38 protein-coding genes and 1 pseudogene (1 of these 39 running past the window's edge) are annotated in these 57,671 nt (G+C 58.5%); 25 read left to right on the forward strand and 14 right to left on the reverse strand.

From position 1 onward, the window contains the following. Window positions 1-283 precede the first annotated feature (283 nt). The 5 genes from ACFSE1_RS16800 to ACFSE1_RS16820 all read left to right on the forward strand — a co-directional run bounded on the left by ACFSE1_RS16800 (window position 284) and on the right by ACFSE1_RS16820 (window position 7,949). On the forward strand, window positions 284-1,231 hold the full coding sequence (locus ACFSE1_RS16800) for a phosphoribosylaminoimidazolesuccinocarboxamide synthase (protein ID WP_377403842.1): 948 nt from the start codon (window positions 284-286) through the stop codon (window positions 1,229-1,231). A gap of 23 nt (window positions 1,232-1,254) precedes the next feature. Next, window positions 1,255-1,857: a TetR family transcriptional regulator gene (locus tag ACFSE1_RS16805; RefSeq protein WP_377403845.1), complete on the forward strand. Its 603-nt coding sequence runs from the start codon at window positions 1,255-1,257 to the stop codon at window positions 1,855-1,857. A gap of 153 nt (window positions 1,858-2,010) precedes the next feature. After that, the gene (locus tag ACFSE1_RS16810; RefSeq protein WP_377403848.1) at window positions 2,011-3,231 is read left to right on the forward strand and encodes an efflux RND transporter periplasmic adaptor subunit; all 1,221 of its coding nucleotides are present in this window, start codon (window positions 2,011-2,013) and stop codon (window positions 3,229-3,231) included. A 41-nt stretch (window positions 3,232-3,272) separates the two neighbouring features. Continuing rightward, window positions 3,273-6,374 carry an efflux RND transporter permease subunit gene (locus ACFSE1_RS16815; protein WP_377403851.1) on the forward strand — a complete coding sequence of 1,034 codons (3,102 nt, stop codon included), beginning with the start codon at window positions 3,273-3,275 and terminating at the stop codon, window positions 6,372-6,374. Window positions 6,375-6,491: 117 nt separating this feature from the next. Continuing rightward, complete coding sequence (locus ACFSE1_RS16820) at window positions 6,492-7,949, forward strand: efflux transporter outer membrane subunit (protein ID WP_377403854.1); 1,458 nt, start codon at window positions 6,492-6,494, stop codon at window positions 7,947-7,949. Window positions 7,950-8,203: 254 nt separating this feature from the next. Here ACFSE1_RS16820 and tnpA read toward each other — a convergent pair. Beyond that, window positions 8,204-8,570 (reverse strand): annotated as a pseudogene (gene tnpA / locus ACFSE1_RS16825) (IS200/IS605 family transposase); the annotation flags it as partial. A gap of 165 nt (window positions 8,571-8,735) precedes the next feature. Next, window positions 8,736-9,305 carry an elongation factor P gene (gene efp, locus ACFSE1_RS16830; RefSeq protein ID WP_377403857.1) on the reverse strand — a complete coding sequence of 190 codons (570 nt, stop codon included), beginning with the start codon at window positions 9,303-9,305 and terminating at the stop codon, window positions 8,736-8,738. Between the two features lie 174 nt (window positions 9,306-9,479). Here efp and epmA point away from each other — a divergent pair, with 174 nt between their 5' ends. The 5 genes from epmA to glf all read left to right on the forward strand — a co-directional run bounded on the left by epmA (window position 9,480) and on the right by glf (window position 21,785). Beyond that, a complete protein-coding gene (gene epmA / locus ACFSE1_RS16835) occupies window positions 9,480-10,544 on the forward strand; it encodes an EF-P lysine aminoacylase EpmA (RefSeq protein WP_377403860.1) in 1,065 nt (354 codons plus the stop codon). Beyond that, on the forward strand, window positions 10,541-11,599 hold the full coding sequence (locus tag ACFSE1_RS16840; RefSeq protein WP_377403863.1) for a lysine-2,3-aminomutase-like protein: 1,059 nt from the start codon (window positions 10,541-10,543) through the stop codon (window positions 11,597-11,599). The genes epmA and ACFSE1_RS16840 overlap by 4 nt, the downstream gene beginning before the upstream one ends. Window positions 11,600-11,773: 174 nt before the next feature. Then, complete coding sequence (locus ACFSE1_RS16845) at window positions 11,774-18,445, forward strand: hypothetical protein (RefSeq protein ID WP_377403866.1); 6,672 nt, start codon at window positions 11,774-11,776, stop codon at window positions 18,443-18,445. 159 nt (window positions 18,446-18,604) lie between these two features. Then, on the forward strand, window positions 18,605-20,647 hold the full coding sequence (locus tag ACFSE1_RS16850; RefSeq protein ID WP_377403869.1) for an O-linked N-acetylglucosamine transferase, SPINDLY family protein: 2,043 nt from the start codon (window positions 18,605-18,607) through the stop codon (window positions 20,645-20,647). Window positions 20,648-20,663: 16 nt separating this feature from the next. Next, window positions 20,664-21,785, forward strand: coding sequence for a UDP-galactopyranose mutase (glf, locus tag ACFSE1_RS16855; RefSeq protein WP_377403872.1), 1,122 nt, complete (start codon window positions 20,664-20,666; stop codon window positions 21,783-21,785). Here the strand turns inward: glf and ACFSE1_RS16860 are convergent, their stop codons facing one another. After that, a complete protein-coding gene (locus ACFSE1_RS16860; protein WP_377403876.1) occupies window positions 21,786-22,319 on the reverse strand; it encodes a peroxiredoxin in 534 nt (177 codons plus the stop codon). Window positions 22,320-22,329: 10 nt separating this feature from the next. Continuing rightward, entirely contained in the window at window positions 22,330-23,169 is an 840-nt protein-coding gene (locus tag ACFSE1_RS16865; protein WP_377403879.1) for a D-alanyl-D-alanine carboxypeptidase family protein, read from the reverse strand. Between the two features lie 271 nt (window positions 23,170-23,440). On the opposite strand from ACFSE1_RS16865, the gene ACFSE1_RS16870 reads away from it, so the two are divergent. Continuing rightward, the gene (locus ACFSE1_RS16870) at window positions 23,441-26,026 is read left to right on the forward strand and encodes an aminotransferase class III-fold pyridoxal phosphate-dependent enzyme (protein WP_377403882.1); all 2,586 of its coding nucleotides are present in this window, start codon (window positions 23,441-23,443) and stop codon (window positions 26,024-26,026) included. 359 nt (window positions 26,027-26,385) lie between these two features. Beyond that, on the forward strand, window positions 26,386-26,586 hold the full coding sequence (locus ACFSE1_RS16875; RefSeq protein WP_377403885.1) for a hypothetical protein: 201 nt from the start codon (window positions 26,386-26,388) through the stop codon (window positions 26,584-26,586). A 67-nt stretch (window positions 26,587-26,653) separates the two neighbouring features. Here the strand turns inward: ACFSE1_RS16875 and ACFSE1_RS16880 are convergent, their stop codons facing one another. Both ACFSE1_RS16880 and ACFSE1_RS16885 read right to left on the reverse strand, forming a co-directional pair. Continuing rightward, a complete protein-coding gene (locus tag ACFSE1_RS16880; protein ID WP_377403887.1) occupies window positions 26,654-26,890 on the reverse strand; it encodes an Lrp/AsnC ligand binding domain-containing protein in 237 nt (78 codons plus the stop codon). Window positions 26,891-26,941: 51 nt separating this feature from the next. Continuing rightward, window positions 26,942-27,865, reverse strand: coding sequence for a LysR family transcriptional regulator (locus ACFSE1_RS16885; RefSeq protein ID WP_377403890.1), 924 nt, complete (start codon window positions 27,863-27,865; stop codon window positions 26,942-26,944). Window positions 27,866-27,968: 103 nt separating this feature from the next. On the opposite strand from ACFSE1_RS16885, the gene ACFSE1_RS16890 reads away from it, so the two are divergent. From ACFSE1_RS16890 to ACFSE1_RS16900, 3 genes are all read left to right on the forward strand, one after another. Then, entirely contained in the window at window positions 27,969-29,252 is a 1,284-nt protein-coding gene (locus ACFSE1_RS16890) for an NAD(P)/FAD-dependent oxidoreductase (RefSeq protein WP_377403893.1), read from the forward strand. Between the two features lie 41 nt (window positions 29,253-29,293). Beyond that, complete coding sequence (amaB, locus tag ACFSE1_RS16895; protein ID WP_377403896.1) at window positions 29,294-30,835, forward strand: L-piperidine-6-carboxylate dehydrogenase; 1,542 nt, start codon at window positions 29,294-29,296, stop codon at window positions 30,833-30,835. Window positions 30,836-30,898: 63 nt separating this feature from the next. Then, complete coding sequence (locus tag ACFSE1_RS16900) at window positions 30,899-31,894, forward strand: P1 family peptidase (protein ID WP_377403899.1); 996 nt, start codon at window positions 30,899-30,901, stop codon at window positions 31,892-31,894. A gap of 15 nt (window positions 31,895-31,909) precedes the next feature. On the opposite strand, the gene ACFSE1_RS16905 is transcribed toward ACFSE1_RS16900, so the two are convergent. Continuing rightward, window positions 31,910-33,274 carry an APC family permease gene (locus ACFSE1_RS16905; RefSeq protein WP_377403902.1) on the reverse strand — a complete coding sequence of 455 codons (1,365 nt, stop codon included), beginning with the start codon at window positions 33,272-33,274 and terminating at the stop codon, window positions 31,910-31,912. A gap of 279 nt (window positions 33,275-33,553) precedes the next feature. Between ACFSE1_RS16905 and ACFSE1_RS16910 the strand changes: the two genes are divergently transcribed. After that, window positions 33,554-34,519: a crotonase/enoyl-CoA hydratase family protein gene (locus ACFSE1_RS16910; protein WP_377403905.1), complete on the forward strand. Its 966-nt coding sequence runs from the start codon at window positions 33,554-33,556 to the stop codon at window positions 34,517-34,519. 13 nt (window positions 34,520-34,532) lie between these two features. Here the strand turns inward: ACFSE1_RS16910 and ACFSE1_RS16915 are convergent, their stop codons facing one another. Together ACFSE1_RS16915 and ACFSE1_RS16920 are read right to left on the reverse strand one after the other, a co-directional pair. Next, window positions 34,533-37,019: an ATP-binding protein gene (locus ACFSE1_RS16915; protein WP_377403908.1), complete on the reverse strand. Its 2,487-nt coding sequence runs from the start codon at window positions 37,017-37,019 to the stop codon at window positions 34,533-34,535. Next, window positions 37,016-39,166 carry a putative bifunctional diguanylate cyclase/phosphodiesterase gene (locus ACFSE1_RS16920; RefSeq protein ID WP_377403911.1) on the reverse strand — a complete coding sequence of 717 codons (2,151 nt, stop codon included), beginning with the start codon at window positions 39,164-39,166 and terminating at the stop codon, window positions 37,016-37,018. Before ACFSE1_RS16920 ends, ACFSE1_RS16915 begins: the two co-directional genes overlap by 4 nt. Window positions 39,167-39,470: 304 nt before the next feature. On the opposite strand from ACFSE1_RS16920, the gene ACFSE1_RS16925 reads away from it, so the two are divergent. Further along, entirely contained in the window at window positions 39,471-39,692 is a 222-nt protein-coding gene (locus ACFSE1_RS16925) for a hypothetical protein (protein ID WP_377403914.1), read from the forward strand. A 54-nt stretch (window positions 39,693-39,746) separates the two neighbouring features. Beyond that, complete coding sequence (locus ACFSE1_RS16930) at window positions 39,747-40,136, forward strand: hypothetical protein (protein ID WP_377403916.1); 390 nt, start codon at window positions 39,747-39,749, stop codon at window positions 40,134-40,136. Here ACFSE1_RS16930 and ACFSE1_RS16935 read toward each other — a convergent pair. Next, entirely contained in the window at window positions 40,133-40,375 is a 243-nt protein-coding gene (locus ACFSE1_RS16935) for a DUF1674 domain-containing protein (RefSeq protein WP_377403919.1), read from the reverse strand. The two genes, ACFSE1_RS16930 and ACFSE1_RS16935, sit on opposite strands and share 4 nt — an antisense overlap. Window positions 40,376-40,494: 119 nt before the next feature. On the opposite strand from ACFSE1_RS16935, the gene htpX reads away from it, so the two are divergent. The 4 genes from htpX to purH all read left to right on the forward strand — a co-directional run bounded on the left by htpX (window position 40,495) and on the right by purH (window position 46,359). Further along, a complete protein-coding gene (htpX, locus tag ACFSE1_RS16940; RefSeq protein WP_377403922.1) occupies window positions 40,495-41,457 on the forward strand; it encodes a zinc metalloprotease HtpX in 963 nt (320 codons plus the stop codon). A gap of 101 nt (window positions 41,458-41,558) precedes the next feature. Further along, window positions 41,559-42,848 (forward strand): RsmB/NOP family class I SAM-dependent RNA methyltransferase, encoded by a 1,290-nt coding sequence (locus tag ACFSE1_RS16945; RefSeq protein ID WP_377403925.1) that lies wholly within the window; start codon window positions 41,559-41,561, stop codon window positions 42,846-42,848. 110 nt (window positions 42,849-42,958) lie between these two features. Then, the gene (locus ACFSE1_RS16950) at window positions 42,959-44,647 is read left to right on the forward strand and encodes a heparinase II/III family protein (protein ID WP_377403928.1); all 1,689 of its coding nucleotides are present in this window, start codon (window positions 42,959-42,961) and stop codon (window positions 44,645-44,647) included. 95 nt (window positions 44,648-44,742) lie between these two features. Beyond that, window positions 44,743-46,359: a bifunctional phosphoribosylaminoimidazolecarboxamide formyltransferase/IMP cyclohydrolase gene (gene purH, locus ACFSE1_RS16955; protein ID WP_377403931.1), complete on the forward strand. Its 1,617-nt coding sequence runs from the start codon at window positions 44,743-44,745 to the stop codon at window positions 46,357-46,359. A 60-nt stretch (window positions 46,360-46,419) separates the two neighbouring features. Here purH and ACFSE1_RS16960 read toward each other — a convergent pair whose 3' ends face one another. Next, window positions 46,420-47,748 (reverse strand): MFS transporter, encoded by a 1,329-nt coding sequence (locus tag ACFSE1_RS16960; protein WP_377404275.1) that lies wholly within the window; start codon window positions 47,746-47,748, stop codon window positions 46,420-46,422. A gap of 174 nt (window positions 47,749-47,922) precedes the next feature. Further along, window positions 47,923-52,677 (reverse strand): NAD-glutamate dehydrogenase, encoded by a 4,755-nt coding sequence (locus ACFSE1_RS16965; RefSeq protein WP_377403934.1) that lies wholly within the window; start codon window positions 52,675-52,677, stop codon window positions 47,923-47,925. Window positions 52,678-52,851: 174 nt separating this feature from the next. On the opposite strand from ACFSE1_RS16965, the gene pdxY reads away from it, so the two are divergent. Continuing rightward, window positions 52,852-53,724, forward strand: coding sequence for a pyridoxal kinase PdxY (pdxY, locus tag ACFSE1_RS16970; protein WP_377403937.1), 873 nt, complete (start codon window positions 52,852-52,854; stop codon window positions 53,722-53,724). 125 nt (window positions 53,725-53,849) lie between these two features. Continuing rightward, on the forward strand, window positions 53,850-54,527 hold the full coding sequence (locus ACFSE1_RS16975; RefSeq protein ID WP_377403939.1) for a carbonic anhydrase: 678 nt from the start codon (window positions 53,850-53,852) through the stop codon (window positions 54,525-54,527). Between the two features lie 62 nt (window positions 54,528-54,589). Here ACFSE1_RS16975 and ACFSE1_RS16980 read toward each other — a convergent pair whose 3' ends face one another. Together ACFSE1_RS16980 and ACFSE1_RS16985 are read right to left on the reverse strand one after the other, a co-directional pair. Further along, entirely contained in the window at window positions 54,590-55,405 is an 816-nt protein-coding gene (locus ACFSE1_RS16980; protein ID WP_377403942.1) for a lytic murein transglycosylase, read from the reverse strand. Window positions 55,406-55,584: 179 nt separating this feature from the next. After that, window positions 55,585-56,619, reverse strand: coding sequence for an aspartate-semialdehyde dehydrogenase (locus ACFSE1_RS16985; protein WP_377403945.1), 1,035 nt, complete (start codon window positions 56,617-56,619; stop codon window positions 55,585-55,587). Between the two features lie 608 nt (window positions 56,620-57,227). On the opposite strand from ACFSE1_RS16985, the gene ACFSE1_RS16990 reads away from it, so the two are divergent. Then, window positions 57,228-57,671 carry the start of a polysaccharide biosynthesis protein gene (locus ACFSE1_RS16990; RefSeq protein WP_377403948.1) on the forward strand. The gene runs 1,458 nt beyond the window's last position, so 444 of the gene's 1,902 nt are visible here — the first part of the coding sequence; its start codon is at window positions 57,228-57,230; its stop codon lies off the right edge, out of view.

Below are 57,671 nucleotides of genomic sequence, written 5' to 3' on the forward strand. Positions count from 1 at the left end.
CCCTCGTCAGTGAGCGGACTTATACGCATCACCCCGCAAACCGTCAACACTCAAAAAAACAAAAAAAACAAAAAAACAGGTAAGACATTGATTATAAACAACTAAATCAGACACATACCCGTCACATCCCAAAATCAACAAACAAACCAACTCAAAACCAAACCAACTCAAACGCACGCAAACAAGCGGGCTCCTGATAGCTAAACCTTGTTCTTACGCGCGCGCCCGTGCGATAGAAGAGAACATTCTGCAGCGACTGCGCATCTATATAGGAAGCTTTCCCGTGCATGTTCTCGACGAAGCCTTTATCCCCGAACTCCCGAATTATTATCGCGGTAAGGTTCGCGACAATTACGACCTGCCGGACGGGCGGAGGATCATCATCGCCAGTGACCGCCTGAGCGCTTTCGACAGAAGCCTCGCGGTTATTCCAGACAAGGGCCGCGTTCTGACGCAGACAGCTCGGTTCTGGTTTGAGGCGACGGGCGATATCTGCCCGAACCACGTTATCGAATACCCCGATCCGAATGTTGTCGTCGGCAAGCGCCTGAGCATCCTGCCCGTAGAGATGGTGGTGCGCGGCTATCTCGCTGGCACGACAGGCACATCGCTCCTGACACTTTATAAGAAGGGCGAGCGGAACATGTATGGCCTTTCCTTGCCAGATGGGCTCAGGGATAATCAGGCTCTGCCGCAAGCCGTGATCACACCGACGAGCAAGGCTTTCGACGGCGGGCATGATGAACCGCTAACGCGGGAGCAGATCATTGCACACGGATTGCTGACTGACGCGCAATGGGATCTCGTCAGCCGCTATGCACTTGCGCTTTTCGAGCGCGGGCAGAAACTGGCCGCCGAGCGGGGGCTTATCCTCGTTGATACGAAATATGAGTTCGGCGTGGATGAAGATGGCATGATCTATCTGGCCGATGAAATCCATACGCCCGACAGCAGCCGTTACTGGATTGCCGAAACCTATGTGGAGCGCTTTGAAAGCGGCGAGCGGCCACAGAGTTTCGACAAGGATTTCGTCCGCTCTTGGGTGGCAGAACGGTGCGACCCCTATAAGGATGAGATTCCAGAAATTCCGGCTGATTTAATCGAAGCCACTGCTGCGGTCTATCGGCAGGCATATAAGAGCATCACGGGACAGACGATCGAACCTGTCGAAAAAGATTTCGATGTCCTTGCACGGGTCCGACGCAACCTGGCGCCCTATATGTCGACCTGATCAGAAACGGAGGCTGCAAGCTCTTGCGCAGACCGAGGCGGAAAGCAGAGGATACTCGAGCTGAGATTCTGGATACGGCGGAGCTTCTCTTTGCCAGAAACGGGATCTCTGGCTGTTCCATTGCCCATATTGCGCAGGCACTTGGCATGTCGCCTGCCAATGTCTTCAAGCACTTCCACTCAAAAATAAGCCTCGCCGATGCGATTTGCGATCGTCACATCGTCAAGATGGTCGATCGCCTGAAAGCCGTAGAAACGGAGGCCCCTGCACCTGAACGTCTGGGCGTTGTCGTCCGTCAGCTTATGAATATACATCTCGAAGCCATGCGCGAGGCACCCTTCATGTTCGAGATGATTCTGATGCTTGCCGAAACCAAGATCGCGAGCGGCAGGCATTATGAGCAGATGCTGCAAAGCCTATTCTGCGATCTCATCCGGCACGGCGTTGAGTCAGGCGTCTATTATTGTAGTGATCCCATCCGGCGCGGCCGCGCTGTCGCGGCAGCATTTGCCTGCGTGTTGCACCCAGTCTTCCTGGTAAACGAGCCGCCTGAGGAATTGCAGGCACGGTGCGACGAAACTGTCGAACTCGTGAATATTGCGCTGCAAAACCCTCTTGCTAAGTGACGATTATTGAATTACGTCACTTGGAAGTTATTTGGAAAGTTCCGAAGCTGTGCATTGATGTAGCGCATCGCGCTCACTTGCTAGTTTCGGAACTTAATACATTATTACCTGAGAATGCGCTTAGCGCCCTGCCACGCTCATCCGGAATCCATCATGAAGAAAAGCCGCTACGTTCTCCCGCTCGTGCTGACACTCGCCATAGCCGGCTGCAGCGAACAGAGTAACTCCCAAGGCGGCGGCACAGCCGCCGGCGAGCAGGCTGGTGCCCAGCAGCGTCCACCGGCTAAAGTCAGCGTCATCACCATGAAGCAGGCAGAGCAACCCGTCACGCGCGTTCTTCCTGGCCGCGCTGTTGCCTACCAGAAGGCGGAGATACGCCCACGAGTGAACGGTCTCATTGAACAGATCACCTTCAAGGAAGGCAGTGAGGTCAAGGTAGGCGATCTGCTCTACAAGATTGGCGACGACACCTACAATGCCGCGCTGGCAGAAGCCAAAGCTGCACTTGCAAAAGCGGAAGCAAGTGTCCCGAGCGCGCAGGCAAACTTCGATCGCTATCAGCGCCTGGTCAACAGCGGCGCAACGCAGATCGAGTATGAAAATGCCCGCGTGACTCTTCTCCAGGCGCAGGCGGATGTCGCGCAAGCGAAAGCTGCTTTGCAATCGGCCGAAATCAATCTGGGCTACACGGAGATCCGCGCGCCCTTTGATGGCATTACGTCCATATCCAATGTCAGCATCGGCAATATTGTCACCGCCAACCAGACGACAGCTCTGACAACGCTCCGTAAGATCGATCCCATCTATGTCGACCTGACCGATTCCAGTGCAAATCTTCTGGAACTGCGCTCCGCCATTGCCGCCGGACGCTTGAAGGGCAACCCGACCCAGGCCGATATCCGTCTTACGCTGGAAGACGGCATGAAATACAACAAGACGGGCAAGCTCGACATGGCTGAAATGGCAGTCAGCGAGACCACTGGCACGTATCAGATCCGCGCTGTCTTCGATAATCCGGAAAACATCATCCTGCCGGGCACCTATCTGCGCGCGACTGTCACGGTCGGTTATGAAAACGGTTTCCTCATTCCGCAGCGTGCGGCAACGCGCAATGCGAATGGAACATTGACGGCGAAGTTTGTCGGCGCCGAAAACAAGGTTCAGTCACGCACATTCGAACACACCCAGCTTTCCGGCAACAGCTGGCTCGTCACCGAAAACATCAAGGATGGCGACAAGCTGATTGTCGATGGTTTCCAATGGATCGCGGATGGAGCGCCCGTGGCCCCCGTCGATGCGACGCTGGATGAGAATGGCTTCGTGGTCGAGACACCGGCTGCGGCCCCACAAGAAACCCCTGCTGCGAAGCCCTAAGCGGCCATCAGCAAGGAACTTCAGGCGTCAGGGGATAACCAATGGCCAAATTCTTTATTCATCGACCTATCTTTGCTTGGGTTATTGCGATCATCATCATGCTGGGTGGCGCGCTCGCAATCACCACGCTGTCTATCGCGCAATATCCGGAAATCGCTCCGACCACGGTTCGCATCTCCGCCACCTATACGGGCGCGAGCGCTGAAACCGTTGAGAAATCGGTGACCACGATCATCGAGGACGGCATGACAGGTCTCGACGATCTGACCTATATGACCTCGTCATCCAGCACCGGACAAGCCACGGTCACCCTCACCTTCGGCAACAATATCGATCCTGATATTGCCCAGGTGCAGGTGCAGAACAAGCTACAGCTCGTTCAGTCGCAGCTTCCCGATATTGTTCAAACCACGGGCCTCTCTGTTACGCGATCCACCTCCAGCATCCTGCTTGTCGGTGCACTCGTATCCACCGATGCCAAGCGCAAACCCGTGGAATTGGGCGATATCTTCAGCACGCAGATCGAAGATCAGATCAAGCGCCTGGAAGGCGTGGGCAGTGTTCAGGTCTTCGGCACGGGCTATGCCATGCGCATTTGGCTTGACCCATTCAAGCTCAACAAGTTCCAGCTGACGCCAACCGATGTAACGGCGGCGATCCAGGCACAGAACCAGCAGGTATCGGTCGGCTCCATTGGCGGACAGCCTGTCGTGAAGGGGCAGGAAATCAATTTGACTGTCACCGCACAAAGCCAGTTGCAGACAGTCGATGAGTTCAAGGCCATCATTCTCAAGACCGAAACCGGTGGCGCGACGGTGCGGCTAAGCGACGTGGCGCGAATCGAAATCGGGCAGGAAAGCTACCAGACAAACTCCCGTTCCAACCGGAACCCGGCAACCGGCTTTGCCGTGAACCTGGCAACCGGTGCAAATGCTCTGGATACGGCAGCACGTGTGAAAGCAGCCTTGGCCGAAGTTGCGCCTTCACTGCCGGAAAATGTGATCATAACCTACCCCTATGACACATCGCCCTTTGTGAAGCTGTCGATCGAGAAGGTGGTGCACACGCTGATAGAGGCCATTGTTCTGGTCTTCGTGGTCCTGCTGGTCTTCCTGCAGAACCTGCGCGCCACCTTCATTCCCATGATTGCGGTCCCCGTGGTTCTTTTAGGAACCTTCGGAATCCTGGCAGTTACGGGCTATTCCATCAACACGTTGACGATGTTTGCCATGGTGCTTGCCATCGGTCTTCTGGTCGACGACGCAATTGTCGTGGTCGAGAACGTTGAGCGCATCATGACGGAAGAAGGGCTTTCTCCGCTTGAAGCGACGGAAAAGTCGATGGGAGAAATCACCGGCGCGATCGTCGGTATCGCTCTGGTTCTGACAGCCGTCTTCATTCCGATGGCCTTCTTCGGGGGATCCACCGGCATCATCTACCGCCAGTTCTCCATCACGATCGTATCGGCAATGCTTCTATCTGCGCTGGTGGCGATCGTATTGACCCCTGCCCTCTGCGCAACCATGCTGAAGCCCGCAAAACATGGTGAAAAACGCGGAATTGCCGGTTGGTTCAACCGTAACTTCGACCGCACCACGCATGGCTACACATCTTCCATCGGCTATCTGCTGAAGCGACCGCTGCGGGTCATGCTGATGTTCGCCATCGTGATCGGCGGATGCGCCTGGTTCTTCACCCGCCTGCCCAGCTCCTTCCTGCCGCAGGAAGACCAGGGCGTTCTCCTTACCATCGTGCAGCTTCCGAACGGCGCCACGCAGGCCCGCACGGAAGAGGTGATCAAGAACATCGAGAACTACTATCTCGAGAAGGAGAAGGACGCGATCCAGGACGTATTTGCGGTGTCCGGTTTCTCCTTCACCGGCTCTGGCCAGAACTACGGTCTAGTCTTTGCAAAACTGAAGGATTTCGACCTCCGCTCGGACCCGCAACTGTCGGCATCCTCGGTCGTGCAGCGCGCCATGGGCTACTTCTTCACACTGCGTGATGCCCAGGTGTTTCCGCTACAGCCACCGGCCATCCCGGGCCTCGGCACATCAAGCGGCTTCTCCATGTACCTTGTCGATAGCGGCAAGACGGGCGTGGAAGCGCTGACCACCGCTGCCAACAAGCTTATACAGCAGGGCAATGCGAACCCGAGTGTCAGCTCGCTCCGTTCCAATGATCCTCCGGCAGAGACGCAGCTCAAGTTCCTTCTGGATCAGGAAAAGATGGGAGCGATGGGACTCGACATCGGCACCGTCAACTCCATGCTCTCGGTGATTTTTGCAGGGCGGGATGTCAACGACTTCACTTTGAACAACGAACTGAAAAAAGTCTATGTTCAGGGTGATGCACCCTACCGCATGCAAGCCGACGCCATAAACAGCTGGTATGCCCGCAATTCGCAGGGTCAGATGGTCCCCTTCTCTTCCTTCGTGAAGACAGAATGGATCAGCGGTGCTCCGACGCTCAGCCGCTTCAACGGCGTCAGCGCCATCTCACTGGATGGATCGGCAGGCGCAGGTGTCAGCTCCGGTACGGCCATGGAAACCATGGAGCAACTCACCGCACAACTGGGTGGCGGATATACGGTCGCCTGGCAGGGAATCTCCTATCAGGAGCGCCTGTCCGGCTCGCAAGCGCCAATGCTCTATGCACTGTCGGTTCTGATCGTCTTCCTCTGCCTTGCCGCGCTTTATGAGAGCTGGTCCATCCCGTTCTCCGTCATCATGGCGGTTCCTGTCGGCGTTCTCGGAGCCTTGGCAGCGGCCATGCTTTTCGGCCAGTCGAACGATGTCTACTTCAAGGTCGGCTTGCTGACGACAATCGGTCTTGCGGCGAAGAACGCGATCCTCATCGTGGAATTCGCCAAGGATAGACAGGCCGCAGGCATCGGTCTCTTCGATGCCACCCTCGAAGCTGCTCGGTTGCGTTTGCGCCCGATCATCATGACCTCGCTTGCCTTCATCCTCGGGGTTGTGCCTCTTGCAATCGCCACCGGGGCGGGTTCTGCGGCGCAGAATTCAATCGGCATCGGCGTTCTTGGGGGTATGCTTTCTGCAACACTGCTCGGAATTTTCTTTGTACCGTCATTTTTTGTGGTGGTCCGAAAGCTTTCTGGCGGTAAAAAATCCTCAAATTAACCTTTGATCCACCGAATCGTTAACACCACCGATTCGGGTGTGAGCCGTGTACTGACTTTTCAGGGCGCGGCTCCGGCATCAGAGGCGGTTCAGCTTTGTTCAAACCAGGATGTTGATATGACCTCCATACGCGCAGCAGCTCCTCTCGTACTGCTTCTGCTGTCCAGCTGCGTCCTCGGACCAGATCAAAAGGCACCAGAGATCGCTCTTCCGGCAAAGTTCAAGGAAGGTGGTGTGAAGAGTAATGGCGATGTCTCGCAGGACGCATGGTGGACTGCGTTCCGTGACCGCCGGTTGGATAATTACATTCAGCAGGGCGTAAACCAGAACCTCAGCATCCTTCAGGCTTTGGAACGCATCAACCAAGCTCAGGCACAGGTCACAGTTGCCGGCGCTGGCGGTCTTCCAAGCCTCACCTTTTCCGGGCAAGAACAGCGCACCGGTGTAAAGGGCTATCGCGGTACACCGGTTCAGACGCCGCCATCCACGACAGTCGGCGCGAATATCGACGCCTCTTGGTTCCTCGACCTCTTTGGCCGCTATCGCCGCGCCAAGGAGGGCGCCCTCGCGGAGCTGGATGCAGCCTATGCAAATGTAGATGTGGCGCGTCTTTCGCTGCTGTCATCTGTTGCTGGCGCCTACATTGACGCTCGCTACTTCCAGCAGCGAATCGCCCTCGCCCAGCAGGACGTGAAGTCTCGCCGCGAAACACTCGATCTCACCAAGCTGCAATTGCAGGCCGGTGCTGCTTCGCGTCTGGATGTCGTTCAGGCGGAAGGACTGGTCAACACCAGTATCGCACAGATTCCTGGCTTCGAAACCCAGTTCCGTCAGGCAGCTCATCGCATCGCCACCCTGCTCGGATTGCCCGCCTCCTCGCTCGTTGACGAGCTTCAGAAGGGTGCGGCTCAGCCTGTAGCACGTATCAACGTAACAACTGGCGTTCCGGCAGACCTCATCCGCAATCGTCCGGATATTCGCGCAGCTGAGCGCCAGCTGGCCGCAGCCACGGCACGCATTGGTGTCGCGGAAGCGCAGCTTTATCCGTCCATCAGTCTTGGCGGCTCCATTTCGCCGAGCTATGCACGCTTTGTCGGCGGCTCGGACACGCACCGTGTGTCCTGGTCTTTCGGTCCAACTATCAACCTGCCAATCTTCGATGGTGGTCAGCTGCGTGCAAACCTGAGTGCCAGCGAATCTGCCGCACGCGAAGCTTATCTCGCCTGGAAACAGACCGTGCTGAACGGCGTTCAGGAAGTAGAAAACGCGCTTGCAGCCGTTCAGCGTGACGGACGCACGGTTGCTGCCCTTCGCAACACGGTGAACTCCTATCAGGAGGCTCTCCAGCTTGCGACAGCAAGCTATCGCGACGGCGCCTCCTCGCTGCTCGATGTTCTCGACGCACAGCGTCAGGTTTCCACTGCCAAGGCAAGCCTTGCACAGGCAATCCAGCAGCAGGCACAGGATTACGTGTCGCTTAACGTCGCCCTCGGTGGTGGCTATGCCTGGGGCGCGGTTCCGCAGAAGGGGCCGACCGTGGTTGCCGCTGCGGCTCGTTCTGCCAAGGCTCAGTAAGCCACGAAACAAAGCCGCAGAAGCACAGATACTGTTATTGAAAAGCCCCGGACGCAGACGCGCTCCGGGGCTTTTTTGCTAGTTCGGTTGATGGGGTGAGCGTCATGCCGGCAACAAGTCATAACCTCCACCAGAGGTGGAGGTTTGAAACGCTGCGCTTGAACCGCTAGAAGCGGTTTTGCTATAAGTTAGTAGCTGCGATTAAAGAGGTCGGCAAAGTCGGAAGCTTTGTCGGCCTTTTCTTGATTACGGATATACCGTCTGACGACCTGCTCATCGTGCCCAGCCGTGGACACGTAGTATCCACGCGCCCAAAAGTGATAGCCTTTGTAGCGCCGTTTGCGGGCATATTTGTTCGCGATGTAGCGCGGTCTTGCCCTTCAAAAAGCCGACCACGTGGGCAACTGAGTGCTTCGGCGGGATAGAGATCAACATATGCACGTGGTCAGGCATAAGATGCCCTTCGTGGATTTCGCACTCTTTTTGTCGAGCAAGCCTATGCAATAGCTCACCCAATTCACGACGCACGTCCCCATAAAGGCGTTTCGTCCGGTACTTGCTTGCAAAAACGATATGGTACCTGCAGTCCCACGTCGCATGCGATTGCGATCGTTCTTCCATAAAACCTCCGTTTGACGTCTCGCCCGCGCTAACGGTCCAAGCCGGAGGTCTCTCCACCACGATGTAAAACTCGTCCAGTCCTCCACCGTAGGTGGAGGTTTACTTTGATTACAAAAAAGGCGGGCTGAAACCCGCCTCCTGTCGTAAGCGTCAACGCTTCGGCAATCAGTCCTTGGCGCGCTCGACGTAGGAATTGTCTTCTGTTGCAATGACCACACGGGTGCCAGCATCGATGTGCGGTGGCACGAGCGTGCGCAAGCCGTTGGAAAGAATGGCAGGCTTGTAGGAGGAGGACGCTGTCTGTCCCTTCACGACCGGCTCGGTCTCGGCAATTTCAAGCGTCACATGGCGCGGCAATTCAATGGCAAGCGGAACGCCTTCATGCATGGAAAGAATGCAGGTCATTCCCTCCTGCAGATAAGCCTTCTGGTCGCCGATCGTTTCTTCACTAACCACGACCTGATCGTAGCTTTCCGGGTTCATGAAGTGGAAGCCTTCGCCATCTTCGTAGAGGAACTGGAAGTTCACGTCCTCAACGAAAGCGCGTTCCACCTGCTCGGTTGTGCGCCAGCGCTCGGAAACCTTCACGCCATCGACAATGCGGCGCATGTCGACCTGCGTGACGGGCGTGCCCTTGCCGGGGTGGAAGTTCTGCGCGGTCAAAACCACATAGAGCTTGCCTTCGACTTCGAGAACATTGCCCTTGCGGACGGAGGAGGCGATAATCTTGACCATAGGGTTTCCTTGTGACTGCCTTGGCTTGTCAGTGCCGCGAATGCGTCGTAGAGGACCAGCACTTCGCCGGGCCGGAGACGCTTGATCTATATTCAAGGCGCGCAACTACCTTAAATCGGCGGAAAGTGGAAGCCTTCAAGGCAGAGCCAACGAAGAAACCCTAAAGGATAGAGCTTGTCGCACAGAGATCCGCATAAGCCCTCCTCCTGGTGGCAGCCAGATGTTCACGCGGACCGGAGACCCTTCCTCCTGGGCCGCAACCGGATACAGGCGGCCTTCCGGCTGTTCTTCGCCGAGCGGGATTTCATTGAGGTGGATACCGCCACGCTTCAGCTATCACCCGGCAACGAGGCGCATCTTCATGCCTTTTCAACGACGGCGATCACCTCGGATGGGCACGGCTTCCCCCTTCATTTGCATACATCCCCCGAATTTGCTTGCAAGAAGCTGCTCGCCGCAGGTGAAACCCGCATTTCATGCTTCGCGCATGTCTATCGCAATCGCGAGCGCGGCCCTTTGCATCATCCTGAATTTACCATGCTGGAATGGTACCGGGTCGGTGAAAGCTACACACAGCTCATGAAGGACTGCGCCGATCTGCTGGCGCTCGCCGCCAGAACAACCGGCAGCAATCGCTTTGTCTACAAGGACATGCATTGCGATCCCTTCATGGAACCGGAACGCCTGAGTGTTGCAGACGCCTTCCAGCGCTTCGCCGGGATCGATCTCCTCAGTTCCGTCCATGAGGACGGCACCACCGATCGCGCCAGACTAGCTGCGGAATTGACACGTATCGGAATTCGGCATGCGGAAGACGACACCTGGACCGACCTTTACTCTCGCGTCCTCGTTGGCCAGATAGAACCGCATTTGGGGCAGGAGCGTCCGACGATCCTGGACCGCTACCCGGTCTGCGAAGCGGCTTTGGCACGACCCGCGGCGGATGATCCGCGAGTGGCGGAGCGTTTCGAGCTTTATGCCTGCGGTGTCGAGCTGGCCAACGCTTTTGGCGAGCTGACAGATCCGCGGGAGCAGAGACTTCGCTTTGAGGCAGAGATGGCCGAGAAGCATCGTGTGTACGGCGAAATCTATCCGCTGGACGAGGACTTTCTGGAGGCTCTGGCGATCATGCCGGATGCCAGCGGCATTGCCCTCGGCTTCGATCGTCTCGTCATGCTGGCCACTGGCGCACCGCGCATCGACCAGGTCATGTGGGCACCGGTGGCGGATGCATCATGACAGTCTCAAGCCTCAAGACCGTTCAGGCGCTTGTGGATGCGGATCTTCTTGCCGCTGAAAAAGCATCTGCCATCGATGCCGTGGCGGAGCGCTATGCCATTGCCGTCACACCTGCCATCGCAAACCTGATCGATCCCGCCGACCCACAGGACCCGCTTAGCCTCCAGTTCGTTCCGTCAGCTGAAGAGCTTGTCACGACGCCGGAAGAACGCAACGATCCCATCGGAGACGCGGCCCATTCGCCAGTCAAAGGCATTGTGCACCGTTATCCCGACAGGGTCCTGCTCAAGGCAGTGCATGTCTGTCCGGTTTACTGCCGGTTTTGCTTTCGGAGGGAAATGGTCGGACCGGCGGGTGACGGCACTCTTTCTGGACCGGACCTTCAGGCAGCCTTGGCCTATATTCAGTCGAGACCCGAGATCTGGGAGGTCATCCTCACCGGGGGCGACCCCCTCATTCTGTCTCCGCGACGGCTGGAACATATCCTCAACGGGTTGAGAGAGATCAGCCACGTCAAGATCATCCGCTTTCACACCCGCGTGCCGGTGGTCGATCCTGCTCTCATCAACGACGCCTTGATCACGGCTCTCAAAAACAGTGGCAAGACGGTTTATGTCGCCGTTCATGCCAATCACCCCCGCGAGATGACCGCAGATGCAAGAGAGGCTTGCGCACGATTGGCCGATGCCGGCATCGCCCTCGTCAGCCAGACTGTTCTGCTGAAGGGTGTCAACGACGATCCCGGCGTGCTGGCGGCGCTGATGCGTGCCTTCGTGGAATGTCGTGTAAAGCCCTATTACCTGCACCATCCTGATCTCGCACCGGGAACCAGTCACTTCCGGCTGGATATTGCCGAAGGGCAGAAGATCGTCGCCGCGCTGCGCGGCCAGTTGTCGGGACTTTGCCAGCCAACCTACGTCCTCGATATACCGGGCGGCCACGGCAAGGCCCCTATCGGCACCAATGCGATTCAACGCAATGAGGATGGATCTTATTCGGTCAGCGATTATCGCGGTCAGAATCATCTCTACCCACCGGCATCGACGACATTCTGAACGACGCGCAGGAACCACATCTTTTCCGTGAGTTCATCAGCTTCAGACAAGGCACATCCGTTATGGCTCAGCCCATGTGTGGAAATGTGCCGAGCGGCAGACGTGCCGCGACCCGCCCCATGACAGGGTGATTGGGGCCATTTCCAGGAGCTGCCGGGGAAGGGAACCGATCTTATGACTTCAATCGTTTCGTCGTTGAGCCCAAACCAGATCAAGACTCTTTCCACCCAGGCGGTGGCGGCGTGGTCGACGGAAGACGTAGCCTCGCTTACGACGGGACAGATTGCAGCGCTCAATTCCAGCCAGCTTGCGGCGCTGGACACAGAAGATGTCAACATCCTCTCCTCGCAGCAATTGCGGGCCATTTCCGCAAACGCAATCGTCGGCCTTTCTCTGGATCAGCTGGCAATCCTCGACCAGATGGATATCGGCGCACTGGGAGCGAACCAGATCGCCGCAATGACCACGGCGCAAATCAAGGCACTTTCCACCGCGCAGGCAGAAGCGCTGAGCTCCTCGCAGGTGGCTGCATTGACGCCCGCACAGCTTGCCGCGCTTGAGCCAGCAGACATCGCCACCTTCTCGACGGATGATATCGCTGCGATTTCAAGCTGGTCAATCACAGCATTGCAACCGGCGGCCGTCGCGGCGCTCTCATCAGATCAGCTCTCCGCCATTCATCCGCTAGTCTTCCGCGCCATGAGCCCGGTTCAGATCGCGGGAATGCGGACGGCACAGGTGGCTGCACTCAGCACTGCGCAAGTGGAAGCCATGAAGCCTGCTCAGGTCGAGGCCCTGGGCACGAACCTGCTGGCGGCAATCTCTCCTGCCCAGCTGGCGGCGCTGAACTATGTCGGCATCACGGGCATGAGCCCGACGCAGGTCGCCGCGCTTTCCGCAGAGCAGGCGCAGGCACTCTCCCCTGCACAAATCGGGATGATGAACAGCGCGCAGATCGGTGCGCTTTCCAGTCAGGCCCTTGCTGCCTTCTCACCGGCAGATGTTGCCGCAATCAGCCCGCGCGCCCTGGCCGGTCTTCCCGGTTCCCTGGTGGGCACACTTTCGACAGCGCAGATCAGCGCAATGTCACCCTCCCAGATCGGCGCATTGAATGCGAGCCAGATCACCGACCTGAACAGCGCCCAGATCAGTGCCCTGTCCACCACTCAGATTGCCGCTATCAGTGCCGGCACGCTTTCCAGCTTCACATCTGCGCAGATCGGCGCATTGTCGACCGCACAGGCCGAAGCTCTGACGGTCAATCATGTGCGCGCCCTGTCTCCGGCACAGGTCGCCGCCTTGGGATCAGATGATCTGGCAACCTTCGTTGCAGCAAAGATTGCAGCACTTTCTAGCGGCTCGGTGGCAGCCATCGATCCCGCCACACTGTCGCGCCTGACGCCTGAACAGATTGCCGCGCTCTCCACGGCATCAATCTCCAGCCTCACCACCAGCCAGATTACGGCACTCGGCACCGCGCAAATCGAAGCAATGACGCCCGCGCAGGTCAGGGCGCTCGGCTCCCATCAGCTGGCAGCCCTGTCGAAGGAAGGCTTCGCGACCTTCTCCACTGACGATCTTGCCGCCATCAGCCGTGAAGCAGTCTCCGGACTTAAAAGCGACCACCTTGGCACTCTCACCTCAACGCAGTTTGCCGCCTTGAGCGCCGGAGCCATTTCTGGCCTCACCACGGCGCAGCTATCAGCCTTCACCCCGCAACAGATGACACTGTTCAGGACCGCGCAGATGCGGGCACTGACGGCCGATCAGATGCGAGCAGTCTCGGCGGCGCAGATTGCTGAAATCTCTACCGTTCAACTCCAGGCAATCTCCGGCGCGACACTCAGCGCCATGACGGCGGCAACCCTGTCCGGCCTGACGAGCAGCCAGATCGCTGCATTGCTTCCGATCCAGATCGCAGCCATACAGCCGAACCAGTTCTCTGCCTTCTCGACCAGTCAGGTCGAAGCATTGACCTCAGACCAGATCGCGGCCCTTTCAGCCTCTCAATTCTCCGCATTCGACCTGGATGACATCGCAACGTTCACCCAGACGGAACTGGCCGCGATCACCGGCCGCGCGATTGCAGGTCTCAGCACGAGCACCACCGCACGGCTCACTGGCCAGCAGATCTCGGCACTGTCACTGAACGCCATCACCGGGCTGACGCCCGCGCAGATCTCGGCAATGACGTCGAGCCAGATCTCAGCCCTGACAACGTCGCAGATCAGGGGCTTGAGCGGCGCCCAGCTTGCCGAGTTCGCTCCGGAAGATCTGGTCGCCTTCAACACCGACCAACTTGCGGCTCTGCAGGAAGGCTCCCTGAGAAGCGCATCGACGGATGCGCTTGCGGGACTGTCGCCAAGCCAGATATCAGCATTTACCAGCCAGCAGATATCGTTTCTCAGCAGTGGCCAGATCGCGAACCTGCCGACGGCTTCCATTGCAGCTCTTAGAACAGCTCAGGTGGCGGCCCTCTCCACGTCAGCCATTGCGAGCCTGACCACCGCCCAGGTCGAGGCGCTCAGCACCGCGCAGGTGGAAGCCTTCACGCCCGTCCAGGTAAGAGCCCTCAGCTCTCTGCAGATTTCCATGCTCGGCCCGGACGATATCGCGACCTTCTCGACGGATGACTTCGCTGCCCTCACCAATCGCGGCATTCCGGGCCTTTCCACGGAGGCCGTGGCGGCTTTGCCGACTGCCATTCTGACCATTCTTGCGCCCGGCACGATTGCCGGCATGACATCGGATCAGTTTGCGGCTCTGACCGGAACCCAGATTGCAGCCCTCACCACCGCGCAATTGGCGAGCCTCACATCGGCACAGGCTTCGGCTCTCGAGGCAGACGACATCGCCATACTGACGACGGCGCAGATTGCCGCTCTCAATCCAAAGGCTTTTGGCGCCCTTGCCCCGGACGCATTCGCCGCACTCACCTCATCTCAGGTCGCGGCCATCAGTTCCTCGGCAATTCCTTTCCTGTCCTCCCTTCAACTGGAAAGGCTCGGAAGCCAGCAGGCCGCTGCCTTGACGGCCAGTCAGATTGCCCAGCTCACGTCCCAACAACTGACTGCATTCACGAGAGAGAACTTGGCAACCTTCACCCCTGCGGAGATTGCGGCCATCTCGGCGGGCAGCGCGGCGGGCCTGCAGGGTGATGCTCTGCAAGGATTGAGCTCCGAACAAATTGCAGCCCTGACGACCGGCGCTCTGGCGGCTCTTCCAACAGATCGGATAGCGGCTCTCACGGCATCGCAGGTTGCTGCACTGTCGCGCACACAGATCAAGACATTGACCTCCGCGCAAATCGGGGCGCTCGGCACCACTATCAGCCAGTTCACGACGGATCAGGTCACCGCTATCAATCTGTCGGCTGTTCCGGGCCTCACTACGGAACAAATCAGATCGCTGAACACAAGCCAGTTCGGCGCGTTGACCAACGGCCAGTTTGCTGCCCTCACCGCGGCACAAATGGAGGCTCTCAGCCCCACGGAGATAGCAGGGCTATCGCTGACACGCCTTGCCTCGCTCAGCACCGCCGCCGTTTCCGGCCTTTCGCCAACCCAGATGGCAGCCCTTACCAGCCAGCAGATTTCCAACCTTTCGACGCGACAGGTGGCGGCTCTCACCAGTAGCCAGACAGCCGCACTGTCGACATCGAACATTGCCGCACTGTCCACCGCACAGATCGCAGCCCTCAGTGGCAGCGGGATCAATGGCCTGACGACCGAACAGATCAGCGGTATGACAACGGCGCAGACAGAAGCCCTGACGGTTGCCCAGGTTGCCGCCCTGTCTTCCCAACAGGCTTCGGCCATCGGCCCGCGCGAAATCGTAACCTTCTCCACCAAGGATATCGCAGCCATCAGCTCGGAGGCGGTCGGCGGACTGACGACAGCCGCGATTGCCGCGATGACGACCGCACAGGTCGCAGCCCTCAGCGCAGCCGGCATGACGGGACTGACAACGGCACAGATCGCCGCCTTCACGACGGCGCAGGTCGAGGCGCTGACATCCACCCAGATTGCGGTTCTCTCTTCCAGCCAGCTGGCAGCACTTGGTGCCGATGATCTAGCGACATTCCTGCCCAGAGAGATCGCAGTCATCGGCTCCGGCGCGATTTCGGGCCTCTCTTCGGAGACAGTTGCCAGCCTCTCGACAGATCAGATCGCTGCTCTCAGCACCTCTGCAGTGTCCGCGCTGACGACCCGGCAGGTGGCAGCGCTCAACGCAAACCAGGTCGCTGCTCTCACAAGCTTGCAGATCAGCGCGCTGAATTCGGTACAGCTCTCCGCATTCAGTGCCGAAGGAATTGCCACCTTCACCACGCGTGAGATCACGGCCATTCAGGGAGAGGCCATCAGCGGGCTCTCCACGGCAGCCATTGCCGGCCTCACCACCGCGCAGATAGCAGCCATCAGCCCCGCCGGCATTGCAGGCCTCTCGACGCGGCAGATCGCCATTCTTTCAAGCGACCAGATCACCGCGCTCGGAACCGCACAAATTGCGGCGTTCGACGCTTCGCAACTAGCGGCATTGGAAAGCAACGATATCGCGCTTTTCAGCACCGCCGAGATTGCAGCGATCAATCCCAACGCCATCCCCGGCCTCGGCACCGCGCTGATTGCCGCCCTGACGATGGATCAAACGCGGTCGCTTACCAGCACACAGGTTGCCGCACTGGAATCGAAACAGCTGGCTGCCTTGAGCAGCGCGCAGCTGACAGCCTTCTCGACGGCAGATCTGGCTGCCATCGGATCAGGCGCGATCTCCGGACTGTCAGCACCGACCCTGGCAAGCCTTTCGACCGCACAAATTGCCGCCCTGGCACCCGAAGCCGTCTCCGGCATGACCACCGCACAGGTCGAAGCCCTGACCCCGGCGCAGGTCGAAGCCTTCACGCCGGCACAAGTTGCAGCACTCGGCTCCGCGCAGATTGCCCGGCTGGGAACGAACGATATCGCTGTCCTCTCCCCCAGACAGATTGCGGCACTTTCCAGCAGCGGAATTGCGGGCCTGTCTTCCCTCCAGATCGCCGCTCTTTCCCCGAGCCAGGCAGACGCACTGGTGAGCGCACAGGTCGCGGCGCTTCAATCGTTACAGGTCGGTGGCCTCAACTCCAGTCAGCTGGATACGTTCACCAGGGCAGAACTGGGCGCCATTACCGCTGGTGCAATTGCCGGTCTTGCAACGGCCGTTCTTGCATCCCTTACGCCCAACCAGATTTCAGCGCTCAGCCCGGCAGCGATCTCTGGCCTCACCACGGCGCAGATTGCCGCACTTACCTCATCCCAGGTCGATGCGCTGACGAGCGCACAGGTTGCCGCGCTCGGCTCACGCCAATTGGGCGCATTGACGTCCGCCAATCTTGCAGCGCTGCGTCCCTCCCAGATTGCTGCCTTGAACGGCAATGCCATCCCAGGGCTGTCATCGTCCCAGATCGCGGCACTTCGCACGGACCAGACGCAGGCTTTCACCCAAAATCAGGTAGCAGCCCTGACCTCGCGGCAAGTGGCGGCGCTGGGTGCCGATGACCTTGAGACCTTCACGCCGGAAGAATTGGCTGCGATCAGCTCGAACGCCATTGAGGGCTTGTCCACGGCAACCCTTGCGACCTTCACGACGGCTCAGATCGCCGCCCTTGGCGCCAATGCGGTCTCCGGCTTCTCGACGGACCAGATCGCGGCCCTGACCACGGCACAGGTTGAAGCTCTGAACACGGCGCAGATCCGGTCGCTCAGCTCTCGTCAACTGGCCGCTCTCGGCTCCGATGACATCGCCACCTTCACGACGGCCGAGTTTGCCGCCATCAGCGCAAGCGCCATTCCCGGCCTCTCAACCGCGACCCTCGCCTCCCTGACCACAGCGCAGGTTTCGGTTCTCAGTTCCTCTGGCATATCCGGCCTTTCAACAGCGCAGATCGCCGCCCTGAGTTCGGCACAGGTCGAAGCCCTGACCGAAGACCAGGTCCGCGCCCTCGGCTCACGCCAGATTGCCGCTCTCGGCACCGACCGTATTGCCGGTCTGGGAACCTCGAAAATTGCAGCACTCGGCACGGACGGCATTGCTGGCCTGACAGCCGCGCAAGTAAGCGCGATGAGCTTCGAACAACTGCACTCCTTGACCTCCGGCCAGATCGCCGCCCTGAGCGCCGAAGCGCTGTCCGGCTTCTCCATGGAAGCACTGCGAGATCTATCACCTTCGGATCTTGAAGCGATTTCCTCCAGCGCAATCAAGGGATTGCCAACAGCTTTCCTTGCCGGCCTCTCGCTGAACGAGGTTGCGGCACTGACGACCGCGGCAATTTCAGGCTTGAGCAGCGTTCAGGTCAGATCCCTGACGCCCCAGCAGATCGATGCTCTTTCGACTGCGCAGATTGCTGCATTCAGCATGTCGGGTCTGGCGGGCCTTACCACCACACAACTCGCGACCTTCTCTACGGCAGAACTGACGGCCATTAACGCCAACGCCATCAAGGGCCTTTCCTTCGATGTCATGGCCGCCCTATCAACCGATAGCGTTTCGGCATTGACCACGGCTCAGGTATCTTCTCTCGGCTATGGTCAGGTTTTGGCCATGAGTTCGGCGCAACTGGCAGCGCTGACCACCGCACAAACGGCAGCGCTGACGGCAACCCAGGCAGCAGCCCTCGGCACAGATGATCTCTCGGCCTTTACACTGGATGAAATTGTCGGGCTGAGCACAAATGCCGTCACTGGGCTTAGCACTTCGGTTCTGGCCGCCCTGTCACCTAGCCATGCTCAAGCCTTCACGTCCGCACAGGTCAATGCCATGTCGAGTGCGCAGGTCAACGCGTTGCGCACGGCATTGGGCGGCCAGGTTTAGCGGTGACCAAACCGTCCGCCCTATAGGATTGGCGCGGGCCAATCTGGTAAGAGTTGCACAAGTGGTTCTGATTCGCTCCGGCGCATCAGAACCCTGCACTTCTCTCCCATGACGGGGAGACGCTATGGCACCTTAACCAGCAAGCGGACGCAAAAGACAATGAATGTCAGCCTTTCTGCCGCGCCGAAACCGGACCAATCCTTCATTGAGGGGCTTGTGCGTGCCCGCATGAGAACCATGCCGGTGACGGATCTGTTTCAGCTTGCAGAAAGACTTGCACAAAAGGGCCTGCGAAACGAAGCAGCAGCGCTTTACAAGGAATGGATCGCCTATAATGGCGATAGCCCCTTCCTGCATCTGGTCTACTTCAACTATTCGGTCGCGGTGCGTCAGTCGGGCGACCTTGCTGGCTCGATCCATGCGTTGCGGGCCTGTGTTCAGTCGCAACCGAGCTTCGGGCCGGGACACATCAATCTTGGCCGTGCCTATGAAGACGGCGGTCAGGCAGTTCTGGCCGTGCAGCAATGGCGTCAGTTCGTCGAAATGACGAAGGAGATCACGCCGGATCAGGTGACGCATCGCCACGGCGCGCTGCAGCATGTTGGGCGCGTGATGGAAAATGCCAGCCTGCTGGAAGATGCCGAACTGTCCCTGTGGCAGGCCATGGAGCTGCGGCCCGAAAAGCCGGAGGCGGGCCAGCACTGGGTTGCCATACGCCAGCGGCAATGCAAATGGCCGCTTCTCACGCCTTCAGACCATATTTCCCTGCGCCAGCTGGTTGATTCCATGTCGCCACTGTCGCTCGGTTGCTTCAGTGACGATCCGATCTTTCAGATGGCGAAGGCCTATCGGTACAATCAATCGCTCGTAGGCCGTCCCGATACGCGCCCCTTCCCCCGCAAGCCGGTTAAACCCAAGGTCAGGGGTCGGGATCGTCTGCGCATCGGCTATGTCTCGTCGGACCTGCGCGACCACGCAGTCGGCTTTGCGCTCCGGGAGGTTTTCGAACTCCACGACAAGCGCGATGTCGAGATCTACGCCTACTACTGCGGCGACAAGCCTTCGAAAGACGAAACACAGACGCGCATCAAGGCAGCGGTCGATTGCTGGCGCGACATCTCCGCCCTGGATGACGTGCAGGCGGCAAGGCGCATTGCCGGTGACGATATCGACGTGCTGCTGGACGTCAATGGCTATACGAAACTCGCCCGCACCCGCATTTTTGCTTTCCGACCGACACCGATCATCGTGAATTTCTGCGGTTATCCGGGCACGATGGCGAGCCCTTTCCATCACTATATCATCGCAGACGAGCAGATCATTCCGCCGGAGCATGAGATCTACTATACCGAGAAGGTGCTGCGTATCACGTGCAACCAGCCCCTGGACCGCAAGCGGGAGATTGCCGAAACGCCGACGCGCGCCGAGGCTGGCCTGCCGGAAGATGCCTTTGTCTTCGCCTGCTTTAACGGCATGCAGAAAATCACCGGCGCCTGCTTTGCCCGCTGGATGCAAATTCTGGCGAAGGTGCAGAACAGCGTTCTCTGGCTTCTGGCCGGTGAAGAGAGTGTGAATGCGCGGCTGGTGAAGCTGGCGGAAGACGCAGGGATCTCCGCAGAACGGATCATCTTTGCACCGAAGGCGCCGAATGCGAAACATCTGGCCCGAATCGCGCTCGCCGACCTGTTTCTCGATACATTCCCCTATGGCGCACATTCCACGGGTTCAGACGCGATCACCATGGGGCTTCCGATCCTGACAATCCGTGGCAAAAGCTTCGCCTCGCGTTTCTGCGCCAGCATCGTCAACGCAGCAGGTGTGACGGAAACCATCTGCGACACGGGTGATGAATATGTGGCGAAGGCTATTGCTTTCGGCCAGAACCCGCAAAGCCTTCTGGCAATCCGCGACCGCATGCAAGCCGAACGCGAGACAAGCCTGCTTCGCGATATTCCCGCCTATACCCGCCGCCTCGAAGAGCTTTGCTGGCAAATGCACGAGGAAGGCGAACGGGGCGAAATTCCGGTGCCGAACCTCACCAATCTCGATGTTTACTACGAGATCGGAGCGGATCTGGTAACGCAAGTCACCGATGTGGAGAATGAACAGGCCTATCGCCAGCGCTATCTCGAAAAGCTCGAAGCCTGGGATGATTTCTCACCGCTTGCCGCGGATGGAAGGTTGTGGAATGGCAGGCCTTGAAGCGGGGTAGGGTGTGATGCAGGACATCGCAATTGCGGGTGCGGGTCTCTCCGGTGCCGTCATCGCGCGCGAGCTGGCAAAAGCAGGCTACCGCGTCACGGTGTTTGAAAGCCGCAATCACGTTGCGGGCAACTGCCACACACAGCGCGATAGCGAAACCGGGGTCATGGTGCATGTCTATGGCCCCCATATCTTCCACACGGATGATCGGGAAGTCTGGGATTATGTAAACAGCTTCGAGCGCTTTCTGCCCTACCAGAACCGCGTGAAGACGACGAGCCAGGGAAGGGTCTACTCGCTCCCGATCAACCTGCTGACGATCAACCAGTTCTTCGGCAAAACGCTGCGCCCGGACGAGGCAAAGGATTTCATAGCCTCACGGGCGGACACGTCCATCACGGAACCCGTCACCTTTGAGGACCAGGCCCTGCGTTTTGTGGGACCGGAACTCTACGAGGCCTTCTTCAAGGGCTATACCCAGAAGCAATGGGGCTGTTCTCCCACAGAACTGCCTGCATCAATCCTCAAACGCCTGCCGGTCCGGTTCAACTACGATGATAACTACTTCTTCCATGCCTATCAGGGCATGCCGGAGAAGGGTTATACAGCCATGATCGAACGGATTTTCGACCACGAGAACATCTCTATCAAGCTGTCCACGCCATTCGAGCGCAGCTGGAAACAGCACTATGCCCATGTCTTCTATTCCGGCCCTCTGGACGCCTATTTCGGCCACGAGTTCGGCCGGCTGGGCTATCGCACGCTCGATTTCGAGCGCTTTACCTATGAGGGCGATTACCAGGGCTGCGCGGTGATGAATTATGGCGATCTGGATGTGCCCTACACCCGGATCACCGAACACAAGCATTTTTCGCCGTGGGAAAAGCATGAGGGATCGGTCTGTTATCGCGAATTTTCACGCGCGTGCGGTGCCGACGATATTCCCTACTACCCCATCCGTCTCGTTAAGGAAAAGGAACAGCTTGCGGCTTATGAAGAGCATGCCCGAAGGGAGACAGGGGTTACATTCGTCGGACGCCTGGGCACCTATCGGTATCTGGATATGGACGTGACAATCCGCGAGGCGCTTGATCAAGCGCGTGCATTCCTTGCCACGAATCAGCGAAAGAGCGCCTGATCAACGGGGGCGGGATCCATTCAGCCAATCCATTACCTGCTCGGCATTTCGCTCCGGCGAGGGAATGGGGTAAAACACGTGACGAATGCATCCATCCTGGATGATCAGTGTCATTCGCCGAAGAAGCGCTTCTCCTCCCGCCACGAAACTGGGCAGATCGAGCCTGCTGGCGAGTTCAAGCTGCGCATCGGAAAGCAGAGCAAAGGGAAGATGCAGTCGTGCGGCTGCTTCCCGTTGATATGCCGTCTCCTGTGTCGACAATCCGTAGAGATAGCGAACGCCAAGCGCCCGCAACTCCGCGAAGTGATCGCGAAAGGCACAGGATTGCGGCGTGCATCCCCGTGCGCCGGGAATAACGTCCCAACCCGGCAAAGCCGTCCCATCGGCCGGGCTTGTACGAGGATAGATGTAGATGACGCCAAGCCCCGCAAGGGCGGAAAGGTCGATCTTGTGTCCATCGGTGTCGTCTAGGAGAATTGAGGGGAGCCGCAAACCGCACAGCCGTGAAACCAAGTTTTCCGATTGAACATCCATGGAGCAACCCTCAATACAAACCGACAGCCCCGTCCAGCCGCGGCGCATTCGCCGCTCCGGCAGCTGATCGACCGTCAATGGCTCGCCTCAGCAGATCAACCATTTCCTGATCACGTGCCTTGTCCGTGGGATAACCCAGCACAACACCGACATAACGACGCCCATTCTTGTGCACAGAAGTCACCAGATTATAGCCCGACGCGCTTGTATAGCCCGTCTTCAGACCATCCGCGCCCGGATACATGTCCAGAACATAGTTATGGCCCTTCAGAACCTTTCCACGAAATGTAGTCGTCTTCATCGCAAACATCGGGAACTGCCGCGGAAAGTGATGCATGAGAGCCATTCCCAGCACGGCCATGTCGCGGGCCGTGGTAAACTGGCCGTCAGCGGTCAATCCCGTTGCCGTTGCGAAGGTGGTGGAGGTCATGTTCAGCTGACGCGCTTTCGCCGTCATCATCGCTGCGAAGTTGCGCTCCGTCCTGCCAAGTCTTTCGCCCAGCGCAATCGCCGCATCATTGGCCGAGATGACAATGATGCCGTTGACGGCCTCCCGAACCGTAATCGTGCCGCCTGCCGGAATACCTAGCTTGTAAGGCACAGCGCCCGCGGCATTCTTTGATATCGGGATTTGTTCATCCCACTGGAGCTTGCCTCGCCCCAATGCTTCGAACGTCAGATAAAGCGTCATCATCTTGGTCAGCGAAGCGGGGCGAATCCGTATATCGGCATTTCTCGCCTCAAGAACGCTTCGGTTGTTGGCATCCACCACGATCTCCGCCTCCGCAGCGAAAACCGGGGTGCTTCCAAGCGTGAGAGACAACACAAAGGCTATGAGAAATCTTGGCATCAGATGGATCCAGAGGTCGCGCTGGGGTCAAGATAGGGCATTTGAGGAAATTTTCCCACCGAAGGCAGCATTTCCGCTGAATCCAATGACAATCACGATCAAAATGATTCACGTGAAAACATAGTTAATTTACCCTTAACGCCCGACGGGCCGGGCCGGAATGACAGTCCTCGCCACCGCGAATCGCGGTCTCACCGCAGCCTTGCCTATGGACGCGGACGCCAATCGCGCTATTCTCCTTTTAAAACAACGGCCTTCCGGGGGATTTGCGATGGCTGAGAACGAATCCGGCACGATGCAGGATACCGCCGTGGAAGCTGTGGAGGCGATCGCCTGGCCGGAAGCGGACGAATTCGTGGCAGAACATTACGGCCTGGCGGGTGAAATCACCACCTACCGGGATGAGCCACCCAGCTATTTCGTCCGCTATGAGGAAGTCGTCTGCCGTCTGGACTTCGGCTCCTCGGCAGAAGAATTACGTCGCTTCCGCCATGAGCAGGATTTGCTGCATCACATTCGCTCGGCCATCGGGCGCGTCGACGCACCGGAGGTTCTCGCCTCCCAGCAAGGACCGGAACTGATCGCACTCGATGGAACGCCTGCGGAAGGCGACCAACCCTTTGCCCGCCTCTTCGCCCTGCCACCGGGCGTATTGATGCCCGACGCAGAAACGCTGACCCCGAAGGAGCTTGAAAGACTGGGCGCCTTCGGTGCGCAACTGGTGAGGGATCTATCCGCAGCCGACGAACGAGAAAGCAGCGACGAGCCAACCGTTCCCCTCCTGGCAGAAGAAGATCTTCGCCAGGCAGGTCCGCAGGTGGTGCAATGCCTTCGCCTCATGAGCGATCCAGCCGTTCGCGATCCCATTGCCAAGGCGACCGTTATTGCTCTGCGCAAGGTGCAATCGCTCGGAGACAGGCTGCGTTCCCAGTTGATCCACCACCATCCCGCAGGAGATAGTCTGGTTGGGATTGTTACCGAAGATGGATGGGTGCCAACGGGCTTCTGCGACCCGGATGCCTTGGGCGAGGGGTGGATTGTTGCCGTGCTGGCAGCCATCTGTGGAGATGTTCTCGGCGCGGCGGGCGGCACCGTTTCCGACATACTGCCGGTCGTAAAGGCGTTTCACGCCGAACTTCCGTTGAACGAGGCGGAGCTTTCGGCGCTCTGGCCGCTCACACTGGCGCGAATCGCGTTGAAGCGGGCGCAGCTGGAACTCGATTCGACAGAGGCCGACGCACAGGATCTTCGGCTTATTCGCCGCCAGTTTGACATCGCATCCTCTGCCGATCCGATCCTTGTGGAAGCACAGATCCATGAGGCCGTGGATTGGCCCCTGCCGCCGATACCGGAGTTTTCTCCGCTGCTGCCGGAGGTCGATAGTGCCGATATTCGTCTGGTCGATCTCTCGCCTGCCAGTCCGCTCTTTGCGGAAGGAAACTGGAATGACGCCGAAATCGATTGGCGGCTTCTTGCCCGCATCGCCTGGGACACCAAAATGGGTGCAACCCGCTTCGGCGAATATCGCCTGTCGCGCGGGGGAGCAGCAGATGCAGACAATCTCTCCCTGCACGTAGACTTCTGCCTACCGGCTGGCGTCACGGTTGCGGCCCCTTTCGGCGGCACCATTACGCAGGTCAGCGGCCCCCTCACCCTCACCAGCAAGGAGGCGACGCTTTATCTGGAGGGCGCGGAAACCGTTCTGGCTGAAGGTACCATGCTTTTTGCAGGCGATCGCATCGGCTCAGTCGCTGGCGCGGAGGGCTCGGTCGGCGGCTTGCGCATCCGGCTTGCCCGCTATCCCGATATCGACCCGCCTTTGTTCGCCAATGCAAAGACAGCCGGGCTATGGGAACGAATCGTTCTCTCTCCTTCCGCCATCCTCGGACTGGATGTCGATGCCCCCAGCGAAGAGAGCACGGAATATGTCCGGGGCTGGAAGGAGTTTCTTTTCGACGCCCAGGGACGCCGCTATATCGACCTGACCGGTGCAGCTGGCCTGCTTGGCTACGGCAATCCCGAGCTGGCAGGCTCTGCCTACAGGCAATGGCTTCTCCTCGGCGGCGTTCCCGGAACGGGCATAGAGCGCGAGTATCAGGCGGCTTTGCTGCAAGATATGCCCGGTCATCTCGATACGATCCTTGCCCTGACGGATGAACTACAGGCCATGGAGATCGCACGTCAGCTGGCGGAGCGGCTCTTCGATCCGGAAGACGGTGCTGTCATCGCTGACGAACGCAGATCCGGCTTCTGGCGCAGCGGTACACATTTTTGGAGCTTTCAAAGCGAAGGAATCGTTCCCGATATCATCGTCACCGGCTCGCCGGTGCCACAGGAGCGTCTGGCAGCGGTGATCCTCAGCCGCAAGGTTCTGCCGGAAGGACTGGAACTGCCGCAGCCCGACGCAAGCACCGTCGGTTGCCGGATGGGCCTCACAGTTCTGGATGCCCTGGAAGACTCCTCGCTGCGCGAGCATGCCTCACATATCGGCGCGCTTTTGCGCAAGCGGCTTGACGATTTGAAGGAGAGGCATCCGGCCATCATCGACATTCGCGGTCAGGGCCTTTCGGTTGACCTGCAACTTTCAGGCGTTTCAGCCCAGACCCTCGTTCGGGCACTGGAGAAGGAAGGCATCCTGCTGGCACCTCCCTTGGAAACGGATAGCATCTCGCTCACCGCACCCCTTTGCATGTCGGAGGAAACGGTGGACCACGTGATAGCTTCGCTGTCCCGGCTCCTTCCTGTTCGCGAAACGGAGCGTCAGCCGGAGCCATCGAAGGACGAGACACAAAAGCTCACAAATCCGTCAATCCGAAATGCGGAGACCTTGCCGGAAGAAGCGGCAAAACCCATCTAGCCGCTTCCCGATTGCGGGCAGCTATGCGAACAAGATTTCACATAACTGCCGCAATCCTGTCATGGAACAGAAAAAAATTCTAGGTAGACAGGATTCCGATTGAACTTGCGCTGCGACTCGCTTATGGTTCCCGAACCTGAGACGAGCCTCGAAGGTTCTGTCCGGAGAAGCGCAACTTGAATGAGGGAGAGTGATTATGATGCATCTTATCCGCACTGCTCTTCTTTGCTGTGCGCATGATGTGAAACGCGTGGGCGATTTCTCCACCCCACGCTGTCGAATGTGACCTTCACAGTCCAGTGATCTGAGAAGTCAAATTCGTCATTGCTGCCTCGCGCAGCCACACTAGGAGTACGACCATGCAAAAGCAGGTTATTGAGTACGGCGGAGAGCCTGTCGGCATCGTTGTTCCTGACAACGATCGGTTGAAGTTTATTGCTGTCAAGTTTCATGTCATCGATCTGGATGAGCAGCGCTTTGCCTCCGCAGATGAGGTGCGCCTCGCAATTCGCAACCACGTCCGCGGCCAAGCCCTGCCGGAACGGCGAGCTGTCGCCTGATCAATGCTGTATTTAGAGATTTAGGCCGCCCGTGCATTCGCACCGGGCGGCTTTCCGGTTTCACGGGTCAGAACGCCGTGAAGGTCAGCGTCGTCAGGGAGCGCTCTATTCCTGGAATAGAGGCGATCTTTTCGTTGACGAACTTGCCGATCTCCTCTCCTTCCGCAAGGTAGATTTTGAGCAGCAGATCCCAGTCACCACTGGTGGAATAGAGTTCGGACACCAGTTCCGTCTTGTAGATGGCATCAGCCACCTCGTAGGTCTTTCCCGGCGCGCAACGCAGCTGGACGAAAATCGGCTTCATGGCACTTCCCGCAGCATGGCCGCCCTGGCGGCCCAATGAACATTAGCCTGACTATTGGCCGAAGCCGTGCCCCGGCGCAACCCGTTGTGAATCGATCTCGTGAAGGAGCCAATCACGAAAAACGGCAAGGGGTGGATAGGAGGCGCGTTCCGGAGGATAGGCCAGAAAATATCGCCCGCTATCGATTTCCGGATCCGGCACCACCGGCACCAGCTTACCCGCCTGAAGCTCACGGGCGATCAGGAAGCCGGGAAGCAGTGCGACACCCATGCCCGCAAGGGCCGCTTCCAGCATGGTCATGAATTGATCGAATAACATTCCATGCAATGCATCGAATTCGATCTGCCGTGCCCTGAACCATCCTTCCCACGCATCAGGCCGTGTATTGAGATGCAACAGCGGAAGAGCCAACACGTCTTCATCACGCAGTACCTTGTGTCGTGAAGCGAATTCAGGACTGCACACGGCAACCGCCTTCTCGTCCAGCAGAAAGGTCAGCGCTGCCCCGGGCCAGCGCGGCGCGCCAAAGTGTATTGCGGCATCCAGCGTGTCGAAACGGAAATCGAAGGGTTCAAGGCGCGTGATCAGATTGACGACAATGCCGGGATGGTCTGCCAGGAAACGGGGCATGCGTGGCGTCAGCCAGCGGGAGCCAAAGAAAGGCAGAATGGCAAGGTTCAATGTGCCGCCTGCGGGGTTTGCACGCAGGTTCAGCGAGGCATTCGAGATACGGCGCAGGGCCTCCCGCACCTCTCTTGCATAGGTGTCGCCTGCAATCGTCAGGCGGATCGTCTGCCGCTGCCTTAGAAAAAGAGAAACACCGAGCTGACGTTCAAGCGCTGCGATCTGGCGGCTGACAGCACTTTGTGTCAGGCCCAGTTCCTTCGCAGCCGCCGTTACGCTTCCAGTACGTGCCGCCGCCTCAAATGCGGCCAGCAAGGAAAATGACGGAAGGAAACGGCGGGGTGGAAGCAAGGCACATCATTCCCTGTTAGAATGAACTGTTGAGAAGAATTCGATATTCACTGCCGCACGCGCTCTGTAAAGATGGAAACCTCACTCCATTCGGATGGCTGACATGCTTGATAATCCGCGCTCTCACGGCCTCTGGGCAAAGACGGCACCGCCAGCACCAGAAACCCTGCCTCTGGCTGGCGATCGCACCGCTGAGATCGTCATCATCGGTGGCGGATACACAGGTCTTTCGGCCGCCCTCCATCTGGCAGAAGCTGGCCGCAGCGTCATTCTGCTGGAAGCCAAGGAAATCGGCTTCGGCGGTGCCGGTCGCAATGTCGGACTGATCAATGCCGGAATGTGGGTCATGCCGGATGACCTGCCCGGCGAACTGGGCGCAGTTCACGGTGAAAGGCTTCTCGATCTGCTGGGAAACGGGCCACGGACGGTGATGAACATCATCGAACGCCACGGTATTGACTGTGAACTCACGCAGACCGGAACACTGCATTGCGCTGTCGGCGACGACGGATTGAAGGAAATCGAGGAACGGGCCCTGCAATGGCAAAAGCGCGGCGCGGCGGTGGAGCTTCTAGACGCAGCAGAGACCGAGCGCCGCATTGGCACAAGCGCTTATCGCGGCGCGTTGCTTGATCGGCGCGCTGGTACGCTTCAACCGCTTGCCTATGTCCGCGGGCTCGCCCATGCGGCCATGAAGGCCGGTGCGGTTCTGCAGACATCCAGCCCGGTCATTGCCTGGCAGGAGAAGCAAAAGCGCCATCTCGTCTCCACCGGCACCGGCAGCGTCACCGCCGATTGGGTTCTTGTCGCAACGGATGCTTATAGCTCCGGCCCGTTTGACGTGGTGCGGAGAGAGCAGGTCCATCTGCCCTATTTCAACCTCGCGACGACGCCGCTCTCCGACAATCTGCGACGCTCCATCCTGCCAGAGCGGGAAGGTTGCTGGGACACGAAGGAAATTCTTTCCTCCTTCCGCATGGATGCCAAGGGAAGGCTCATCTTCGGCTCCGTCGGCGCTTTGCGCGGCACAGGTACCGCAATCCACAAATCCTGGGCACGGCGCGCTCTGGCACGAATTTTCCCGCAATTGCAGGAGATTGCCTTCGAAGCGGAATGGTATGGACAGATCGGCATGACCGATAATGCGCTGCCCCGCTTTCACAAATTCGCAGATCGCGTCGTCGGATTTTCCGGCTATAACGGACGCGGAATTTCGCCAGGCACTGTTTTCGGCAAGCTATTGGCAGAACTGGTAACGGCACAGATCGATGAGGCATCGCTGCCGCTGCCGGTCACAGCCCCCCACGAACCACCGCTTCGCCAGCTCAAGGAAGCCTATTATGAAGTCGGAGCGCAGATTGCTCACTTCGGTAGCGACCGCTTCTAAACCCCATCAACATAACGCATTGAGAGACGAGAAGGACCACGATGAGCCTCGCAAATCTGAACCTTGCCGCTGAAGCGGACGCCATTCTTGCCCGCCTCGGCGTGGAGACATCCGCCTATCGCGGCGGCTCGCTCACTGTCCGTTCGCCCATCTCGGGCGAGGAACTCGGCAAACTGCCTGAAATGGATGCCCGCTCGGCCGAACAAGCCATCGATGCAGCGCATGGCGCATTCCTGGAATGGCGCCTGGTGCCGGCTCCAAAGCGCGGGGAACTGATCCGGCTTTTGGGCGAGGAACTGAGAGCGGCCAAGGCTGATCTCGGGCGTCTGGTTTCCATCGAGGTCGGCAAGATCACCTCCGAAGGCCTGGGCGAAGTGCAGGAAATGATCGACATCTGCGATTTTGCAGTCGGCCTTTCGCGACAGCTCTACGGTCTGACGATTGCAACGGAGCGCGCCGAACACCGGATGATGGAGACCTGGCATCCATTGGGTGTCGTGGGCATCATTTCCGCCTTCAACTTCCCTGTTGCCGTCTGGTCCTGGAATGCGGCGCTCGCTCTGGTTTGTGGCAACGCGACAGTCTGGAAGCCTTCCGAAAAGACGCCATTGACGGCGCTGGCAACACAGGCAATCTTTGAGAAAGCCCTGAAACGGTACATCTCCGAAGGCGGCACCGCACCGAAAAACCTGTCGACCCTGATCATTGGCGGGCGCGACATCGGAGAGGTCATGGTGGACCATCCGAAAGTACCGCTGGTTTCGGCAACCGGCTCCACCGCCATGGGCCGCGCGGTCGGCCCACGCCTCGCCCAGCGCTTTGCCCGCGCCATCCTTGAACTTGGCGGCAATAACGCCGCTATCGTGACACCGACTGCGGATCTGGACCTGACGCTTCGCGGCGTGGCCTTCGCAGCCATGGGAACGGCTGGACAGCGCTGCACCACGCTTCGCCGCCTCTTCGTGCACGAAAGCGTCTATGACAAGCTCGTGCCGCGCCTCCAGAAGGCTTACCAGTCCGTCACCATCGGCAACCCCATGGTAGATGGCAATCTGGTCGGGCCGCTGATCGACAAGGCATCGTTCGAGCGGATGCAAAAGGCACTCAACGCCGCAAAGGCGGAAGGCGGCAAGGTTACAGGCGGTGAACGCGTTCTCGCCGACCAGGCAGCCGACGCCTATTATGTGCGCCCGGCCATCGTGGAAATGCCGTCACAATGCGGACCCGTCGTGGAAGAAACTTTCGCGCCGATCCTCTATGTCATGAAATACAGCGATTTCGATGCCGTGCTTGAGCTGCACAATGGCGTGCCGCAGGGCCTGTCTTCCTCGATTTTCACCAATGATATCCGCGAAGCAGAGACCTTCGTTTCTGACCGCGGCTCCGATTGCGGCATTGCGAACGTCAACATCGGCCCGTCCGGTGCAGAAATTGGCGGCGCATTCGGCGGCGAAAAGGAAACAGGCGGTGGGCGCGAATCCGGCTCGGATGCCTGGAAGGCCTATATGCGCCGCGCCACGAACACGGTGAACTACGGGCGCACCCTGCCGCTTGCACAGGGCGTGAAGTTCGATATCGCGTGATGCATCTGGCATAAATGGCCAATCCTTGTAGGCTGGGCTGCCAGCCTGCAAGGATGTCGAGACATGATTTCTCCCCTCAATCTTCTTACCGACATCGATGGTGTCAGTGTCGGTCACGCAACCGATCTCTCCCTCGGTTCCGGCGTCACCGTCGTGGTCTTCGATGAACCGGCCGTGGCTTCGGGTACTGTTCTCGGCGGCGCTCCCGGCGGTCGCGATACCGCTCTGCTCGATCCATCCATGACAGTCGAGAAGGTCGATGCACTGGTGCTGTCAGGCGGCTCCGCCTATGGATTGGATGCAAGCGGTGGCGTGCAGGCCGGCTTGCGCGAGATCGGGCGCGGCCTGCAGGTAGGCACCACACGGGTTCCCATCGTGCCCCAGGCGATCCTGATGGACCTGCTGAATGGCGGCAATAAGGATTGGGGTCTGCATTCACCCTATCGAGACATGGGTTATCAGGCATTCAGAGCGGCCGCTACGGGCGCCTTCGCCCTTGGGACGGTCGGGGCCGGAACAGGTGCAACGACTGCCACCTTCAAGGGCGGTTTGGGATCGGCCAGTTCCGCGACCGGCAGGGGTCACAAGGTGGCGGCTCTGGTCGCCGTCAATGCCATGGGGTCTGCGACAATTGGCGATGGGCCGCATTTCTGGGCCGCCCCCTTCGAGGAGAAGAGCGAATTTGGCGGGCTGGGATTGCCGGCCAGTTTCAGCGCTGGCGATCGATCGCTCCGGCTGAAGGGGGTAAACCTGAAGGCAACGACCATCGGCATCGTCGTCACGGATGCCTTTCTGACGAAGGCACAGGCGCACCGGCTCTCCATCATGGCCCATGATGGCCTGGCTCGCGCCGTTCTGCCAACACATCTGCCCGCCGATGGCGATACTGTCTTCGCGGCTGCCACCGGGCAAAGACCGATAGAGGATCAGTCGGATTTCATGGAGCTGTGTCACCTGACGACACTGACATATGCAAGAGCCATTGCCCGTGGCGTGTTTGAGGCAACCGCCCTGCCCTACAAGGATGCCCAGAAGGCATGGCGAGACCGCCACGCCTGATCTGGAGATCAAATCTCAAGCTGGCTGGGCAACCGCCTTCATGACCCTGACCGTCACGAACCAGAGCGCCACCCCAAGCGCAAGCAGGATGCCAGCGATGACATATTGAACCGGATCCCGACCCGTCCAGGGACCGGCCAGAAAGATGCAGGTGACCGCGCCAAGCACGGGAACGAATGTGGGTGTACGAAAATGCCTGTGCTCAACCTTGTCCTTGCGCAGCACAAGAACTGCGACATTGACCACCGCAAAGACACAGAGCAGCAACAATGCCGTTGTGCCTCCCAAGGCAGGAACGGCACCAACAAAGCCAATCAGCATCATCGCGATAAGTGTCGTGAAGAGGATGGCGATGTAGGGGGTTCTGCGCTGTGCATGAACCTGACCGAGAATCGCAGGCAGCACCTTTTCCTGCGCCATCCCGTAAATCAGGCGACTTGCCATCATCATGTTGATCAGCGCTGAATTCGCGACTGCAAACATGGTAATGATGCCGAATACACCGACGGGGAAATCCGGCGCGCCCGCCTGAATCACCTTCAGGAGCGGTGTATCGCCCTCACCAAGCTCCTTTGCTGGCACAAGCGTAATCGCTGAGATCGCCACCAGAACATAGATGACCCCGGTAATGACCAATCCGCCCAGAAGCACCTTCGGGAATATCCGGCTCGGCTCCTTGCATTCCTCTGCCATGTTGACCGAATCTTCAAAGCCCACCATGGCGAAAAATGCGAGCGTGGTTGCGGCGATGACGGGCCAGAAGACACCTTGGCCCGGCATGGCTTCGAAGGTGAAGGCACGCGATACATCTCCCTGCCCGCCGAAAATAGCCCAGAAACCGACCCCGATAATGAGCAGCAGGCCGGACAATTCCACCAGGGTCAACAGCACGTTGATGCGCACGCTTTCCCCGACACCGCGAAAATTCACGGCACCGACCAGTGCGATGAAGCCGAGTGCGATGATGGTGACCATGAAGCCGCCCGCGGGCAGGCCGGTGATGACAGCGAAATTGGCGGCAAAGGCACGCGATGCGGTGGAGGCAGAGGTAACGCCAGACGACATGACGGCGAAGGCAACGAGAAATGTGAGGAAGTGAATTCCAAAAGCCCGATGTGTGTAGAGAGCCGCACCCGCCGCTTTTGGATACTTCGTGACCAGCTCCAGATAGCTGAAGGCCGTCAGGAGGGCCACGGCAAAGGCGACCAGGAATGGCAACCACACCATGCCGCCCACTTCGGCAGCCACTTGCCCGGTGAGGGCATAAATACCGGTTCCGAGAATGTCCCCGACAATGAACAGGAGCAGCAGGCCGGGGCCCATGACCCGCTTGAGTTCGTGTTGCTCACCCAGATGTTGAGCCATTTGATTGTCTTGCATGTTCCCTCCCACACAGTGGGCAGAACAACGCGCGATAGGCGTTTGCGGTTCCCGCACCCTGTTTCCCGACCGCGCGTCGGGCACTCAGGGACATTAGTTTATTCGATAAGATTCAATTACTTGCCGGCAGAAATCGGAAATTTTGCTAATGTGGACGCAATTACAACCATTTAGCGAAGCGCCGTTAACCAAGATGGTTAACCAAAAGTAAATATTGCACCTGCGAAAGCAGGTTATGTCTGATAGTGTGTCGGCTATAAGATAACGGGGATGTCGCAGATGACGGAAGTGACGGACTACGAGCGGCTGGCCTATCAGTTGATGAAGGGCGCGGCTCAGATTCCCCTGCAGTCAGACCAGCGCATGCTGTCTCATCCTCCGGCAGCCGATCTGCCAGTTGAAATTGCGTTCAGCATCAAGCGGTGGGAGAATCTGGAGACGCGAATGGATCCGGCCCTTCGCACTCTCTGGTACTACATGAAGCCCGTAACGGCACCGAGCTTTACACCGGGCCTTCTGGCAGATCTCATCGACTTCAGAAACACCATCCAGACCGTCTACCACCGTACACCTCAGGATCAGAAGCTTCTCTATCTCATCAGCGGTTCAGCGCTTCCCGGCATCTATAATCTGGGCGGTGACCTGGGCTATTTTTCGCAGCATATCCGGTCGCGGGACAGCGAGCGGCTTCGCCGCTACGCGCATGACTGCATTGATCTGATGTATTCCTGCGCAAGCAGCCTGGGCCTTCCGATCATCCTCATATCGCTGGTTCAGGGCGATGCGCTGGGAGGCGGATTCGAGGTCGCGCTGTCTTCGGATATCATTATTGCCGAGCGCTCGGCCAAGTTCGGCCTGCCGGAAATTCTGTTCAACCTGTTTCCGGGCATGGGCGCCTATAGCTTCCTCTCCCGCAAGCTTGATCCGGCCCGTGCGACACAAATGATCATGAGCGGCAAGGTCTACACTGCCGACGAACTGCATGAGATGGGGCTCGTCGACGTGGTTGTCGACGACGGGAAAGGTGAGGACGCGGTCCGCGATTACATCGCGCGCAACACCAAGAAGCACGCGATCCATCGCACGATTCGCGATGTTCGCCGCCGCGTGAATGGACTTACCTATGAAGAACTGCGCGACATCGTCGATCTTTGGGTGGATGCAGCCATGAACCTGGATGAGCAGGATCTGCGCCGCATAGAGCGTCTGCGGGCGGCTCAGGCCAAGCGTATCGGCCTGACCTGAGGAAAATTGTCGTTCAGGATGCCAGCTTGCGGCGAGCGTTCAACTCGTCGCGAAAGCGCTCGAGTTCTGCATTGAGCTCGTGAAGACGGAATTCGCCGCTCTGGCTGAGTTCACGATCGGCAATCTCTCGCCAATCCAGGCACATCTGGTAAATACGCATTGCGCCAACATTGGCGGCCGCACTGCGCAGCGCATGCGCGGAATTGCGAAACTCACCCACATCCTCATCCGCCACCGCATGAGCCAGCGCCTTCATTGCGCTGGCGGAATCGTTGATGAACTGCCCGAGTAGCGCGTTGACGAAGTCCTCCCCGCCGAGTTTGGCCAGTGCTTCCGTGGTGGATTCGTCGATAACCGGCTGCTCATCGGCAGACTGCCCCGAGGCATCGGCAGCGATCCCGGCATCGGCCACGGTTTCCTTGCCTTCCAGCAAGCGATCGATTTCATCCAGAAGTCTCTTGGGCTCAATCGGTTTGGTCAGGCATTCCACCATGCCTGCCTCCAGGCAGCGCTCACGCGCTTCGCCCGTCGCATCGGCGGTGAAACCCACAACCGGAATCTGCGGCCCGCCGAGCGATGCGAACTGGTAGAACTTCGTCGCTTCAATGCCGTTCATAACCGGCATGTTCACATCCATCAGCACCAGATCAAAACGGCCGTGCAGCATGCGATCCACTGCCGCTTCTCCGTTTTCGACGATCTCAAAGCTGTGCCCCCCGCTTTCCAGGGTTTTCGCCACCACCATCTGATTGGTCTTGTTGTCGTCGGCGATCAGGATGCGGAAGCTCCGCGCTGGCTTGTCTATCGCATCAGCAGCCGTTTCCGGCGCTCCAGCCAGAAGCGACAGCCGCGCAAGCGCTGGTGCATCCAAATGCTGCAAGGCCGATAGAAAATACTCTTTCTCGCCCGGCGAAAGGGGGGCCTGTGCGTGCAACAGAACAAGGACAGGTTCATCCAGATGGCTGCAGGCAGAAAGCACCTTTGCGGCATCGTAAGCTGTCGGGTCGGAAAGATCGGCGTCGATCAAGACGACAGGGCGGGCAATACCTTCCGCTTGCAGGGCGGCAACGCGTGCTTTCGCGCCGTCAACCGTGCTGCTCACGGCCATATCCATCAGGGCCGGATTCTCGTGATGACGCTGCGAAAGCAGAACGAAGCTGTTCAAATCCGGCGTAGCTGCGGCGTCATGCTCGCCAATTTCCACCGGCAGATAAAAGGAGAATACGCTCCCCTCTCCCAGCCTGCTGCTCACGGAAATCTCTCCGCCCATGGCACGAACGAGCTGGCGAACGATGGCAAGGCCAAGTCCTGTTCCGCCAAATCGATCCATGATGCTGCCATCGGCCTGGGTAAAGCGCTCAAAGATCTTGGCATGCGCTGCGGAATCAATCCCGATACCTGTATCGGCCACTTCGACAGTCAGATCACCATGCCGCTCGCCAATCGAACGGAAGCCGATGTCCAGCCGAATATGGCCTTTCTCGGTAAACTTGACCGCGTTGCTGGCAAGGTTGAGCATGATCTCTTCCAGATGACGCCGATCCGCCAGAACGACATCCGGCGTGTCCTCCTTCAGGTGCAGCGTCACGCGCAGACCTTTCTTGCGGGCCGCCACACCGATCATGGCGCGCACATCGCGCATCAAGCCGGCAACCTCTACTTTTTCGGTCCGGATGGTCATCTGGCCCGCCTCGATGCGGGAGAAATCCAGAACCGTTTCGATGAGTGAAAGAAGCGAACGACCGGAGCGGCCGATCACCCGAACCATCTCATGCTGCTCTGTCTTCAGGCGCGCCTCACCCAGAAGATCGGCAAGACCGATGATGGCGTTCAGCGGTGTTCGCAGCTCATGGCTCATGCTTGCCAGAAACAGGCTCTTTGCGCGGCTGGCCTCTTCCGCTTCCTGCTTGGCTTCCGAAAGCTTGCGGATCAGCTTGGAAGTGTAGGCCGGTATCACCACAAGGGCCAAGGCAAGCCCGATCGAGAAACTGGTCTGTGACTGCCAGTAAGGGGTTGTGAGATAAACGAGACCGAAACAGACAAGCGCCGTGATTGCCGCAATGACGAGATAGGTCAGACCGAAACGAAAGCCATTGCCGAGCACAGCCCAGAAATAGACCAGAATAAACGCGCCACCCGCTTCACCGCTAATGTGCAGGCCAAAAGAAAACAGCCCCAGATCGGCAACAATCCCGATCAGACGTCTGGCATGGGAAACGCCAGGAAACATCAGAAGATGCAGAAAAAGCCCGCCCGCCATGGCTTCGAACGCAAGCGCAGGCAGAGCCGAGATTCGCAGCGCACTGGTGGCGGACTCCGAGCCAAGCAGATGTGCGACAACCAGATAGATCAGGAAGGTCGATGACAGGATCAGCCGGTTCGCGGTCAACTCATGCTCGGTGTCGGGCCGCTGCCTCAACAGGGCACGCATATCATAAACCGACTGCGATATAGGCTGGCGCAGCAACCGGGCGAAATCATAAGGCCTGGGGGGTGTCATGCAGTTAATCCGATACGGGCACTGGCACTCACCAATGCAGTGAACTCCTGCGCGGGCATGGGCTTGCCATAGAGATAGCCCTGCATCACATCGCAGCCATCCGCCTTCAGAAGGTCGGCCTGAGCCTCGGTTTCTACACCTTCGGCAACGACCGTCAGGCCCAGGCTGTGGCCGAGATTGGCAACCGTGCGCACAATCGTGTGGTCACTGGGGTTTTCAACCATGTTCCGCACGAAGCACTGGTCGATCTTGATCCGATCCAGAGGAAACTTCTTGATGTAGTTCAGGGAGGAATAGCCTGTGCCGAAGTCATCGACGGAGATGGACACGCCCAGATCGGCAATCTGCTGCAAGGCTGCGATGACTGCTTCGCTATCCTCCAGCACGATGTTTTCAGTGATTTCGAGATCGAGACAACGGGGATCGAGCTCGGTTGCCGCCAGAGCCTTCACGACCAGAGCCGCAACATTGACGCGTTGGAACTGGATTGGGGAAAGATTCACGCTCATCTTCAGATGGCAAAGACCCATTCGATGCCAGGCCTTTGCCTCCCGGCACGCCTCCATCAAAACCCACTCGTTGATGGGCACGATCATGCCATTCTCTTCGGCACGCGGCAAAAACTCGCCAGGCGCCACGAAGCCCCGCTCCGGGCTTCGCCAGCGCAAAAGTGCTTCCGCGCCGATGATCTGCCCGGTGCTGGCGGAAACCTGCGGCTGGTAGAACAAAACGAATTCGTTGCGTTCAACGGCCTGCCGAAGCTGGCTGTCCAGAGCTGCGTGATTGCGGGTGCGTTCAGCCATGTTGGTTTCAAAAAGGCGGAACTGATTGCCGCCACCGGCCTTTGCCTGCTTCAGCGCCAGTTCGGCATTCTGAACCAGACGGTCGCTATCCTTGGCGTCGATGGGGTAAAGCGTCACGCCGATGCTCGCGCCGCAGGATGCCTCCTTGCCCGCAAACCGAAACGGCGCGCCAATGGCCTCAACAATGCGCTCGGCCATATCCGGTGCAGATGGCCCGCTGCCGGAAAGAACCTGCAGGAAGCTGAAGTCGTCGGCACCCACACGCGCCACCATATCTTCCGGACCGGCAAGCGCCTGAAGCCGCTGCGCCGCTTCTTTCAGGAAAGCATCTCCGGCATCGTGACCGAAAAGCTCATTGATGCTCTTGAACTCGTCAATATCGATCGAGTGCAAGGCAAAGGCGCGATCACCGCGACGTGCACGTGCAACCTCGCGCCGCAGACGATCCTGCATGTAATTGCGGTTCGGCAGATTCGTCACCGGATCGTATTGAAGCGCATGAAGCAGATGCTCTTCCGCGCGCTTGCGATCAGTGATGTCGAGCGCGCTGGTCACGACGCCCACGATAACATCGGCGGAATCCCTCAGGGGGCTCTTTGTCGTGAGGAAAACCCGCTTTTCACCGGCAGCATTGGTCAACTCGCGCTCAAAACTGCTCAGAACCTGGCCGCTGCGCGCCACCTTGCGATCAAGCAATCGATTGGGTGCAACCAGATCGGCATCCACCAGGACATCGCTGCTCTTGCCGACCAGATCGGAGGGCTTGCAGCCGAAGAAATCGCCAACCAGCTGATTGGCAAACAGGATACGACCGTCGAGATCGCTCGCGCTGACCATGGCTGGCACCGTATCGATGACCTGCGCAAGTCGCTCGCTGGAATCGCGAAGGGCTGCTTCGCGGCTTTCTTCGCTGCTGGCCAGTTCCTTGGCCAGCACCTGCGCACGCGATTCCAGCAAAAGCTGCTGCTTGCGAAGCTTCAGCAGATTGCGTGCGCGGGTAACGAATTCCTGATGATCGACAGGGCTTTGCAGGAAATCCGTCGCACCGGCCTCAAGCGCGCGCATACGGAAGCTGCGCTCTTCATACACAGTGATGACGATAACCGGAATTTCCGCAAAACCCGGCAAGCCGCGAAGGGAGCGAATAAAGCCTTCGCCATCCATCACAGGCATCTTGTAGTCGGTGACAATGAGATCCGGCGTCAAACCGGCTTCGAACTCCTGCAAGGCGGCAGATGGATCGCCAAAGAGGCGGATCATCATGCCGTCCTCGATGGAGGATGCCAGCCTCTCGAAGATACGTCGGTTCGTTTCCTGGTCATCGAGAATGGCGATTAGTGGCATTCTGGATCCGATATCATCTCGGCGCGTTCATCGGCACGCCGACGATGCAGCCACGTGCAGTTTCCGGCTCATGAAGAACTCCGGCAATTCATAAAAAGAATTAACCGTGGGGCCATTAAGATTTTGCTAACGAGCTAATCAGGCGAATCAAAACAGGACGGCCACGCTCAAGTTGCAGGCCCTTATGGCACATTAGTTGCTGCGAAACAACATTGCGCTGCCTTCCACCCAGACGAGAAGATGCGACTTTGACCCTTCATGACGCTACTCTTAAGGTGCGCCGAACAAGGTTGGATCGAAGGCAATGGCATTTTCCTCTTTTGATACACTCGACCCGAAGGATCTTTCCTTTCTGCGTGGCATTCTGGAGGAGGTCTGCCGTGACCGATCACTCGATATGGACGGTGACGAGGCCGCGGACATCGCCCGGTCGCTGGTCAACTGGTATCTTTTCGGCGTGAAGGAAGAGGATGCCCTGAAGCAGATGCTGGAACCTTTGGGCGACACGAAACCTCAAGCACAGTGACACTCGTCCCCTGCGGATGATTATGGTAGACGCGGGCTGAAGCGGAGCACCATAATGTCGAAGAAAAACAAGAGAGATCCACTCTCGAAACTGCTCAAGCACTGGAGCAGGGCCAGCATGGAAGAGCAGGCCCACTTTCTGGCCTTCATCAACAAAGCCCCCTCCTCCCTCATTCCCTATACGCCGGAGAGATCATCCACTGCCCTGATTGCAAATGGCCGCTATCTTCTGCCGGAGACCGTGAAGCGCGTGGAGACGGTGATGATGTCGCGCAGCATCGGGCCGGCAACGGTTGCCGAAGAACTTGGCTTTCCGGGGGAGGGGCACAGCCTGACCCGTGCCCTTGTCAAACGCAGCAGCCTGAGGCTTTTCATGATTGCCGCCCTTGACCGCTGGCTTCAGGAGAACGAGGCGGGCAGGGCTGCCGGTTCATCTTCAGATTAAAAGTCGATGGCGCGGCCGTTGATTTCCCAATCGCCGAAGCGCGCGGGATCGGCACCGCCACGACCGCCATGTTCCGGCGGCATATCCTGTGGCTGCTGGGCACGGCGCCGCTCTTCCGCTTCCTGAAGCGCCCTCTGCGCCGCTGGAGAAAGCGCCTTCTTTACCGGCTGCTCGGTGGCATCCGGGCTTTGGTTATCGTTGTCTGGGGTCTGCACGATCTTGTCATCCTGCATCTGCATGGCCCTCTTTCGAAAACTGTTGAAATGGAAGGTTCATTCACCACATCATTTAGGCGAACAGTCGTCGGGATGAAAGGTGAGGACTTGATCATCTTTCTCAAATGGTGCGAGGCAATGCAATGAACACGATGCGGACAGCCATGCTGCTGGCTTTTATGACAGCGCTCTTCATGGGCGTCGGCTTTCTCATTGGCGGCCGCGGCGGAATGATGATTGCCTTCCTGATTGCCGCGGGCATGAACCTGTTTTCCTATTGGAATTCGGACAAGATGGTTCTGTCTGCCTATCGCGCCCAGCCCGTTGATGAGAACAATGCGCCGGAATTCTACCACATGATCCGGCAGCTATCGGCCAATGCCGGCCTGCCCATGCCGAAGGTCTATGTCTATGACAGCCCCCAGCCCAACGCGTTCGCAACAGGCCGCAACCCGGAAAACGCGGCTGTCGCCGCATCGACCGGTCTTTTGCAGCAGTTGACACCGAATGAAGTGGCGGGCGTCATGGCCCACGAACTTGCGCATATCCAGAACCGCGACACTCTGACCATGACGATCACCGCAACTCTTGCCGGTGCCATCTCCATGCTCGGCAATTTCGCATTCTTCTTCGGCGGCAATCGCGATAATAACAATCCCTTCGGCTTTATCGGCGTTCTCATTGCCATGATTGTCGCCCCCTTCGCGGCCATGCTGGTGCAGATGGCCATCAGCCGCACGCGTGAATATTCGGCAGACCGGCGCGGCGCAGAAATATGCGGCAACCCCCTTTGGCTTGCCTCTGCACTCGGCAAGATCGCAGGCGCAGCCCACGTCATTCATAATCAGGATGCGGAGCGCAATCCGGCAACGGCGCATATGTTCATTATCAATCCGCTATCCGGCGAGCGCATGGACAATCTGTTTTCCACGCATCCCAACACGGAAAACCGCATTGCCGCCCTTCAGTCCATGGCGGCAGAATTCGGCTCCTCTTACTCGACGGCGCCCGCTTCGACTGCTAGAGCCACGCGCACTGCCCGTTCTGTGCCGCAAACAGGTCCATCGCGGGGCATTGATGAACCTCGCAAAGGTCCCTGGTCTTGACGGTTAACGATAGCAAGAAGAACAACAAAAAGCCCGCACGTAAGCCGCCAGCAGATCGCGGCGCTCCAGCAGGAGAGCCGAAGCCCGGACTTGATGTTCGCATGGCTGCCTCCAAGATTCTCGCAGCCGTGGTGGACAAACGGACCCCGCTGGACGGGATGCTCGATGCGGGGCACGGCAATCCGGCCTACCGCGCCTTGAGCGAAGCCGACCGGGCACTGTGTCGTGCAATTCTCAATGCAACCTTGCGCCATCTTCCGCGCATTGATGCAGCCCTGTCATCGATGCTTGATACGCCCTTGCCGGAAGGCGCACGCGCGCTTCAGCACGTGCTGACCACGGCAGCCGCCCAGATCCTCTATCTCGATGTACCCTCTCATGCGGCGGTCGATCTAGCCGTCGAACAGGCCAATCGCGACCCGCGCAACCGGCGCTTTGCCAAACTGGTCAACGCTCTTTTGCGCCGCATGGTCCGAGAACGGGACAGCATTCTGGAACACAGCAGTGAAGTATCGCCGGTCCCGCAATGGTTCCTGAAAAGGCTTGCTGCGGCCTATGGCAAGGACGAAGCACTTCGCATCGCGGAAGCGCAGCTGGAGCCTGCCCCCATCGATCTGACGGTAAAATCCAATCCTGAAGGCTGGGCAGAGCGCCTGAAGGCGCGCCTGCTGCCAACGGGAAGCTTGCGGCTGGCAGCCTTTGAAGGCTCCATCCCGTCGCTTGAGGGGTTTTCCGAGGGAGAATGGTGGGTGCAGGATGCGGCAGCCAGCATTCCCGCCAAGCTGTTCGGCGACCTGAAAGGCAAACGAATTGCCGATCTGTGCGCGGCACCGGGCGGCAAGACAGCGCAATTGGCATCAATGGGAGCGGAAGTCATTGCCGTCGAGCAATCTTCGAACCGCGCAAAACGGCTTCGCGAAAATCTGGCGCGGCTTCAGCTTTCTGCAGAGGTTGTCGAGACCGATCTGTTTGCCTTTGCGCCAAGCGCACCGCTTGATGGCATTCTTCTCGACGCCCCCTGCTCTTCCACCGGAACGACAAGACGTCACCCGGATGTTCTCTTTACCAAGGGGGTTTCCGACATCGAGAAACTCGCTGGTCTGCAAGCGCGCATGGTACGTCACGCACTGACTCTGGTGAAAACGGGAGGCGTGGTTGTTTTCTCCAACTGCTCGCTCGATCCCCTGGAGGGTGAGCAATTGATTGCCGACCTGCTCAAAGAAAGAACCGACGTCGAGAGGGTGGCCATTGATCCTGCCGATTGGCCGGGTCTGCAAGCGGCCATCAATGCCGATGGAGAGTTTCGCACCACCCCTGCCATGTTGCCGGCGGCAGATGGCTATGCAGGCGGCATGGATGGCTTCTTTGCGTGCATACTGCGTAAACGGTAAGACTTTATTTACCATAGTCAACCAGAGTTGACCGTTATGGTGAGCCGCTCCGCTCGCAGCCCCGGCATTCGTCGGCGCGGGCGCGGCCTCAAGACATTTCGGTATACAACATGCAACTGGCTGAGCGCCGAATACGAGTATCTCTGGGTCTGACAGAGGCGCGCCGCCGCCTGTGCCGGCGGCTGACGACTCTTGGCATGTTGACGATCCGCGCCAACCGCCGGGTGCCGGAGAGGCTGATCGTGGCTCCGACTGACCTGCGCGCCGTCGATCCCTTCATCGCGGAAGAGATCATGGCTGGCCGTTTTCCCCTGGCTGGCCGCCTTCTCGAAGTCGGCAATGAATCGCCCTTCATGGAGGTACTGCCCTCCAAGGCTTTTGCCGGTCGTCTCCACTCATTTGCCTGGCTTCGGCACATGCGGGCCATGAAAACGGCGCAGGCACGCAACCACACGCGCAGTATCGTCAGTTCCTGGTTATCCATTCACGGCCGCAAGACAACCGGTATCGCCTGGGAGCCGCAGATTGCTGCGGAACGGATGATTGCCTGGCTCTCTCATTCTCCGGTCGTTCTCACCGGCGCCGAAGCAGGTTTTTACCGCCGCTTCATGAAGAGCCTGGCATTCCATCGCCAGTTTCTTCGCAAGATTCTCAAATGTGTCGGAGAAGACGAGACGCGGCTCAAGGTACATATCGCCCTTGCCATGGCCTCGCTTGCCATTCCCTCCTCCACACGCCAGGTAGCCAGGGAAGGCCGGCAGCTTGATCGCGTTCTCGAACGGCAAATCCTCACGGATGGCGGTCATTTATCGCGCAACCCGAGGGCAGCTCTCGAGGCGCTGCTGGATCTCCTGCCGCTGAGACAGACCTACATCAATCTGGGCCAGGAAGTCCCCTCAAAGCTTATACCGACCATAGATCGGATCTACCCGGCGCTTCGCTTCTTCCGGCATCAGGATGGAGATCTTGCCCTGTTCAACGGGGCCACCGCCACCCCTGCGGCGGAATTGATGGCGGCACTGCGTTATGATGAAACCGGCGGCAAACCTTTCAAGGCACTCCCACACAGCCAGTATCACCGGCTGACTGCGGGAGAAACGACCATTCTGGTCGATACAGGCAAGCCGCAAAATCCCGGCCTTTCCCAGACGGCTCATGCAGGCTGCCTGTCTTTCGAAATGTCGGCGGGGCGCAGCCGCTTTATCGTGAATGCCGGGATGCCGAAATTCGCCAGCCGCAGCTATCGTTCCATGGCGCGCTCCACGGCGGCTCACTCCACCGTAACCCTTGGCGAAACCTCGTCTGCCCGCATCCTTCAATCCAGTCTCCTTGGCCCCCTGATGCTCGATGGCATCAACGAGGTGCATGCGGAACGATGGGAGGACGCTTACGGAAATGATTGGCTGAAGGCGCGTCATGATGGTTATGTCGCGCCATTCGGCTATGTCCATCAGCGTGAAATCGGCCTGGCGGCCAAAGGCAACAAGATCAAGGGACACGACCACTTCTTCGTTCCTGGTGAAGAGGGCGCCTTCGGAGCCGCCAGACAGATCACCGCAACGGCACGGTTCCACGTGCATCCCTCGATCATCCTTACTCAGATTCATGAAGACACAGTCTCGATGGAAGCACCCGACGGAGAGGTCTGGTACTTTTGTGCGCCTGCCCAACCGGTTCACATCGAGGAAGACGTCTTCTTTGCCGATGTCTCCGGCATATGCCCAAGCCAGCAACTGGTCATCGAATTCGCCCTGCCCGGCACCACCGATCTTCGCTGGATGCTAAAGAAACAAGGCTGACCTCAAACAACATTCCATCGCGGCCCAAGCTGTGCTAGGCGGCGCGCATGAAAAATGCGCCCGCTGGATGAGCGCCTGCCTGAACGGAGTGAGCGATGGCCGTTGTTTCCAAGATGATCCCTGCCCCAGATAAAGTGAAGATCCGCACGGCGCTGCTGTCTGTGTCGGACAAGACCGGCGTCGTGGAGCTGGCCAAGGCACTGGCAAGCCACGGCGTGCGCCTGCTGTCGACCGGGGGCACCTATAAAGCATTGGCCGCTGCCGGGCTGGAAGTCACAGATGTTTCCGAGGTAACTGGCTTTCCGGAGATCATGGACGGCCGCGTAAAGACACTGCATCCCGGCGTCCACGGCGGTCTTCTGGCCATTCGTGACGATCCACAGCACGTCAAGGCGATGTCAGACCACAAGATCGGCGGCATCGACCTCGCTGTTATCAACCTTTATCCCTTCGAAGAGGTTCGCGCCGCCGGAGGCGACTATCCGACCACGGTTGAAAACATCGATATCGGTGGCCCGGCCATGATCCGTGCTGCCGCCAAGAACCACGCCTATGTCACTGTCGTGGTGGATCCGCAGGATTATCCGCAGGTCATCCAGGCCATGGCCTCGGAAGAGGGGCATACAGCCTATGCTTTCCGCCAAAGAATGGCGGCGAAAGCCTATGCGCGTACCGCAGCTTACGACACGATGATTTCCAACTGGTTTGCAGAGGCGCTGGACATTGAAATGCCGCGCTACCGCACCCTGGGCGGTGTTCTGTCCCAGGAAATGCGCTACGGCGAAAACCCGCACCAATCGGCTGGCTTCTACCTCACCGGCGAAAAGCGTCCGGGCGTGGCCACCGCAAGCCTGCTTCAGGGCAAGCAGCTCTCCTATAACAACATAAACGACACCGATGCAGCCTACGAGCTGGTTTCGGAGTTTCCGGTTGAAAGCGGTCCCGCCTGCGCCATCATCAAGCACGCCAACCCATGTGGCGTGGCAATTGGCGGCTCATTGGTCGAAGCCTACAAGCGGGCGCTGGCCTGCGACTCCACATCGGCCTTTGGCGGCATCATTGCGCTGAACCAGATTCTTGACGCAGAAACAGCAGAAGAGATCGTCAAACTGTTTACCGAGGTCATCATTGCCCCTGATGTGACGGACGAGGCCAAGGCAATCATCGCCAAGAAGCCGAACCTGCGTCTCCTGGCGGCTGGCGGCCTGCCTGATCCGCGCTCGCGCGGACTGACGGCGAAGACCGTTTCCGGTGGTTTGCTTGTCCAGACCCGTGACAATGGAATGGTGGAAGATCTCGACCTTCGCGTCGTGACCAAGCGCGCACCGACAGCACAGGAACTGATCGACATGAAGTTCGCCTTCAAGGTGGCGAAGCATGTGAAGTCCAATGCGGTTGTCTATGCCAAGGATGGCCAGACGGCAGGCATTGGCGCTGGCCAGATGAGCCGTGTGGATTCTGCTCGCATCGCCGGCCTCAAAGCCGAGGAAGCTGCCAAGGCCATGGGTTGGGCAGAGCCGATGACCCGTGGCTCTGCCGTTGCCTCGGAAGCCTTCCTTCCCTTCGCGGATGGCCTGCTTTCCATGATTGCGGCAGGCGCCACAGCCGTTATCCAGCCAGGCGGCTCTATGCGCGACGAAGAGGTGATTGCCGCAGCCGATGAGCATGGCGTAGCCATGGTCTTCACCGGAATGCGTCACTTCCGTCATTGATGAAGACCCGCTGAAAACCATCCGCGGCCCTTCCCCCTCCAAGGCGAAGGGCCGTTTTATTCAGCGCTCCCTTTCCCTCGCGGGGTAGGGTGTGGAGATCAACAGAAGAAGCCCGGCTGTAAAGAAGACGATCAGCGTCGACATTCCCAGACGCGGCGATCCGCTTGCATAGGTCACGATGGAAAAGGAAAGCGTGGCCAGGAAGCTGGTGGCGCGACCCGACAAGGCATAGATGCCGAAATAGCGGCCAGCTTCTTCCACCTCTACGCTTCGGGCGAGATAGGAGCGTGAAGAGGCCTGGACAGGCCCGAAAGCGGCACCGATCAACACACCGAAAAACAGATAGGCCTTTTCTGCCGAAGTGGCAAAGAGACCTCCAGCATCATTGGCAGGAAGCAAGATCAGACCGAACAGAGTGCTATCCCTGCCTGTCGATATGATGCCCGTCCCAGCGCAGATCAGGAGGATCAGGCTCAGGATCACCACCACCTTTGACCCCATGATCCGGTCAATCCGGCTGGCGAGCAAGCAGCCGAAGATGGCGACAACATTGATCAGGATCCCGAAAAGACCAATCTCCAGCGTTGCCCAGCCGAATAGCCCGGCGGCATAGGCACCGCCCAGGATCAAAAGTCCCGTGACACCGTCCTGATACAGCATCCGAGCAACGAGAAAACGCAGGACCGTACGGCGATGGCTGAACAATTCCGCAATCGTTGCTCGAAGCTCCACCAGCCCTGCCTTGACCGCTTTGGGGATGGGCTTGCCCCTGGGGCTATCCGGCGTGAAGATGAACATGGGCAGGATGAAAACGAGATACCAGACGGCTGCAAGCGGTCCGGTGATGCGAGCATCCTCCCCTGTAGTCGGATCCAGGCCGAACAGCGGCGACAGGCCGAGCAGGGTTTTGCCAGTCTTGGGATCGCCGGCCAGAAAACCGACAACGATAATCAGGACAATCATTCCTCCCAAATAGCCAAGCCCCCAGGCCGTGTTGGAGATCCGGCCGACATCCTTCTCCGGCACAAGCCGTGACATCATGGAATCATTGAAGACTATGGAAAATTCTGCCGCGAGGGAGGCAAGCACCATGCAGGTGACTGGCCAGATCAGCGGCGAGCCGGGTGCTGCAAACCACAGCATGGAAAGGGAGAGGATCTTGATGGCGGCAAAGAAGGCGATCCAGGGTTTTCGCGCACCGGATTGATCGGCAATCGAGCCGAGTATCGGGGAAAAGATCGCCACCAGAATGGAAGAAATCGTCGCCATGTTGCTCCACATGGCCTGCGCGGAGACAGGATCGGTGGTCAGCCTTGCCACGAAATAGGGGCCGAACACAAAGGTCGTCACGACTGTGAAAAAGGGCTGAGCTGCCCAATCGAACAGCATCCAACCCCAAACGCCACGAGAGGCGGCCTTCGCCACTCTCTCCTCATCCTGTACCGCCAAGTGCTGCTCCACCAGTTGTGATGACCGAAGAAAGCTCTCACCTTCGCAAAGGCACCGGCCAGCCCAACGAGGCGCGATCACGAGAGATGATCGCGCCTCCTTGGCACTATAGGATCACCGAACTTCCGTCTGGGCAAGGTCGGTAAACAGGCTTGCAGCCACCATCATCTTGGCCAGCGTCGTTTCGCCACCTTCGCTGAGGGCCAGAAGCTCGCTGCTGATGCGGTTGAGACGAAGCCGGTCATTCGCAAGCCAGGCGTCCAATGGTTTCTTCTCCTTGCCATAGGATGCAAGGGCTGCCGTCACGATGTCCCGGCGTGCTGCCGCAATCTGCTGGAGGCTGCGAACAAGTGCCAGGTTTTCATAGTGATCTGCCGGACCAAATCGGTCCCCCGCATCAAGGAAGCGGTTGACGCGGAAGGCATCGGTCACAGTGAAGTAAACCTCTGTCGCACGCGCCAGTGCTGCGCCGCTGCGCTCCGAAATCAGCATGATTTCCGGCACAAGCACCAGATTTGGCAGCAAGTCCAGCTCGGCTGCCAGATCCGCAGGCACGCCTTCCGGCCATTCGGTTGTCTCGATGGCCGTCTTGGCGATGGCAGACCGCAGGCTCTTCAGCCCTCCGCGAATGTTCTGAACGGCCTCCTCAACCGAGAGGCTGGTCATGCCCGTCTGAAGGATGAAGATCGTGGCACCAGCAAAGATTTCGCCGATCCGCTCGTAAAGATCGTTCTGCACTTCACCTTCAAGCTTGCTGTCCAGCGCATCAACCGCGGCCCAGAGCTTCGGCAGTTCAAATGCATCGCGTGCAATGAATGCAGCCTTGACCGCATCCACCAGACCACGACCACTGATATCGCTCATCATCTGCGCAAAACCAGGCCCGCCACGATTGATGACCTCGTTGGCCAGAACAGTGGCGATGATTTCGCGGCTCAAACGGTGATTGGCGATGTCCTCGGCAAAGGTCTTCTGCATCTGCTTCGGGAAATAGCCCGTCAGGATGGAGCCAAAGTAGGGATCATCCGGAAGCTGGCTCGCCACCAGCGCGTCAAACAGCACAATCTTCGAATAGGAGAGAAGAACCCCCACCTCAGGGCGCGTCAACGGCTTGCCGGAAGCGTAGCGATCTGCCAGCTCCGCATCGTCCGGCAGCGTTTCCACCTTGCGGTTCAGTTCTCCACGGGCCTCGAGCGCCGACATGAGTCGCGCCAGCTCCTCGCGGTTTCGCAAACCCCGCCGCGTGGTCAAGGAAATGGCCAGCGACTGGAGATAGTTGTTGCGAAGCACGAGATGACCGACATCCTCGGTCATCGAGGCCAGCAGCTTGTCGCGTTTTTCACGCGGCAGGCGACCGTCCTGCATGGCCGGGCTGAGTGCGATCTTGATGTTCACCTCAACGTCGGAGGAGTTGACGCCAGCCGAATTGTCGATGGCATCCGAATTGCAGCGACCGCCATTGAGAGAATAGGCGATACGGCCCTTCTGCGTCACGCCGAGATTGGCGCCTTCGCCGATAACCTTGGCCCGCACCTCGCCAGCCGTCACGCGGATCGGATCGTTGGCGCGATCGCCCACCTCCGCATCCGTTTCCGATGGTGCCTTGATATAGGTGCCGATGCCGCCAAACCACAGCAGATCGACAGGGCTCTTCAGGATCGCCGTCATGATCTCGAAGGGTGTTGCCACGTCCTTGTCCAGATCGATGGCGGCCTTTGCCTGCGGTGTCAGCTTCACGGACTTTTCAGCGCGGGAAATGATCATTCCACCTTCGGACAGCAGGGATTTATCGAAATCCTGCCAGCTGGAACGGGGCAGGGCGAACATGCGCTCGCGCTCCGCGAAGGTCTTTTCAATATCAGGGTTCGGATCGATGAAGATATCACGATGGTCGAAGGCAGCGATGAGCCGGATCTTGCGAGACAGCAGCATGCCATTGCCGAACACGTCGCCAGACATGTCACCCACACCCGCCACAGTGAACGGCGTCGTCTGGATGTCCGTGTTCATCTCGCGGAAGTGACGCTTGACCGCTTCCCAGGCACCGCGTGCGGTAATGCCCATCTTCTTGTGGTCGTAACCGGCGGAACCGCCGGAAGCAAAGGCATCGTCCAGCCAGAAGCCCGCTTCCTGCGCCAGCCCGTTGGCTGTGTCGGAGAAGGTTGCAGTGCCCTTGTCGGCTGCCACCACGAAGTACGGATCGTCGCCATCCAGACGCAGCGTGTCAGCAGGACCGGTCACCTCGCCGCCCTGGATGTTGTCGGTGATGGAGAGCATGGTGCGGATGAAGGTTTTATAGGCTTCACGGCCCGCATTGAAGAAGGCGTCGCGCTGCGCGGGCGATGGAAGCTTCTTGGGGAAGAAGCCGCCCTTCGCGCCAACCGGCACGATCACCGCGTTCTTGACCTGCTGCGCCTTCACCAGACCGAGAACCTCGGTACGGTAATCCTCGCCGCGGTCGGACCAGCGCAGACCGCCACGCGCGACCTTGCCGAAGCGAAGGTGAACACCTTCGACTTCCGTGCCGTAGACAAAGATTTCGCGGAAGGGCAAAGGCTGCGGCAAGCCTTCCAGGCGGCTCGGATCAAGCTTGAAGGCGAGGATGGGCTTCGGCTGGCCATCCGGTCCCTTCTGGAAATAGTTGGTGCGCAGCGTTCCATCGATCACATTGACGTAACGGCGAAGAGTCCGGTCATCATCGAGATTGGGAACGGCAGACAGAGCTTCTTCGATCGCCGAATGATGTTCCGCAAGCTTCTTCTCGCGTGACTTCTCCGCGATTGCAGGATCAAAACCATCGCGGAACAGTTCGAAAAGCCGCCGGCTGATTTGCGGATAGCGCGCCAGCGTGTCTGAGATGTGCGCTTGGGAATAAACGATGCCGGTCTGGCGGAGATAGCGGGCATAGGCGCGCAAAACATTGGTTTCGCGAACGGAAAGGCCCGTCAGCAACACCAGCTTGTTGAAGCTGTCATTATCCACGGCACCGGAGAAAGCGGCGAGGAAGGCTTCCTCCAGAAGAGGAGCCTCACGCCCCATATCCACGCTGCGGCCGTCCGGCAGCTCCAGCTCCATGTCGTGCACGACGACGCGCTTCTCGCTCTCCATCACCATCAGATCGAAGGTGCGCTCGCTCACCACCTGAAAACCGAGATTTTCAAGAAGCGGAACACGGCGCGAAAGCGAAAGATGATCGTTGGCGTGGAAGATCTTCAGCGACAGGACCTTGCGGTCCTCCCCTTCGAGCTTGCGCTGGTAGAGCGCGATGCGAATGGTTTCTCCCTCTCCGCATGCCACCAGATGCGGCAGATCCTTCACTGTTTCTTCTGGTGTAAAGGCTTCCTGGAAGGCATTGGACGTTTCGAGAAGCGGAGCGTCCGGTCCGGCAAGCGCCCTGAACTGCTCGTCCCACGGCGTTGAGATCTGGCGGATCATCTCCTCCAGCTTCGGCTGGGGCACGCGCGGGGTCTTGCCATTGCGCCGACCAATAATGAAGTGAACGCGCGCGGTGCCGCCTTCCGGAAAGGCCGGATAGTAGGCGGATACATGCCCTTCAAAGGTCTCGGCCAGATAGTGGCCGATCTTTTCGCGCACCAGCGAGTCATAGTTTTCACGTGGAACATAGACCAGGACCGACACGAATCGGTCGAAATGATCGATACGGGCCAGCACGCGCACACGCGGGCGCTCCGCCAGTTCCATGATCTGTTCGCAATACCGCGCCAGAAGATCAGGATCGATCTGGAAGAGATCGTCACGCGGATAGGATTCCAGCGTGTTCTTCAACATGCGGCCGGAATGGCTGAGCGGATCAAAGCCGAAATGCTCTTCCACGCGGGCAACCTTGGCCCGCAGCAGCGGAATATCGAGTACCGAATGCGTGTAAGCGGTGGCGGTGAACAGGCCGACAATGCGCAATTCGCCGGTGACCTTGCCATTGGCATCGAAGCGCTTGACGCCAACATAATCCATATAGGCGCGGCGGTGCACGACCGACTTCACATTCGCCTTCGTGACGATGAGATATTCGGGGCCCTGAAGGAACTGCAGGATTTCCGGCGTCGTGGTAACGGCATCCGGTCCCTGACGCAGCACAAGCACATCCGGATCTGACAGGATACCGAGCCCCCGGCCCTTGCCGCGCTCGATAATCGCACTCTCGCCCTCGCCGGAATAGATATATTCGCGCATGCCGAGGAAGATGAAATTGCCATCACGCAGCCAGGACAGGAAGTTCAGAGCTTCATCATGCGGCGTTTTGCGGCCACGTTCAGAGCCTTCGGGAAGCTCGTTCATTGCCGCGGCAAGAAGGTCGAGCATCGGCCGCCAGTCGCTGATGGCAGAATGAACGCGGTCCAGAACCTGGCGCAGGCGTTCAATCAAGCCACTCGCCTGGTCTTCCGTCAGCGGTGCCAGATGGATCTGAATCAGGCTGACGTGGCGCGCATTGGCCTGGCTGCGCTCATGCGAATAAAGCGTGGGCTTCGAACCGGGTTCGAAATCGAGAATGGGATGAACAGCAAGCGATATATCGCGATGGCTGCTGGCAACTTCGCCCATGACGGAATCGAACAGGAATGGCATATCACGGTCAATGATCGTCAAGATCGATGCCGGCTGTCCTGTAGGGCGGACCGCATCGAGCGAGCCTATGGTGATCCGCGCCGTTTCACCGGTCCATTCTTCCAGTTCCTGCCCGGCATAGATTGCCGAGGCCGCAAGCATCTCGGGCGTATAGGCCGCAATATCGTCATTGCTTGCCCGCCCGAACAGGATTGCCGGATCGAGAAGGCCACCACCCTGGCCGGATAGCGCAGCCTGCGCCAGCTCGATCTGCTTTTCCCGCTTCGGATTTTGCCTTGCGGCCATGACGTCCTCCCATGAAGTTGTTTTTGAATGCGTAAACAAGAAAAATCTTCAACAATTCGGCCCGGAAACCGGCCTTGCGGCAGCCATCTGACATGTTTTGGCAGATTTCAATAAGGATTGTTGACATGCCGACGGTTAAAATCGATTCAACTCTCGAAACCGGAGTCAAATTCGATGAATGAGAGCCAGAAAACTGTGATTTCGATCTCAAGTCACGTGATTCGAGGCTCAGTCGGCAATCGAGCGGCCGTTTTTGCCCTTGAAACACTTGGCTACCCTGTTTGGGCAATGCCTACGGTGATCCTGCCCTGGCATCCCGGCCACGGGCCTTCCACGCGCATGCCTTTGCCTGACGATATCTTCAACCAGATGATCGACGACCTCATCCGCGCGCCCTGGCTGAGCGAGGTTAAGGCGGTTCTCACCGGCTACTTCGGGCATCCGTCGCAGCCAAAGGCTGTGGCGCGCCTGATCACCGCCATCCAACAGCAAAACCCCGATCTCGTCTATCTCTGCGATCCTGTCATGGGCGATAAAGGCGGCCTCTATGTTCCCGAGGCAACGGCCGCCGGAATTCGCGATCACCTGCTGCCACTTGCGACCATAGCAACGCCCAATCGCTATGAGCTGGCATGGCTATCGGAAGCGCAGCTGGAAACCAATGCGGCAATCATGGATGCGGCACTGGCGCTGGGACCGAAGCAGATGCTGGTGAGTTCCGCCGTACCCATGATGGCCAACAGCACCGGTAATCTTCTCCTGAGTGGTCAACACGCGCTTCTGGCTGAACACAGGGCAATCAATCACGCGCCAAACGGTCTCGGAGATCTGCTGTCCGCGGTATTCCTGGCACGGCTTCTTTCTGGCCTGCCGGAAGAAAAGGCCTTGCAAATGGCAACAGCAACCGTGTTCGAGATTCTTGTTCGCACCGTTAAACGGGGCAGCGACGAATTGATGCTGGAGACTGACGCATCGAGCCTTTCCGCTCCCATGGCCATGGTGCAGATCCGCCACCTGCTTCACCCTTCCCGCGGCATCAGAAGGTGAGGAAAGCCCTGCGACGGATGCAGCCCAAACCTTATTCCTTCACGGCGAATCACAAAATTGTTGAGCAAGGTCTTCAGGAGGGGTAATCCCTCAGCATCGAGTTCAGGCCAAAGGACAAGCAAAACATGACTGAATTCCCCGCTTCCCTGCTCAATGGCTATGCCGACTTCATGAGTGGCCGATACATTGAAGAGCGAGAGCGCTACCAGACGCTTGCCGAAACCGGCCAGAAACCTCACACGCTGATGATTGCCTGTTGCGACTCTCGTTCGGCGCCGGAAACCATTTTCAATTGCGGGCCGGGCGAGCTTTTCGTGGTGCGCAATGTTGCCAATCTTGTGCCGCCTTACGAGCCGGACGGGCAGTATCATGCCACATCTGCAGCGCTGGAATATGCCGTTCAGGTCCTGAAGATCCGCGATATCGTCGTCATGGGGCATGGCCGGTGCGGCGGCATTCAGGCCGCTCTCGATCCTCTCGATCAACCGCTTTCTCCCGGCGACTTCATCGGCAAGTGGATGGGCATGCTGCGTTCAACCGCAGACCAGATCCCCAGCACGGACATCATGACGCAAGCGGAGCGCCAGACCGCCCTCGAGCGGGTTTCAATTCGCAATTCCATCGCCAATCTGCGCACATTCCCATGCGTACGGATTCTCGAAGAAAAGGGCAGCATGCGCGTTCACGGCGCCTGGTTCGATATTTCCGCCGGCGAACTCTGGATCATGGATAGCGTCACCGGTGATTTTGTCCGGCCGAAAGTTACCGCTCCTGAACAAACAATGGCGAAAGCGGCATCCTGAACAAAAAAGGCCAGAGATGACATTGCATCTCCGGCCTTTCCATATCTGTTGCGAAGGTCGCTTTACTGACCGTCGATCTGCTTGCCGATATAGGCGATGGCCTGCTGATAGACAGTTGCCGCGTTCCATCCCTCGATGGCCTTGAAATTCGGCTGCCCCTGCTGGTAGCCCTGCCCACGCTGCCAGCCATGACCCACCAGGAAGTTTGCGGTGGAGGCCAGTGCATCCGCACGCGAACGCACCATATCGATGTGACCGTCACCATCCCCATCGGCACCGTAGCGCAACACGTTCAACGGCAAGAACTGCGTCTGGCCGATTTCTCCGTGAGCGGCACCCTTGGCAGTGGGGGACAGATCACCGCGGGCAACCAGTTGCAGAGCTGCGTAGAGCTGCTCTGTAAAGTAAGCCGAGCGGCGGCAGTCATAGGCGAGCGTCGTGACCGCAGAAAGCGTATGCTGGTCGCCCAGGAAGCTGCCAAAGCCGGTTTCCATGCCCCAGATTGCCAGAAGCGGGCCCGCTGGCACACCATAGCGACGCTCAATATTGGCAAACAGGGCGGCGTTTGAAGCCTTCATGCTTTTTCCGCGTGAGATGATGGCAGCACCGCCACGCTTTTTCATGAAATCGTCGAAGGAAAGCTTGAAGCTCTTCTGCCCCCGATCGGCCCGGATCGTTGCGCGATTATACTGCACATTGGCAAAGGCCGTCTGCAATACGGAAGGCGAAATGCCGTTAGCGGGAGCCTGACGCTTGAAGTCTTCAACCCAGGCGGAGAAGCCCGAGGCATCGTTACCGCAGGCCGCCGCATGCGCCGCGCTGACACTGAACAGCATCGTTATGGCGGCCGCACCGCCCACTATCGTCTTCAACATCATCAATCCCGTTAGTTGAAAGAAATATCGCGGAAATGGGGCGATACTCCCGGTTCTGCTCGGTTATGGCGGGCAGCGTCCTTCGCGACAACTCACTCATTCATGAAAAACGCGTGATCGGCATAAGAAGAAAAGCCTCGCTGTGATCGCGAGGCTTAATGCAACATGGTTACTAAAGTGTATCAGGCAGCCTTGCCACGCGGCTTTATCAAACCGCGGTTGACCAGAAGCTCCGCGATTTGCACAGCGTTCAAGGCAGCACCCTTGCGAAGATTGTCGGAAACGATCCAGAGATTGAGACCGTTCTCCACCGTTGCATCCTCGCGGATACGGGAGATGTAAGTCGCGTCTTCCCCAGCGCATTCAACAGGAGTGACATAGCCACCATTCTCGCGCTTGTCGACAACGAGGCAGCCTGGCGCTTCGCGCAGGATATCGCGTGCCTGATCGGCTGTGATCTCGTTTTCGAACTCAAGGTTCACGGATTCGGAGTGACCAATGAAGACAGGAACACGCACGGCCGTGCAGGTGACCTTGATCTTCGGATCCAGCATCTTCTTGGTCTCGGCCAAGACCTTCCACTCTTCCTTCGTGTATCCATCTTCCATAAACACATCGATGTGTGGAATGACGTTGAAGGCAATGCGCTTCGTGAACTTCTTGGATTCGACCGGATCGGCTACGAATACGGCACGCGTCTGCGTGAAGAGCTCGTCCATTCCTTCCTTGCCCGCGCCGGAAACCGACTGATAGGTGGAGATAACGACGCGCTTGATCTTGGCGAAGTCGTGCAGGGGCTTGAGGGCAACGACCAACTGGGCGGTCGAGCAATTCGGATTCGCAATGATGTTCTTCTTCGAAAAGCCGGAGATTGCATCGGGGTTCACTTCCGGAACGATCAGCGGAACCTCGGAATCATAGCGCCAGGCCGAAGAGTTATCGATAACGACGCAGCCCTGAGCACCGATCTTGGGAGACCACTTCTGGGAAATCGTGCCGCCCGCAGACATCAGGCAGATGTCTGTGTCCGAGAAGTCATAATGTTCCAGATTGGAAACCTTGATCGTCTTGTCGCCAAAGGACACTTCCGTTCCTTGGCTGCGGGCAGAGGCCAGCGCTACGACTTCGGATGCCGGAAAGCCACGCTCTGCCAGGATGTTCAGCATTTCCCGGCCCACATTGCCGGTCGCGCCGGCAACTGCAATCTTGAAACCCATAAGTACTGCTCTCTTTCTCTTCTCTCCTCGGCTTTTGGGAGGGGGAACCACACCGGCAGGCGGCGCGCTGTTCCTTGTCCCCGGCCATACCGGGGAGAGAGCGGTGGGCCAGAGACGTCAGACGGTTTTCGTCGTCGTTTTGGCCATGGTTTTTGAGGATGCATGGGGAAGCATTCCGGCAGATGATGCCAGATTGACGTAGGCGGCGATATGGATGTCGGCGCGATACATTCTTGCTTCCTTTCATGAGAACTCATTAGAAGATTTCGCCATGAAGTCAAGGGCTGCGCTTTAGGCGTGTTGACGAACGGAGAGATCAAAATGCGAGATCATGTTCCATCAGGGAGCACTTGCAGTGAAAATGCGTGACACAAAAGACAAAGTTAAATAGCTTTGTCTTTTAGATAGGTATGGTCCGCTTGCTTAACGCGTCTGTGCTGACTATAGCTCCCACCCATCAATTTTTGATACGACCCTTTTTGCCCTTTTACAACGAAGGGTGCAGCGCACGTGTTCAACAGACGTAAAGATGGGGTATCAGGATTGATGGGCGTTTTACCGTCACGACTCATACGTGCAAATTTCTGCGATGGCATACGAGAAAACCCATGATTCCGTTTCTCCGTCACATAATTGATCGAACGCCACGGCTCTGGAAGCAGATCATTCTGATGAGCTTCGATACGGTCGCGTTGGTCGTGGCCATTTGGGCCAGCTATGCGCTTCGCTATAGCGTCTGGCTGCCGGTCATCACGCAAGAGCGGATCTTTCTGGCGATTATGGCCCCGGTCATTGCCGTGCCGATATTCATCCGGCTCGGGCTTTACCGAGCGGTGCTGCGCTATCTGCCCGACACAGCCATCTGGACCATTCTTCGCGCCATGGGTGCCGCCACCGTGGTGTGGATCCTTGTCATCTTCACCATGGAAATGTCCGGCCGGGGTGTTGTCCCGCGCTCCATACCGTTCTTCTATTTTGCCATAGGCGCGACGCTCATCGGCGGCTTCCGCTTCGTGGTCAAGATCATTCTCAACCAAGGCACAGGCATGCGG

The organism is Affinirhizobium helianthi (assembly GCF_042680945.1).
Lineage (GTDB): Bacteria > Pseudomonadota > Alphaproteobacteria > Rhizobiales > Rhizobiaceae > Neorhizobium > Neorhizobium helianthi.

Excerpts from the sequence above, each read along its gene's own strand:
- ACFSE1_RS16870 (WP_377403882.1), top strand. The coding sequence starts at position 23,441 with ATGGCTGAGAACGAATCCGGCACGATGCAGGATACCGCCGTGGAAGCT.
- ACFSE1_RS16945 (WP_377403925.1), top strand. The coding sequence starts at position 41,559 with ATGGCTGCCTCCAAGATTCTCGCAGCCGTGGTGGACAAACGGACCCCG.
- ACFSE1_RS16890 (WP_377403893.1), top strand. The coding sequence starts at position 27,969 with ATGCTTGATAATCCGCGCTCTCACGGCCTCTGGGCAAAGACGGCACCG.
- purH (WP_377403931.1), top strand. The coding sequence starts at position 44,743 with ATGGCCGTTGTTTCCAAGATGATCCCTGCCCCAGATAAAGTGAAGATC.
- efp (WP_377403857.1), bottom strand. The coding sequence starts at position 9,305 with ATGGTCAAGATTATCGCCTCCTCCGTCCGCAAGGGCAATGTTCTCGAA.
- htpX (WP_377403922.1), top strand. The coding sequence starts at position 40,495 with ATGAACACGATGCGGACAGCCATGCTGCTGGCTTTTATGACAGCGCTC.
- ACFSE1_RS16915 (WP_377403908.1), bottom strand. The coding sequence starts at position 37,019 with ATGACACCCCCCAGGCCTTATGATTTCGCCCGGTTGCTGCGCCAGCCT.
- ACFSE1_RS16925 (WP_377403914.1), top strand. The coding sequence starts at position 39,471 with ATGGCATTTTCCTCTTTTGATACACTCGACCCGAAGGATCTTTCCTTT.
- ACFSE1_RS16975 (WP_377403939.1), top strand. The coding sequence starts at position 53,850 with ATGACTGAATTCCCCGCTTCCCTGCTCAATGGCTATGCCGACTTCATG.
- ACFSE1_RS16960 (WP_377404275.1), bottom strand. The coding sequence starts at position 47,748 with ATGCTGTTCGATTGGGCAGCTCAGCCCTTTTTCACAGTCGTGACGACC.
- ACFSE1_RS16930 (WP_377403916.1), top strand. The coding sequence starts at position 39,747 with ATGTCGAAGAAAAACAAGAGAGATCCACTCTCGAAACTGCTCAAGCAC.
- ACFSE1_RS16980 (WP_377403942.1), bottom strand. The coding sequence starts at position 55,405 with ATGATGTTGAAGACGATAGTGGGCGGTGCGGCCGCCATAACGATGCTG.
- ACFSE1_RS16935 (WP_377403919.1), bottom strand. The coding sequence starts at position 40,375 with ATGCAGATGCAGGATGACAAGATCGTGCAGACCCCAGACAACGATAAC.
- ACFSE1_RS16920 (WP_377403911.1), bottom strand. The coding sequence starts at position 39,166 with ATGCCACTAATCGCCATTCTCGATGACCAGGAAACGAACCGACGTATC.
- ACFSE1_RS16815 (WP_377403851.1), top strand. The coding sequence starts at position 3,273 with ATGGCCAAATTCTTTATTCATCGACCTATCTTTGCTTGGGTTATTGCG.
- ACFSE1_RS16820 (WP_377403854.1), top strand. The coding sequence starts at position 6,492 with ATGACCTCCATACGCGCAGCAGCTCCTCTCGTACTGCTTCTGCTGTCC.
- ACFSE1_RS16965 (WP_377403934.1), bottom strand. The coding sequence starts at position 52,677 with ATGGCCGCAAGGCAAAATCCGAAGCGGGAAAAGCAGATCGAGCTGGCG.
- ACFSE1_RS16850 (WP_377403869.1), top strand. The coding sequence starts at position 18,605 with ATGAATGTCAGCCTTTCTGCCGCGCCGAAACCGGACCAATCCTTCATT.
- ACFSE1_RS16860 (WP_377403876.1), bottom strand. The coding sequence starts at position 22,319 with ATGGATGTTCAATCGGAAAACTTGGTTTCACGGCTGTGCGGTTTGCGG.
- ACFSE1_RS16810 (WP_377403848.1), top strand. The coding sequence starts at position 2,011 with ATGAAGAAAAGCCGCTACGTTCTCCCGCTCGTGCTGACACTCGCCATA.
- glf (WP_377403872.1), top strand. The coding sequence starts at position 20,664 with ATGCAGGACATCGCAATTGCGGGTGCGGGTCTCTCCGGTGCCGTCATC.
- ACFSE1_RS16910 (WP_377403905.1), top strand. The coding sequence starts at position 33,554 with ATGACGGAAGTGACGGACTACGAGCGGCTGGCCTATCAGTTGATGAAG.
- ACFSE1_RS16875 (WP_377403885.1), top strand. The coding sequence starts at position 26,386 with ATGCAAAAGCAGGTTATTGAGTACGGCGGAGAGCCTGTCGGCATCGTT.
- ACFSE1_RS16950 (WP_377403928.1), top strand. The coding sequence starts at position 42,959 with ATGCAACTGGCTGAGCGCCGAATACGAGTATCTCTGGGTCTGACAGAG.
- pdxY (WP_377403937.1), top strand. The coding sequence starts at position 52,852 with ATGAATGAGAGCCAGAAAACTGTGATTTCGATCTCAAGTCACGTGATT.
- ACFSE1_RS16840 (WP_377403863.1), top strand. The coding sequence starts at position 10,541 with ATGACAGTCTCAAGCCTCAAGACCGTTCAGGCGCTTGTGGATGCGGAT.
- amaB (WP_377403896.1), top strand. The coding sequence starts at position 29,294 with ATGAGCCTCGCAAATCTGAACCTTGCCGCTGAAGCGGACGCCATTCTT.
- ACFSE1_RS16985 (WP_377403945.1), bottom strand. The coding sequence starts at position 56,619 with ATGGGTTTCAAGATTGCAGTTGCCGGCGCGACCGGCAATGTGGGCCGG.
- ACFSE1_RS16905 (WP_377403902.1), bottom strand. The coding sequence starts at position 33,274 with ATGCAAGACAATCAAATGGCTCAACATCTGGGTGAGCAACACGAACTC.
- ACFSE1_RS16845 (WP_377403866.1), top strand. The coding sequence starts at position 11,774 with ATGACTTCAATCGTTTCGTCGTTGAGCCCAAACCAGATCAAGACTCTT.
- ACFSE1_RS16865 (WP_377403879.1), bottom strand. The coding sequence starts at position 23,169 with ATGCCAAGATTTCTCATAGCCTTTGTGTTGTCTCTCACGCTTGGAAGC.
- ACFSE1_RS16880 (WP_377403887.1), bottom strand. The coding sequence starts at position 26,890 with ATGAAGCCGATTTTCGTCCAGCTGCGTTGCGCGCCGGGAAAGACCTAC.
- ACFSE1_RS16900 (WP_377403899.1), top strand. The coding sequence starts at position 30,899 with ATGATTTCTCCCCTCAATCTTCTTACCGACATCGATGGTGTCAGTGTC.